Origin of the sequence: Neptunomonas marina (assembly GCF_004005935.1) — a bacterium.
Lineage (GTDB): Bacteria > Pseudomonadota > Gammaproteobacteria > Pseudomonadales > Balneatricaceae > Neptunomonas > Neptunomonas marina.
Genome location: NZ_SACQ01000006.1, coordinates 173015 through 230685, shown reverse-complemented (window position 1 = coordinate 230685; position 57671 = coordinate 173015). Strand labels below are relative to the sequence as shown.

The following is a 57671-nucleotide window of genomic DNA, read 5'->3' as shown; positions in this document are numbered from 1 at the left end:
GGTAATGCTAAACAGTTGCCGGTAACGCTAGAAAAAGGGGCAGAGATGGGCCGATTTAAACTTGGCTCAACCGTTGTCCTCCTGTTTGGCAAAGATGCGACACAGTGGCTCGACGAGCTTACAGCGCAGAGCCCTGTGGAGCTAGGTAAGAAGATTGGTTCGGTGCGCACTTAGCGCTCCCCTACAAAGGAAAGTCATCATGAGTCCATGGCACACATTACTTAATAATTATCAGATGACCTTGGCAGAAGATGGTAGTGAAGTTATCTGTAAAGGTGAGCAAAGCACTCACTCCACACGCATTGTTCCATTGGTTCACCACGAAGTGATCAGCGTGGTTGGCGAAGATGCAGAGAAGTTTCTGCAAGGCCAACTCACGTGTGATCTTCAGGATGTTAGCCAAATGGGTAGCCGCCTAGGCGCGCACTGCGCGATCAAGGGCAGCATGATAGCGCTATACCGCCTGATGAAAACGGATGGTGGCTTTCTGCTTCGTCTGCACCGTAGCACGGCGGCAGGCGCACTTCAGAGCTTACAAAAGTACATCGTATTCTCAAAAGCAGAAGCAAAAAATGTTAGCCAAGAGATGGTTGGCCTTGGCCTGATCGGCCCTGGGGCAACCGCTTTAGTCGAAAAACTCACTGAAACCGCACCGAGCGAAACAGACCGTTTGGTCCGCAGTGGCGATGTTCATATCATCCGCGTTCCTCAAGAGCGCTATGAACTGTGGATGCCGGTGGAGAAAGCGCCTGAAGTTATCGCTCAGTTGGAGCGCATCGCGCCGATGGGATCAACACGCGAATGGTTGCTGAGTGAAATTGAAGCTGGCATTCCTGATCTTCGTCCAGCAACGCAAGAGACGTTTATCCCGCAAATGGCGAACCTACAGGTATTCAAGGGCGTGAGTTTCACAAAGGGTTGCTACACCGGCCAAGAGATTGTGACGCGTTTGCAGCATCGCGGTAAGCTCAATAAATGCATGTACCACCTCGTTGGTGAATGTGAAACGCTGCCACAGGCAGGCGACTATCTCGATAGCACAGACAAAGAGCGGGTTGGCCAAGTTCTGTACGCTGCATCCGCTGATAATGGCCAGGTACACATGCTCGCTATCATGAACAAGTCAGCGGAAGAGAGCAGCCTTAAGCTTGCAGAACAAAATACGCCGTTATCGCACGCCGAGCTGCCATATACGCTCGATCCTGAGCTATTTGAGAAGAAGCGTTAGTCAAACTAAAGGGGCTTTTGATGCTATATCAACTTAAAGGTAGAAAGGTTACCTGTGTAGGCGATGAGCACTTCATCGCCCCAAATGCCACTGTTATCGGCAATGTGACGCTACACAACAATAGTAGCGTCTGGTTTAACGCAGTGATCCGCGGCGACAATGACCCTATCGTTATCGGTGAAGGCAGTAATATCCAAGACGGCGCGGTGCTACACACTGATCCGGGCTTTGCGCTAACACTTGGCAAGCATGTTACGGTTGGGCACCAAGCGATGTTGCACGGTTGCAGCATTGGCGATGGTTCCCTTATCGGTATCGGTGCGGTGGTGCTCAATGGAGCGAAGATAGGTAAAGGCTGTTTAATCGGTGCTAACGCGTTGGTCCCAGAAGGGATGGAGATCCCCGACTATTCACTGGTCGTGGGCTCGCCTGCCAAAGTGAAGCGCGAACTTAACGAGGCGCAGCGCCAAGGCTTGATCGAAAATGCAGCTCACTATGTGGATAACATGCGTCTCTTTAATGAGCATTTAGCAGAGCAGAAGATCTAAAGTAAACTTAAAATACGAATAGAAATACGCTAAATAACACCTAACTGTTAGTTTTTGCCTAACAGTCCATGATGATTTATAAGCCTAATCCTAATTACCAAATAGGGGTACCCTGCCTGTAGTTCAAAACAGAAAGGTACCTCCCATGTTAAAATCACTCCTAGTTGCACTACCAATCACACTGGCAATAGCTCTGCCTACTCTGGCCTCTAACAACATACATATTGCTGATGCGACCGAAATAAATAGCTCCGAGCTCTGGCCCAAACCAGAATTCCCCATTGCGAAAGGCTCAGAAAATAGTAAAGCTTTGAATGTTGTTCAAGACTTCTTCGCAGCATACAGTACCGGTGATATAGAACAGATTAAGGAATATGTCGCGGACGATGTGGAGTGGCATATACCAGGGCGCCACCCACTAGCAGGAACCAAACGTGGAATCGAAGCGTTCACGGATTTTTTTAAGCAACTAGGCGCTGCTGGCTTCAAAGCAGAAGTTATGATACTAGCAGCCAACGATACCTACGTAATCGACGCCCATCGCGGATACAGTAGTACCAACGGCGAGAACATCGATATTAATTGGGTTCTGTTGTACCAAATCGAGAACGGGAAAATAAAACGCGTGCAAAACTTCTCAGACGACTTGTACAGCTCTGACCGCTTCTTTGAGCAGTTTGTAAGTAGCCAAAACTAGCAGCCTCAGCACGTATGACTTTCATCCGTATTCGGTAATGACATTAGATGTGCTTGTAAATAAGCGTTAACGACGCTCACCCGCTCGAGCTAAAAAGAGCCCGTATATTTAGATCTTTGTAGCGTAAATTTATTATCAAGGCGGAGGCAAATTGATCTCGCCGAAGCCTATTTCTCTCGCTCTCAAACGCGTTCTACCTTAAAAACTACTACGTTTATGACAACCATATCACCATTCTCATAACTGGTTTCTTTGAGGTAAGGGAATACATATTAAAAACACCTCAACTCAACTAATAAATATGTCTGTTGGCAATATTGATGATGTTTCATACGCTGTCGTCCTTGACGCCATTTGAGTGGAAGCTGCTTGCGCACCGCTCCTTGTTATAGATCAGGCCGCCAGCCCATACCTGACTCCTCCATGAGACGCTCGTAAACGCCCTCGATGTTATCCGCAAGCCACGCATCATAGTGTGGTAGTCCCGCATACGGCGCGAGCCGCGCTTGCTGCTGAATTTCGGATAGTGTTTTTCCGGCTTGGATACCACTCACTACCAGTTCATATAAAGCTTCGAGGTAGCCCAGATAGTGCACAATCTCCGCCTTCGTGCCGATATCAGCATGCCCGCCAACAAAGGTGTCAAAATCTAGTGCGAGTACATCGCGCGTCGAGTTGATCATACCTTGAATATCGTAACTCCAAAGCTTACGCCAAGGCATCCGATTCAGCACAATCCAATCCACCACAAAGAGCGTTCGTTGGCGCTTAAACTCAACACTAACCGAGCCACGACCATCATTTGGGCCGTGGTAACGCAACAGGATGCGTTGACCACCCACATCTAAAGCGAGCTGGTCAGAAAAGCTAATATCAGGCGCAACAGTTTTGGTTTTGGTGATCTGAATATCTTGCGCCGCTAACCTGTGAGCAATAAAGGTGACACCCGGTGCATCAAACGCTTCGGCGCCATAGATATGATCGCTGTGATTATGGCTGTAGATGACATAGCGAACCGGCACATCAAAGCGTTTATCAAGTTCTGCTTTCAGCCAAGCTGCGGCACGGCTATTCAGCGTATCAACAAGTACGATCCCCTCATCGGTCACCAAAAATACGGCGCGATGGCGGTCATCAACAAACCGATACAAACCATCGCCGAGCGGCTCGATTGAGTAATCGGCAAGCGCCGAATGAGCGACAAAAAAGCTAAGAAACCAAATTGCTACAATACGCATAACCGCCACCTAGGTCCGTTGTTTTTGTTATTACATTAACAAAGACAACAGAGCCTGATGATCAGTTCGCTAACCAGCGTTTGCGGGTAGTTGCCAGTTGATCGGCTCGCGCCCCTGATCCATCAAATATTGATTAGCTTGGCTGAAATGGCGGCAGCCGAAAAAGCCACGGTGTGCAGCCAACGGTGATGGATGCGGCGCTTTAAGCACGCAATGGCGGGTGGTATCGATCACCGCTCCCTTCTTTTGCGCATAAGCTCCCCATAGTAGAAACACCACGTGATCACACTCGCGGTTCACCACCTCAATCACTTTGTCCGTAAACTGCTCCCAGCCCTTACCTTGATGTGATGCCGCGTTTGAATCGCGCACCGTAAGTACGCTGTTAAGTAGCAATACGCCCTGATTTGCCCAACTATCGAGAAAACCATGCGCGACTGGCTCAACATTCAAGTCGGTCTTAAGCTCTTTGTAGATATTCACTAGAGACGGCGGCACTTTCACACCAGGACGAACAGAAAAACATAAGCCATGTGCCTGCCCCGGTTGATGGTAGGGGTCTTGCCCAATGATCACGACCTTAACTTGTTCGAGCGGCGTACACTCGAATGCATGAAACCATTCACTGGAGTGGGGATAGATCGTTTGGCGCTGGCTTTTTTCATCCTGTAAAAACGCTTTTAAAGCCAACATGTAAGGCGCATCAAACTCACCAGCTAGGTGAGGCTGCCACGAGGGGGCATTGTCTAAAGCCATATCGTTAAGGTTCTCCACAGTCTTTTACCGTTCCAAAAGGCGCAAATTGGTCACGTGTGACCACACGCCGATGCCACAACGAATAGTAACGCACCTTACCCGGTGCATGGGCAACGATTCCCGAGATAATAATGACAGTGAGATAGATTCCCGCCTCTGGCGAAGAGGCCAGCCACCATCCCAACGAAAGTAGCGCGAGTTTGATAATGATGGCCTGTCCGCGCAATTGCATTAGCCATACCGGGTTGCAGTATATCTCTTTGACAACCATCAGCGCGCCGCTCAGCACCGCTAGCAACAGGTAGCCTTGGTATGTTTGTACAGGTAAATCAAACAGATACAGACCTGCCAGCCCTGCGATACCGACAAGGTGTGTAGTCCGCAGCAAAATACTAACCCAACGCTTTCCAGGAAAGTCCCGCTTTATTAGCCAAAGGCGATGCATACTCATGTCCATTTTGCCCTTTTTTACACCAATGAATTCTCGCTAAAAAGTGGCGAAAAAACACTCAATAATATTGACTTAAACTTTGCTGAGCCGTAACGTCCGCAAAAATATTATCAACCCCGAATAATTGGAAAAAAATGCAGTGATCGTCACCCTTTTCCCCCTCGTTTCGCTTTTCGCGAGCTGCTTTATTTTAATGCTGGGCTTTGGCCTTATCGGCATCTTATTGCCCGTGCGAATGGGGATAGAAAACATCAGTACCGACACCATCGGTTTAGTCTTGTCCATGTATGCCGTTGGCATGCTACTGGGCGGTTACTATTGCCGTAGACTCATCGACCGCGTCGGTCATATACGTATTTTTGCCGCTAGCGCTGCTATGTCGGCTATGGCCATTTTGTTGTGCAGTTTATATGTAAATGAGTGGCTGTGGGGCATTATGCGTATGGTGATGGGTTTCAGTATCGCCTGTGCATTTGCGGTTATTGACGGCTGGCTAAGCGACGCAGCAAGCGAGCAAACCCGTGGCCGTATTCTTGCGACTAGCCAAATTGTCGTGATGGCAGCGCTCTTTTGCGGCCAGTTTCTGTTGAACATTGCACCGCCAGAGGGCACCAAGCTCTTTGTCATCGCTGGCATTTTGCTCTGTTTTGCGCTGTTGCCATTGATTCTAAGTAAGCGTGTTGGACCGACCATCCACGAAATGACGGGCATGTCATACCGTGATTTGATCAAAGCATCGCCGCTGGGCGTGACGGCCTGCTTTTTCAGCGGCCTACTCTATGGTGCGATCATTAACATGCTGCCGGTGTTCGCGAAACACTACGATATTGTTGGCTTTAACCTCTCTTTGTACGTTGCAGCCGCAGTGTTCGGCGCCTTTATTTTGCAGTTCCCTGTGGGTGTGCTGTCAGACCGCTTCGATCGACGTAGCGTTCTTTTTTACCTACTGGTGATTAGTATCGCTACCACATTGGCAACCCCATTCGGCGCACATAACAGCCTCTTTTACCTAATGCTTGTCACCACGGGCATCTCAACCGGTATCTTTACGTGCCTTTACCCAATGAGCATTGCTGAGACATTTGACCGCATTCAGCGCTCCGAGATGGCATCGGCGATGGGCGGCCTACTCATGATCTACGCGCTGGGTAGTATCTTCGGTCCTCTCGCCTCCTCTTACACAATGCAAAAGCTAGGTGACGATGCACTGTTTAGCTTCCTCGCGGTTGCCCAAGGATTACTGCTGATCTTTGTTGTTTACCGCATGAAAGCTCGCGCGGCGCTACCGGTGGAGGAGCAAGAGAGCTTCGTTATCCAGCAACCATCCGTTGCCACGGCGCTTTATGAGCTTGACCCACGGACCCAGTATGAGATCTTAGATCTACCTATCTCGCTAGAGGCGCAGGTAGCCATTACGATCGCCGAAAGCAGTCCAGCCGCCGCGGTAAATATGGCTAAAGAGATCGCTCAAACATCGCCTGAAAAGGCCGCAAGCTTAACAGCAGCGCTTGCTCAGGTTGATGACATCGATGTTGCTCGGCTGTTTAGCTCAATTATCAAAGCTGCGCCTGAACTGAGCTTAGAGATTGCGGAGGCACTTGCGAGCAATGCCCCTGAGCAGTCAACAGAACTGGTCGCTTGGTTAGCCGAAAACCAACCGGATAAGCTAGCCGAGATGGTGGCCGAAATCGCCGAGGAGTTCCCAGCGCCGGTGATCGAAGAGCCTGAAGAGATCCGCCCTGCGGAGGTAGAAGCGTACCATGAGTCCGCCACAGAGCTGGTGACTCACTTTGCTGAGAACCAGCCCGAACAAGCGGTTAACATTGCAGCGGCGGTTGTTGAAAACTTACCTGATATGGCTTCTGAGATGGTCGAGATCCTAAACGACGCTGAACAGGTACCCGATAAGCTGGTTTCAGATATCAACGACAGACCTGACGAAGCTCAACTAGAAGAGCCCACAAAGCAGCCGAAAGACCTGTAAATAGTTAGTGGGTGGGACAATTTTGGACTACTGTATATATTAAGTAGCAGCGCGGCCTCTCCGCGCTGTGCTTTTTCAAGAGCCACAGTGCCAACTTTTGCCACATAACTAGGTAGTGCCACTTAATTTGCCAATGATGATTCGACTTCTACTTGCTGTATTGGTCTTTTGGAGCAGCCAAGCTGCCATCGCAGCCAAAAACGAGCCGTTTTTCTGGGAAGTATTCCAGCAACAGAGCGCCGTGATGATGCTGATTGACCCAGACTCGGGCCGCATCATCAATGCCAACAGCGCGGCACAGCGCTTTTATGGCTACTCGCTCACCGAAATGCTGCAGATGCGCATCCAAGATATTAACGCGCTTTCGAGCCAGCAGGTCACGGACGAGATGAATCTTGCAGCTCAACAGAACCGCGATTACTTCATCTTTCGTCACCGAACCAAAGAGAATGGCATCCGTACGGTTGAGGTCAACTCATCGCCCTACACCTTTAGCGACCGCACACTATTGCTCTCGATCGTGACGGATATCTCCGTGACTCGGGATATGCAAGACAGTCTTTGGCACTATCAAGATCGTTTGGAAGGGGTTGTGGATGAACAAGCAGGACAGATCAAAAGCTACTCGCAGCAGATCGTGATTCTCCTCTCGATTGCCGTTGCAATGCTGATGGTCGCAGTGGCTATTCTTAGCTGGAGCCGCGCCACCCATAAAAAGAACGCGCAACTGCTTAGCAACGAACAGCAGCGCCTTGCCGAAATTATACAGGGCACCAATGTCGGCACATGGCAGTGGGACCTGATGCAAGACAACCTCAGTTGTGACCAACGTTGGGCCGATATCTGTGGCCTATCTAGAGAGCAGTGCCAACACACGACACGCAGCCAATGGTTTGAGCTGATCCACCCGGATGATGCAAGCGATGTTCAGCGCCAACTCGAAGCAGTCCTCAAAAAGCAAAAGGACTACTTAGTAGTCGAGTATCGTATTCTACGTAGCGATGGCAGCCCTTCATGGGTGATCAGCCGCGGTAAGGTAGTGGAGTGGAGCGATGAAGATAAGCCAATGCGTATGGCCGGTCATCTTGAGGATATCAATGCACGCAAAGAGTCCGAGCGCCAAATGCACCACCTGGCACAGTTCGATATCCTCACAGACCTACCCAACCGCAACCTTTTCTTAGACCGCTGTAAACTGGCTTTAAGCTTCGCCAAACGTAAAGAGTCGACCATCGCCATCGTCTGCATAGGGCTGAGTAACTTCCGCTTGGTCAACGATATCTACGGCCACGATGCCGGGGATGAGATTCTTAAAGATGTCGCACCGCGCTTAACGAGCTGTGTACGCGATGTCGATACAGTGGCCCGCATTGGCGGCGACAAGTTCGTATTGCTGCTCACGGGTATCTCCCAGCAGGAGCCGCTAACACGCATCATTGACGATGTTAGACACCGCATCAGCAAGCCCTACCTGCTTTCAACAGGCCAGTATGCATCGATCACCTGTAATATTGGTATTGCCCAGTACCCATCTGATGGCAGCACCCCAGAAGCGCTTTTATCGCGTTCAGAAGAAGCTCTCTTAAAAGCGAAACAGGACCCTCTCGGTTCCGCTGTTTTCTATGCCTGTGGGCTATCGTAAGCAACTGTCGTAACTGGTAGCTGGCTTTAACAAACAGCCAAAAAAAACCCGCATTAGCGGGTTTTTTGTACGAAAGCGAATCCTATGACTGGCGCGGACGCATCGCTGGGAACAAGATAACATCGCGGATCGAATCACAATCGGCGAAGAACATCACTAGACGGTCAATACCGATACCCTCGCCCGCTGTTGGCGGCAAGCCATATTCCAACGCATTGATGTAATCATCGTCGTAGTGCATGGCTTCGTCATCGCCAGCATCTTTCTCAGCAACTTGAGCACGGAAGCGCTCTGCCTGATCTTCCGAGTCATTGAGCTCCGAGAAGCCGTTTGCCACTTCACGACCACCGATAAAGAACTCAAAGCGGTCTGTGATAAATGGGTTGTTATCGTTGCGGCGCGCCAATGGCGACACTTCGGCTGGGTATTCAGTGATAAACGTCGGCTGATCCAGTCGGTCTTCCACAGTTTTCTCGAAGATCTCGATCTGTACTTTACCCAAGCCGTAGCTATCTTTTAGCGGGATACCCAGTTTATCAGCAACCGCTCGTGCTGATTCGATGTTATCGATATCAGCAGCGCTCAGCTCTGGGTTGTAATGCAAGATAGAGTCAAACACGCTGATGCGCGTGAACGGTGCCCCTAGGTCATACTCTTCACCCTGATATGTCAGGGTCGTGGTACCTAGCACGTCATTGGCCAACTTGCGTAGCATCTCTTCCGTTAGATCCATCAGATCATTGAAGTCAGCGTAGGCCTGGTAGAACTCAAGCATCGTAAATTCAGGGTTGTGGCGCGTCGACAAACCTTCGTTACGGAAGTTACGGTTGATCTCAAAGACACGCTCAACACCACCCACAACCAAACGCTTCAAGTACAGCTCTGGCGCGATACGCAGGTACATATCACGATCTAGTGCATTGTGATGCGTAATAAACGGGCGCGCCGATGCACCACCTGGGATCACCTGCAGCATGGGGGTTTCTGCTTCAATAAAGCGGCGCTCCTCTAGGAACTTACGAATCCCAGACACCACTTTTGAGCGGATCTCAAACACGCGACGCGATTCGTCATTGGTGATCAGGTCAACGTAACGCTGACGATAGCGCATCTCGGTGTCTTGCAGACCTTTATGCTTGTCAGGCAGGGGACGTAGGTTCTTCGTGAGAAGCTGATACTCGCCAAGATCAACGTAGAGGTCACCTTTGCCAGATTTGTGTAGCTCCCCAGTGATACCGATGATATCGCCCAGATCCAAGCTCTTAGCAAACGTACGCGCTTCTTTGTTAACGTAAAACTGGATACGTCCGGTCATATCTTGGATAACACCAAACGCACCACGGTTCAGCATAACGCGGCCAGCAATGCTTACCTTAATGCCTGCCTCAGCGAGCTCTTCCTTCGATTTATCGCCATAATTAGCCTGCAGGTCTTGTGCATAGCTATCGCGACGGAAGTTGTTGGGGAACGCATTTCCCTGCTCGCGCAACGCATTGAGCTTTTCGCGGCGTTCAGCGATCAGGCGATTCTCATCTTGCTGCTGAGTGTTATCAGACATGTTATTAAAAACCTTTTGCTTGGGTTTATTTCTTGCTGAGCACTCGCAAGCGCCCAGCATAGTGATTAGTTACGTAACTACAGGCCGGCTTTTAGGCTAGCCTCGATGAAGAGATCAAGATCGCCATCAAGGACTTTGTCACAGTTGGAGGTCTGCACATTGGTACGCAGATCTTTAATGCGCTGATCATCCAGCACGTAAGAGCGAATTTGGCTGCCCCAGCCGATATCAGCTTTTGAATCTTCAAGCTCTTGCGCCGCTTCACTGCGCTTAAGCATCTCGATCTCGTAAAGTTTTGCCCGTAGCTGCTTCATACAGGTATCTTTGTTTTGGTGCTGCGAGCGCTGGCTTTGTGACTGCACCACGATACCTGATGGTTCGTGGGTGATACGTACCGCAGATTCAGTCCGGTTAACGTGCTGACCACCGGCACCTGAGGCACGGTAAACATCAATACGCAGATCCGCAGGGTTGATGTCGATCTCGACGTTGTCATCAATCTCTGGCGATACAAATACCGAGCAGAACGAGGTGTGGCGGCGGCCACCAGAGTCGAATGGCGATTTACGCACTAAACGGTGTACGCCGGTTTCTGTGCGCAGCCAACCAAAGGCGTACTCACCCTCAAAACGGATCGTCGCGGACTTAATACCTGCAACATCACCATCAGACACTTCAATGAGTTCTGTTTTGAAGCCTTTCTCTTCGCCCCAACGCAGGTACATACGCAGTACCATATTGGCCCAATCTTGGGCTTCAGTACCGCCCGAACCAGACTGAATATCCAAGAACGCGTTGTTCTCGTCCGCCTCTCCGGCAAACATACGGCGGAACTCCAAGCCTTGTAGCTTAGTCATCAGAGCACTGACTTCAGATATAACATCCTCTACCGTCTCTTCGTCGTCCTCTTCTACTGCCATATCTAACAGATCACGAACATCCACAGCGCCGGCCTTAAGCTCTTCCAGTGTTTTAACCACGGTCTCTAGTGCAGAGCGCTCTTTGCCGAGCTTTTGCGCGTAATCAGGATCATTCCAAACATTCGGGTCTTCCAGCTCACGCTCAACCTCTTCGAGGCGCTCTTTCTTAGCTGGGTAATCCAGATAGCCGTACAAAGCTTCGGTTCGTTCACCGATATCTTTAAGATCGTTAATGATTGGATTGACTTCCATCGCTGACGCTCAACTGTTCGCAAATTAAAAAGGGCACACATTTTAACCGAAAAGCGCTCTTTAAGGCACCCTTATTTGAAGGCGATAAAAGCGTTTGAACACTCACTATCAACGCCCTTAAGTGTTTTGATGCGATGCAAAAATCAGCGTATGCTAATTAACAACTTCGGGCGCTCAGTGTATTGTTGATCTTTTCACATTGAGCAGCCGCCTCCATTGTCGTTAACTCATCCCAAAGGCATCACTAGCGCATGTATTTGGCTTCCCAACAAACCTTATTCTGGTTAAAAAACGGCCTGTTTTGTCTTGTTTTGCTCGGTACTGCAAGCTGGGCATTCGGTTTTACCAGCGGCTCGCCAGCAAGCCCTGTTGACTTAACCACCAGCCTATATGGCTATCTGGCGGTTGGTGTGTTTTGCATCGGGTATGTATTGGTACTGGGCGAAGAGGTCACCCAACTACGCAAGTCCAAGCCAATTATTGTGGCAGCGGGCCTCATCTGGTTACTCGTCGGGCTTGCTTACATAGCACAGGGTGACCACCACACCGCCGGAGAGGCGTTACGTCATAATATTTTAGAGTACGCCGAGCTGTTCTTTTTCTTGCTCGCCGCGATGACATTTATCAACACGATGGAGGAGCGACAGGTATTCGCCGCACTGCGTAACTGGTTAATACAAAAGCAGTTTTCATTACGTCAAATCTATTGGATCACCGGTGGATTGGCTTTCGCGCTTTCACCCATCGCAGATAATTTGTCTACCGCCCTACTGATGGGCGCGGTGGTAATGGCCGTCGGCAACGGCTACACCCAGTTTGTCACGGTGGGGTGTATCAATGTTGTCATCGCTGCCAATGCGGGTGGTGCGTTTAGTCCTTTTGGGGATATCACTACCTTGATGGTGTGGCAGAAAGGGATGGTACAGTTCGGTGATTTCTTTGCCCTGTTCCTGCCTTCTCTGATCAATTGGTTGGTGCCCGCTGCCATCATGTCTTGGGGCATAACCGCAGCGCCCGGTTCATGTGATAACAGCGAGCACTCGGTATTGAAACCCGGTGGGCTTGTTACGATTGGGCTTTTCGCGGCGACTATCGCATTGGCGGTAAGCTCACATAGCTATCTTCACCTGCCGCCTGTGTTGGGCATGATGACAGGGCTTGGGGTGTTAAAGATCTACATCTTTTACCTATGCCGTCATGAGAGCCATCCGGCCACGAAGCACCCTGGCAGCGAATTGCCAACGGAGGGTAGTTATCGGGGTGACCATACCGATGTGATACGCCGTTTTGATATCTTCCGTGTGGTAGAGCGCTCTTCATGGGATACGTTGATGTTTTTCTATGGCGTCGTCATGTGCGTTGGTGGCCTCTCAACACTGGGTTATCTCACGCTATTGTCTGAGCAACTCTATGGCAACCTCGGTGTGATTTGGGCCAATATCTTGGTAGGGATCCTCTCCTCTTTGGTTGATAATATCCCCGTGATGTTTGCGGTGCTCACGATGGAGCCTTCCATGAGCACTAACGCTTGGCTGCTCGTCACGCTGACAGCCGGAGTGGGTGGGTCATTGTTATCGATCGGCTCCGCAGCTGGCATCGCCCTGATGGGACAAGCACAGGGCACCTATACGTTTTATAGCCACCTGAGGTGGAGCTGGGCCATCGCGCTCGGCTACGCTGCAGGTATTCTGACCCACCTTGGGATCAATGGAGTGTAAACATGACGCAACAAGTCGAACCCACTACCCGCATTCAGGTCTGGGACCTTTCTATCCGGTTATTCCACTGGGCACTGGTCGCTGCTATCGGTTATCTGTGGTACTCCGGTGAAGAGGGCGGCGATATGACCTGGCATATGTATATCGGCTATACCGTACTCGGATTAGTCACCTATCGCATACTTTGGGGTCTGGTGGGCTCCCATTATGCACGCTTTAAAGAGTTTATTCGTTCACCCAAAGCAACACTGCGCTACGCGCTCGCCTTTAGCAAAGGGAAAGAGCCCCACTTTGTGGGCCATAATCCATTAGGCGGCTGGATGGTGATTGCATTACTGCTGTTAGTGGCCACCCAAGGAGTGACCGGCTTATTCACCAGTGACGATATTTTTACGGACGGGCCACTGGTCCATCTGGTCAGTAGCGATATGGTCTCCACACTCTCTAGCATCCATAAACAGACCTTCGACTTTATCTTGGCAGCTGTCGCACTGCACGTCTTAGCCGTGGTTTATCATGCGGTCGTGAAAAAAGACCCGATCGTCCCTGCTATGGTAACCGGTAAGAAGATAGCCCCGTTAGGCACAACAGCAAGCACACTCCCTCTACTACGAGCCATCGTCATTGCTGCCGTAGCCGCTGCTACTATATGGGCCGTCGTCAATTTGCTTTAAAAGCAGTAGATACAAAAAAGCTCGGCAATGCCGAGCTTTTTTTAAGCAGTGTGATTACTCTTCACGGAAGTTATCGTGGCAGCCTTTACATGTTTTACCGAGCGCACCGAAAGCTGGCTTAATTTTCGCCATATCACCGCTTTTTGCAACTTCAGCAAGTGCAGCAGATTTTTCTACCATCATTTTCATGCCTTGGTCGAACTTTTCTTTGTTTTCCCAAATTTCCTCTTTTGCATCGGTATCACCTGCATCAGTCCCTTCTGCGAAACCTTCCTGTGGCATTTGCGCTAGCGCAGCGATCAATTTAGCACGGCGCTCAAAGTCCGCAGCATCGTAATCGATCTTGCCTTTGATCATGCCCACCATAGGACCAAAATGCCATTTCATCGCATTGAAAACGCCTTGGCGGTACTCAATTGCTTTATCTGCGTCTACAGCACCTGCAGTCGCACTCATTGTGATCGCGGCCGCCGCAATCGCAGTCATAAGATGCTTCTTCATGATGGTTCTTTCCTTGTCTTGGGTTTAAATATTAGATTATTCTAATTAATAATAACATGACCATATTACAAACTGAACTCACCCCGCAACTGTGCTACCCATTGCTCGATCCGTTCAGGTGTATCTGCACTTTGGCTATCCTCGTCAAGCGCGAGACCAACAAACTGGCTACCATCTGCTGTTAGCGCTTTTGATGCTTCAAACCGGTACCCTTCCACCGGCCAAAGCCCTCCTAACTGAGCTTCGCCTTTAACAAGCTCAGCATACAGTAAGCCCATGGCATCCAAAAACCACTCTCCGTAGCCAATTTGATCACCCAAACCGAACAGCGCACAGGGTTTGCCTTTTAAATGCAGTGCATTGAGCTCGGGCCACAGATCCGCCCAATCTTCCTGCAGCTCGCCAAAATCCCATGTGGGTATACCGAACAGGCAAACATCATATGCCGAAATACCCTCAAAGCCCTGCTCCATTATGTCGTGCAAGCACGCTTGCTCGCCAAAAGCAGCTGCCAACTGCTCAGCGACAGCCTGTGTGTTGCCAGTCGTCGAGCCATAAATAATACCAATAAGTTTCGTCATGATGCCGTTCAAATTGCTGGGAATAGGAGAAAATTAGCGATAAAAAAAGCAGCCAACGCTGCTTTTGTAAAAGCTCATCTGCGTTTAACGATTGTTATCTGCAAACGGATTAAAGACATCCTTCGTGATCTGCTCGATCTCCGCGCGCGCCTCTTCTAGCGCCTGCATGTTACGCGAGCTGGCACTTTTCAGCGTTTCTTCCAGCTCTTTCGCGTACGCCTGCTGCAGTGTCATAAGATCATTCGGCGATTCACACTTCTGTAACTCTTTTGTTTGCTGGATGGTCGCTTCGATGCAAGATTTCGTACACTCCATCTGTTGACGGGTGAGTTCTTCTAGCATTTTCGTCTGAATATTGATCAGGTCTTTGAAGGGCTCTAGGGAGTCATTCATTTTTTTTGTCATATCTTGAAACATAAGCACTTCCTTCGAATAAAGCAGCCCGAGTAAAAAGCCATATACGTTATACTTAAGCATTCTATCTGCTATTCAGCAAGCTTACTGTAAGCACCGAACTTTTCTATCACCTTATAGTCACAGCCGGCTGAACGACCTTGAAACCGTGCACAGCAAACCATTGGAGTATTTATGCGCCTGCTACACACTATGCTTCGTGTTGTTGATCTGGAGAAATCGATCAACTTTTACACTGAAATTTTGGGTATGAAGTTACTACGCCGCAAAGATTACCCAGAAGGAAAGTTCACCTTAGCGTTTCTCGGTTACGGCGATGAAGCAAACCATACAGCGCTGGAGCTTACGCATAACTGGGACACAGACAGCTACGAACTCGGCAACGCGTATGGCCATATCGCGATTGAAGTAGATGATGTTTACCAAGCGTGTGAGGCTATAAAGGCTAAAGGTGGCGATGTTGTACGCGATGCAGGCCCGATGAAAAACAGCACCTCGGGGACGATATTGGCATTCGTAAAGGATCCAGATGGCTACATGATCGAGCTATTAAGCCCAAAGCGCGGTGATTAAACAGCCTACAGGCTGGCGATTTTTTAACCGACATCAAGTTTGCTGCAATTTAGGGGCTGAAGTTCGCCGGCAGTTTGGTTAAACTTCGCAACATTAGACAAAGCTAATCAAATAACTCATCTGATTGGCTCCGGTTTCGTATATTCTTTGAGCGCCTGTATAATAGGCGCTCTTTTGTCCCGCCAACCGTTGGGGTATATCCTGAAATGAGCAAAAAATTGATTCTGGCTACTGCTAGCCTGGTATTAAGTTTACAGGCCATGCCTGTGTCAGCTGCGAGTGTTGTTGCAGCTCAAGCAGCATTCGAAAGCCAAGACTATGCGGCTGTTCTAAAAGAAGTGACACCGCTTGCTAAAGAAGGCAACCCAGATGCCACCAATCTACTGGGTCAACTTTACGAGGGTGGCTTGGGTGTTAACCAAGATATCGAGAAAGCGAAATCACTCTACAATCAGGGCGCACGCCAAGGCCATATTGGCAGCGTAAACAGCCTGCGCAAGCTGAAAAACAAAGCCTATAAAGTTGAGCTTGAAGCTCTGATGCCTAAAGTTGAGGCGGGCGATGCATCAGCACAGAACCGCGCGGGTGAGATGTACGAATTTGGCTACGGCACACCGCGTGATGGCGCTGCAGCGTTTAATCTCTACAAAGCCGCAGCAGATCAAGGCCTTGTTTCTGCACAGCATAACTTAGGCCGTAGCTATAACTTTGGCACAGGCACTGAGCAAAGCTTTGAAGAAGCTGAGCACTGGTATCGTGTTGCTGCACGCCAAGGTCATACCGATGCGATGTTCTACCTCGGTACGCTTTACTCCAATGGCTACGGCCAAGATAGCAGTCACGATTCCGATATCATCGCCTATGCGTGGATGCACAACGCAGCAGCATTAGGTAACGGCACTGCTGCGTCCATCGAGAGCCGTTTGCTAATGAAGCTTGAAGCCAACCAGATGGCTGAAGCAAAGTCGCTAGCAGAAGAGTACAAAGACGTTTACGTAAAACCGTTTAAGTAAGCGCACACTCGCCGCTCCGCTCGGGGCGGCTACTTATTGAGCACCTTTCTTATAATCGCCTCCAACTGGTGATATATTAGCCTGCTTTTTGACACACTAGGCTAATGAGTACGCGATGAACTCCTCTTCAACCTCTCCGGCAATGGATGCGCAAATCACAGGACGTAAGACTCTATTTTTTGTTGTATTGCTCTGCAGCGGTGCATTTTTGTGGTTAGCCAATCAGGAGTCTTGGTTTGAGGCCACTCTCCTTGCATTAGGCGCAGCTCTTGGCTTAACGCTTTACCACGCAGCTTTTGGTTTCACGACTGCGTGGCGCAGCTTCATCCTGCACGGTAAAGGCAAAGGCTTGCGCGCGCAGATGTTGATGCTTGCAGTGGCGGTTTGTCTGTTCTTTCCTGCACTGGGTGCTGGGGAGCTGTTTGGCACAGCGGTCAACGGCTTCAATCGCCCGTTAGGCTGGTCGATTATCTGCGGAGCCTTTATCTTCGGCATTGGTATGCAGTTAGGTAACGGCTGTGCATCTGGCAACCTCTATCACGCTGGTGGTGGCCAACTTAGAGCGATTCCAAGCATGCTGGGGTTTGCAGCGGGAGGCCTTTGGGCCACAAAAGACTACGAGTGGTGGACCTCGTTGCCGCAGCTCGCCCCTGTATCCACAATTCAAAGCCTTGGTGTACCGATGGCCATCATCGCTAACTTGGCGGTGTTCGCCGCCATTGCCGCACTCACGGTTTGGTTCGAAAAACGCCGCCACGGTTACGTTGAACGCGATCAAGCCGACGGTACGCTCACCCTACCCAAGCGCCTGCTCAGCGGCCCATGGCCTTTTATTTGGGGCGCAGTCGCACTGGCGTTGCTGAACTTTGCCACGCTCGCCATGATTGGCCGCCCGTGGGCCGTCGCCATTGCTTACCCATTATGGGGCGCAAAGCTTGCAGAAACTTTCGGCATGGATCTAGAACTCGATTTTTGGACATATTGGCTCCAACCCGGCCGTGAAGATGCCCTACTAGAACCACTGACAACCGATGCCGCCACGCTCATGAATGTTGGTGTCATTTTGGGAGCACTGCTAGCTGCTGCGCTGGCGGGCAAGCTTTTACTGCAGTGGCGGATGCCTTGGCAAAACTGGATCGCTGCTGTGCTGGGTGGTTTACTGTTGGGATATGGTGCAACGATCTCGTTTGGCTGCAATATTGGCGCTTACTTCGGCGGTATTGTTTCCGGTAGTTTGCATGGCTGGCTGTGGCTAGTAGCAGCGTTTATCGGCAATATCATTGGAACGTGGTTCCGCCCCCTCTTTAAGCTTTCGAATCAAACAGAGAGCCGCAGCGCTTGCTAATTGAAGGTTAACGTAAGGATAAATAATGCCTCGTAGAGTTGTTTTTGATCAAACCGGTGTCACAGAAGCAAACCTTTTTAAGCGCCTAGCCGCACTCGTGTACGACTTACTCGTTGTGATTGCCGTACTCTTTTTCGTTGGTGGTATCGGTGTAGCGCTCAACGGTGGGGAAGCGGCCGAAGGTCCGCTGATGCAGAGCGCTTACTTCGTTGTCATCTTTCTATTTAATGGCTTCTTCTGGACCAAGTCAGGCCAAACCATCGGCATGATGGCATGGCGCCTTCGTGTTCAGTCATTAGAGGGCTACAGCCTAACGTGGAGCCAAGCGCTCAAGCGTTGGTTGGCCGCTATCGTATCGATCGCCGCCGCAGGTTTCGGTTACTGGTGGATGCTTTTCTCTGATGAACGCCTGACATGGCACGACCGCTTTTCAAGCTCACGCGTTGTGGTGATACCAAAACGAAAAAAAGAGCAGTCTTAACTGCTCTTTTTTTCGCCTATTCTCCCGTTAACCGGCGCGTTTTAACAAGATAAAACCAACGCCAGCACAAACGGCTATCGGTATCATCGTTGCTACCAGCGGCGTAAAGCCCACAACCAAACTCGCAGGGCCTAGCAAATCTTGTGAAAACTTAAACACCAAACCAACAATCACGCCTGCCACGATCCGCTGTCCCACCGTCACGCTACGCAGCGGTCCAAAGACAAACGAAACACCCACCAGTACCAGCGCAAGAATCCCCACCGGTTGCAGTACCTTCGTCCAAAAAGCCAATAGATATTGGTTGGCATCTAACCCCTGCTCAGCCAGATAGCCAGTGTATGACCACAAACCACTGATCGAAAGATCCACAGGTTTCACAACAATAACCGACAGTAATGTAGGCGTCAGCCCCGACTGCCACAGCTCTTGCGAAGCGCTACTGACCTGAGTGCGATCGCCTAAGAACGCCGTCTGTTGTACCTCTTTGAGTATCCACCCTTGCTCGGAATAGGTTCCTGTGGCGGCAAAGCTTGCGCTCACCATCTGCAAGCGCTCATCGAAGGTATACCGCGTGATACCGTGGATTTTGCCACCCGGCTCAACTGCGTTGATATGGATAAATTGATTATCTTCACGGTGCCAAACGCCGTGCTCAGAGCGCAGCGCCTGTCCATTAGACTTCGCCAGCGCCCGCGAGCTTTCCGCCACCTGTTCACTGTGGGGCACGACGTACTCACCCATCAAAACAGCGATCAACGCCAGCAAAATCGCAGGTTTCATCACCGCCATCACGATACGGCCGATAGAGATACCTGCCGCTCGCATCACCGTGAGTTCGCTATTACTTGCCAGCATACCTAGCCCCACTAAACAGCCCACAAGGCTCGCTAGCGGCAGAAATTCGTACAGCCGCCCCGGCGCTCGATAGGCCAAGTAGTAGAGCACATCACTCATGGTGTAGCGCTCGTTGATATCAGCCGCTTGGGCGACAAACTCAAAAATCAGATCCAGCCCCAGCACGATCAGCAAAATGACGAATACTGCGCTCAAGACCTGCGCCGCAATGTAGCGTTCCAAACGAAGCATCATGATGATTTACTCCGCTGCGGCAAACGCGGCATCAGGTTCGCGACCCGCTCCCAGAAGCGGTCCCCAAACAGCAAACTCAGCGCGAAAAGGAAGAAACCAAGGTGGATCAGCCACAAACTGATAACGCCCATTTTGCCATCATCAATCGCACCCTTCGCACCTGTAAGTAAGGTGAGGTAGGTCATGTAAAGCAGAATCGAGGGGATCAGCTTCGCATAGCGGCCTTGGCGCGGATTGGTCTTACTCATGGGCACCGCAATCAGCGTAATAATTAAGGCAAGTAGCGGCATCGATAAACGCCAGTGCAGCTCAGCACGGTGTTCAGAATCATCAATCGCCATAAGTTCAGAGAGCGTCAACGCATCGATCTTAGCTGGGCGCTGATACCCCTGTGATGGCGGCATCAAAAAGCCATACTCCTGAAACGCGATCTCGGTGTAGTCGGCTCGCCCCGGTTCGCCGTCGTAGCGAAACCCCTTTTCTAGCACCACAAAACGCTCTTGGGTTTCAGGGTTGGTGATGACTTGGCGGCCAGCCTCGGCAACGACAACGCGCAATTGGCCTGTTTTTTCATCACGTTCAGAGACAAACACAAAGCTCAGCTCTTTCTCATCGCCATCATAGGCACTGGTGTAGGAGGTGCGCGAACCACCGCGCAAACTATGAAAACGCCCCGGCGTTAAGTTATCTAGCTCGCTTTTCTTACTCTCTTGCTCGTAGATCTGTTCCACCTGCTGCCAACTCAAAGGCGAAAGGTAGAGTGATAGCAACGCAACCACCGCACTCACGAGAAGCGCAGGCCCCAGCGCAAATCGCGCCAGCTTACCGGAGCTCATACCGCTGGCCCGTAGCACGACCATTTCACTTTCTAAGTACATGCGGCCAAGCGCCAGCAGCACGCCCAAGAACAACCCCAGCGGCAGAATCAGCACCAACATGCCGGGGATACGGTAAGCCACCAGTTGAAACACAAACTCCGGCGACAGCTCACCAGCTACCACGTAAGAGAGAAACTTGATAAAGCGCCCACTGACAATAATCAGTGTTAGCACAAGGCTCACCGCCACTGTGCTCATCAAAATTTGCCGCGCTAGGTAACGAAAAATAATCAACCGAATACCGCCCGAAAAAAGAAACTAATCAACGAAAACAAAGCTCTGAGTTTTATCTGGACTGCCGCGCCACTTGGCGTTCTGTGCAGCGTCCTTTATAGTGCCAGCTAACATAAACGCAGCTGGATTTCTGCGTCAGCATTATCTATTAATCCAGCCGCAAAGTCTTGTTTGGAGCCCTCATGGATTTTGAAATTGTAAACGGCAACGTTGCCACCTTAGATACCGAATGCCTCGTGATTGGTGTCGCAGCTGATGCTGCACTAACCCCTTCGGCAACCGCTATTAACAGTGCTGCTCAAGGCTACCTTTCTGACCTCGTTGCCGCTGGCGATATCAAAGGTAAAACCGGTGAAACACTCTTGCTACAGCGTCTTAATGGCGTGAGCGCTAAGCGCATTTTGGTAGTGGGCCTTGGTAAAGCAGATGAGCGCCACGACCGCAGCTATAAAAAAGTGATCAAAGCAATTTTGGGCCAAGTTAAGGCGCTGAATTTGAAAGAGATCACCATTGCGCTGGATGGCGAAGCGTCCGACCAAGCGGATACCTACCGCCAAACACGCCTGCTGGTAGAAACGGCCACCGCAGAGCTCTATCAGTACGACGCCACCAAGAGTAAAAAAGCTGACCCGTATGCCATCGAAAAGTTCGCTATTCACCTGAGCGAAGACAACACTGAAGAGGGTGAAGGCGCGTTGGTTGACGGTGCGGCTATCGCTAACGGGATGAACACCGCCCGTGAACTTGGCAACCTGCCGGGCAATATCTGCACGCCAACCTACCTTGCTGACCAAGCCAAAGAACTTGCTAACGAGTATGACTCGGTCACATGCGAAGTGCTGGATGAAGATGCAATGCGCCAGCTCGGCATGAACTGCCTACTGTCTGTGGGCAACGGCAGCGAGCAACCATCGCAACTGATCATTATCAAACACAATGGTGGAGAAGAGGGCGACAAACCACACGTGCTTGTGGGTAAGGGCATCACCTTTGATACCGGCGGCATCTCGTTGAAGCCCGGCGCTAAAATGGACGAAATGAAGTTTGATATGTGCGGCGCAGCTTCCGTAATGGGCGCGATGACGGCCGTTGCTGAGATGGACTTGCCGATCAATATCTACGGTGTCATTGCAGCGGCTGAAAATATGCCAAGCGGCCACGCCACCAAACCCGGCGATATCGTCACTACGCTGTCTGGTCAAACGGTTGAGATCCTCAACACCGACGCCGAAGGCCGCTTAGTTCTGTGCGATACGCTGACCTATGTTGAGCGCTTCGAACCTGCCAGCGTTGTGGATATCGCGACACTAACCGGTGCGTGTATTGTTGCACTGGGCCATGTGCCTTCTGGCGTGATGACCAACGATGAAGACCTTGCTCAAGAGCTAAGCGTTGCGGGCGATTACGCGTCTGATCGCGTTTGGCGCTTACCGCTGTGGGATGATTACCAAGAGCTACTGGACAGCAACTTTGCTGATATCGCTAACATTGGCGGTCCAGCAGCCGGTACGATCACGGCAGGGTGCTTCCTAAGCCGCTTCACCAAAGCGTATCGTTGGGCCCACATTGATATCGCGGGTACCGCGTGGAACTCTGCCGGTAAAGCAAAAGGTGCCACTGGGCGCTGTGTACCGCTACTGGCGCAGTACATGCTGAACCAAGCCGCTGACGTGATCGACGACGAGTAAACCGATGCCGCAAGCTGACTTCTACATTCTGCCAAGCACCGACACCGATAGCCGCTATCAGTTTCTGACGCGGCTCTGCGGCCGTGCGCTCGCTGCTGGACATAAGCTGTATATCCATACCGCATCTCAGCAGATGGCCGAAGAGGTCAGCAATTGGCTCTGGCGGGCAGAGAGCGAAGCGTTCCTGCCCAACTCACTGGCCAGCGATACCCTGCTAGCCCCGATCCGTTTAGGTTGGGATCTCCCCCATCTGCCAACACAACCCGATATGCTGGTTAACTTAGCCTCTGGCTATCTTGATCATACCGAACAGTTTGCTCGCATCGCCGAAGTTGTGGTGCAAGAACCCACCATCTTGGCTGATACTCGCCAACGCTTTAAGCGCTATCAAGCGGTCGGCATTCAGCCGAGTATGCATGATATGCGCAAGCGCACTTAGTGCCGCCATACAGCAACACGTCTAGCGCTGAAAAGCGGCGCAATTTCTCGCGCGTTACCTTCTGCCATCCGCACACAACGGGTATAATGGCCGGCTAAACCGAATCACATGCAGCTTGCACTGGCGCGCAGCGAATTTCGTGCTGACCGCCACGTCTAACCGAACGCAAACTGATAGCGCAAGAGACAGAAGAGACGATGGATACAACTTACCAGCCGAACGAGATCGAAAAATCCTGGTACCAAACTTGGGAAGAGAATAACTACTTCGCACCCTCTGGCGAAGGTGACTCTTACTGCATCATGATTCCACCGCCGAATGTCACAGGCAGTTTGCACATGGGTCACGCGTTCCAACACACCATTATGGACGCACTCACCCGCTACAAGCGCATGCAAGGCAAAAACACGCTATGGCAAGTGGGCACCGACCACGCGGGTATCGCGACACAAATGGTCGTTGAGCGTAAGCTCGCTGCCGAAGAGCAAAAGTCGCGCCACGATCTGGGCCGCGACAAGTTCATCGAAAAAATCTGGGAGTGGAAAGAGCACTCAGGTGGCACTATCACCGGCCAGATGCGCCGCTTAGGTAACTCCGTCGATTGGCCAACTGAACGCTTCACGATGGATGACGGCTTCTACAACGCGGTACAAGAGGTGTTTATCCGCCTGTACGACGAAGGCCTGATCTACCGTGGCAAACGCCTCGTCAACTGGGATCCAAAGCTACACACCGCTATCTCTGACCTCGAAGTAGAGAACAAAGAGGTCAAGGGTAAGATGTGGTATCTGCGTTATCCACTGGCAGATGGCGCGACAACAGCCGAAGGCGATAACTTTATCGTGGTGGGCACAACGCGCCCAGAAACCATGCTAGGTGACACCGGCGTTGCTGTTAACCCAGAAGATGACCGCTACAAAGATCTCATCGGTAAATTTGTTGAGCTGCCACTGGTTGGCCGCCGTATTCCCATTGTTGCTGACGAACACGCCGATATGGAGAAGGGCTCTGGTTGTGTGAAGATCACACCAGCGCACGACTTTAACGATAACGAAGTGGGCAAGCGCTGCGGCCTGCCGATGATCAACGTCTTCACCCTAGACGCACACATCCGCGATGAGGCAGAAGGCTTCAACACCGATGGCACACCTAACTCAGAGATCGATACTACCCTGCCAGAGCAATACCACGGCATGGAGCGCTTTGCTGCCCGTAAAGCGATCGTTGCTGATTTTGAAGCGGCAGGCTTGCTGGTAAAAGTTGAAGAGAACGACATGACGGTGCCTTACGGTGACCGTGGCGGTGTTGTTATCGAGCCGATGCTAACCGACCAATGGTTTGCCGATGCAAAAACACTGGCTAAACCAGCCGTTGAAGCTGTTGAAAATGGCGATATCAAGTTTGTACCTAAACAGTACGAGAACATGTTCTTCGCGTGGATGCGCGATATCCAAGACTGGTGTATTTCACGCCAGCTATGGTGGGGCCACCGCATTCCAGCATTCTACGACAACGACGGTAACGTCTATGTTGCTAACAGTGCAGCCGCTGCACGCGAGAAGTACAACCTACCAGCAGAGACCGAACTCAAACAGGACGACGATGTACTGGACACATGGTTCAGCTCTGGCCTGTGGACATTCGGCACACTAGGCTGGCCAGAAAACACCGAGCGCCTGCAAACATTCCACCCAACCGACGTACTGGTAACAGGTTTCGATATCATCTTCTTCTGGGTTGCCCGCATGATGATGATGACCATGCACTTCATGAAAAATGAAGATGGCACGCCACAAGTTCCGTTCAAAACGGTATACGTCACCGGCCTGATTCGTGATGAGAATGGCGACAAGATGTCTAAGTCCAAGGGCAACGTGCTTGATCCGCTGGATATGATCGATGGCATCGACCTCCCTACGCTGCTGGAAAAACGCACCGGCAACATGATGCAGCCACAACTAGCCGAGAAGATCGGCAAACGCACCGAAAAGCAGTTCCCAGAAGGGATTGCCGCACACGGTACCGATGCCCTGCGCTTCACACTAGCAGCGCTGGCAACCACTGGCCGCGACATCAACTGGGACATGAAGCGCCTAGAGGGCTACCGTAACTTCTGTAACAAAATCTGGAACGCAGCACGCTATGTACAGATGAACACAGAGGGCGAAGATTGCGGCCAAAACGGCGGCGATGTGGAGCTATCACTGGCTGACCGCTGGATCGCCAGCCAGCTACAACGCGTAGAAGCAGAAACAGCAAAACACCTTGATGAGTACCGTTTTGATCTTGCCTCTCAAACGCTGTACGACTTCATCTGGAACGAGTACTGCGGCTGGTACCTAGAGCTATCAAAACCAGTACTCTGGGACGACAACGCCTCTGCTGAAGCTAAGCGCGGCACCCGCCGCACATTGGTTCGTGCGCTAGAAGTGATCTTGCGTTTACTCCACCCAATCATGCCGTATATCACTGAAGAGATCTGGCAATCGATCAAAGGCGTTGCAGGTGCTGAAGGCGACACCATCATGCTGCAAAGCTTCCCAATTGCCGACGAAAGCAAGATCGACACGGCAGCTGAAGCGGACATCGAGTGGCTGAAAGGCGTTATCACCGGCGTACGTAACATTCGCGGTGAGATGGGTATCTCCCCTGCTAAAGAGCTGGATGTGTTATTCCAAAACGGAAACGCACAAGACCAAGCGCGCTTGGAAGCTAACCGCACCTTCCTCTCTAAGCTAGCATCACTGGCTAGCATCACATGGCTGGAAGCGGGCGATGAAGCGCCGATGTCTGCCACACAACTTGTGGGCGATATGCAGGTATTGGTTCCGATGGCGGGCCTAATCGATAAAGACGCAGAGCTGGCCCGCCTGAAGAAAGAGATGGATAAACTGCAAAAAGAGATCGGCCGCGTAGAAGGTAAGCTGGGCAATGAGAAATTCGTAGCCAACGCACCGGAAGCGGTTATCACCAAAGAGAAAGAAAAGCTTGAGACCGCTCAAGCGGCCTTCGCGCAGTTTAAAGAGCAGTATGGGAAGATTGAAGCGCTGTAAGCTTCTATTATTTCGAGTGACGAGGAAGCTCTACTTTTAGGATTGCTGTAAGAAAGGCACTTGAAATGAAAAGCCCAGGCTTAGGTCTGGGCTTTCAAATAACTTAAACCTCTAGACTGATCCCACTAATTACCTTTTATTGATGGCCTTAAGTGTATAGGTTTAAGGTTTACTTTAACTAAATGCCCCAATGCCTGTTTCTCGCTTTCAGGAGTATGGAACATATGTATGTGATACAAAACCAAACTCTGGAGAACTTTAAATGCAAGAGGGTTGTCTTGTAAGCTTTTGGCTAGTTTTTTCAGCGTTTCTATTGGTGGTTTTGAAGGGGATATCAGCGAAACAGCTGCTTGTATTAATTTGTAAGCGTTGTTATCGCTTCTACCTACTAAGAAGTCAATATCCTCTTTAAGTTTATCCGAACCTATGACTTCCGCTGTTTTTGAGATTAACCCAGTGCAAGTTATATTAATAATCTCGGAAATAAATTGAGCAGAAATCTCTTTAACTTCAGCTTTAGATAGACTGCTATTCATTTCTGTCAATCTGGATTCAATTTGATGAGCTAGATTATCAGGATCTTTCATTATTTCAGAAATAAAGAAGCCTAGAAGTCTTAACGGTGCATTCACCGTTTCGGTCAAATATTCATTTTTCTTTTCACGAGTTATAGAGCCGAAATAATTCTTTAATATCTGTCCTAATACTTCGGATGATCTGAGTAGCTTAAACAGGTCATCTATAGATCTATTATATTCCTCACTACCTTTATCAAGCTGCTCTTCTTTAGGTTCATAATCAATTTCCTCTGATCTTTTCCTTTGTTGTTTTTTATTCTCTTCAACATTCAAATCAGATATAACTACTTCAGATACTGAGCCAATAATATCATTAAGACATATAGTATCACTATTGAACTCAATCGGACTATAATCATAGTAACAGTTACTAAGATTATCAGAAATACTATCTACGACCCAATCACTATTCTTATGATGCGTCAAAAATAATATAATATTCGAGTTATCGCGGGTGCTCAAATTTTCACAGGATTGATTAATTATGGAAATTATTTCTTCATCTTCAATGTGGTCTGCAAAATATTTACCTAAAAAGAAAAATTTTATATAAGGATATGCAAAACTATAGAATCCTCCATTATAAATTAGTATCTTTGCCTTTATTAGAGTCCCCAACTGCTGCTCAAATTTTATAGTCGTAAATTTATCAGAGAACTGTTTATTGAACTTATTGAGTTCGCTCTCGTCTAGCGAATCACATTCTTGGTCACGGTAAAACCAAGCTAAATGAGATAAGTAGTTAAACATGACATCAAAGCTACCTTGCCCCACACCAGCCTCATCCAAACTTTTAGTAATTAAAAACTGATAGTAGTATGACATCCCTGAACTACTGAGCTCTTCTTTAGTTTGCGAAGATGAGCTTTGGAGTAATGTCAACAAGTATAAGGGCCTAGAAGGAACTAAATTTTTGCCTAAAACGGTAGTTATAGTTTTTTCTGAATTATGAATTTTATTTTCAAATTCTTGCTCCGTTTGAGCATGTCCATCCTCGTACTCATGAAGATGCCATTTTTTTATAAGCTGATATCTCAGATTGCAGCCAAAATCTTTTATTTTATAACTTTTGAAGTCAATGAGATAAGATCGCTGTTTACTTGATGCTATTGAGGCTGTGATAAACATACTGTTGCAAGCAATGATCACAGTGCCATAATTGTCATTAATATACTGAAATATTGAGTCGAGGCCTTTTACTAATGCTCCAATTTCTTCATAGTTATCTAAAAGAATAGCCTTATTAGATTTTCTTAATAAATTTAACTTCTCTGGCCTTTTGTACTGATGCTCTATAGCTTTAAGGATTGCTTTACGCATACTATTTGAGGTAGACCTTTTAATGTTTCTACAGTCTATATAGATAGGATAAACTTCCCGCTCATGCAAAGTGAAGTAAAGATTATGTAATGTTTTCGTTTTTCCTGTTTGATCATCACCTGTAATTAATATTTTCTTACCTACAGGATCGATATCGTCTAAACTTACAGACTTTCCAGTATCCAAGCAGTCTAATTCAGGAGAAATAAAAATATCTGAAATCGATACTTGGCTTTTAGAAGGTAGCGACAGACTCGCTCCTGGGTCTTTCAACTCATGAATAAATCCGTCAGTAATGGAGTGCGGTGAAGATTTTTCATAAAGACTGGCAGAATGATCATAGGCAGAGTCTTTTTCATAGCCTTCACTCGTTCTTGTATAGGAACAATACCTTACGTCCCCTGAATCTACATCAACCAATAGTGCAGAGAAACCGGCCTCACTCCCCATAGAGTGTGGTGCAAGGGCTTTTCCTTCAAAAAATAGAGTACTAGTGTTATTCGATGTAGTTATGTTGCTAGTTAGGGCAGAATGCTCATGACCGGAAAAAACTATACTAGAATGTTGCTGTATAAGTCTCCTGAAGTTGTGATAGGTATCCTGACAGTACCAGTTCATTGGATGATGAATAAGAGTAAACCGATGATCGTATTTTCCTTGAAACAAGTGCTCATAGTTTTCTATAGGATACACTAGAGTTCCAGGTCTCTCTTTAAGAACAGACATCCAAGAGGCATTTATTATTGACACCCTAATTACTTTCGATCCCTCCTGAATTTCATATTCCTCCCAGAGAGGGTCTTTAAAAAATTTAATATTGGGATTTAACTTATCAGAGAATTTTATAAAAAACTTCTGGGCAGAAACACACTTTTCAACTATATCAGGGTCTTTCGCTTTGGAGTTTTCACTATGTATAGCAGCAATAACTGTACTTCTGATTACATCCTCAGGAACTAGCTTACAATCGTGGTTACCTGGGGCTAAAAAAAAATCAATAGGAATTTCTTTTTCCTTTAATAGGCTTTCTTTTATCTTATCAAAAAACACTTTCGCGAGGTCATATTCCTCTTCAATCCCTCCATATGCCACATCCCCTGTAACGATAATCATACATCTATCACTAGACCTATAGACCTCAAAGAAAGAGGCAGCGATCTCGTCAGCTTCAAGTAGAAGATGAGTATCATCTGTCTTGATATGAATATCACTCAAGTGTAAAACACTAACCGTCATAAACCATTCCCCGGTATTTTTTCCGATTAAGGAAGCTACTTTGACAGAAAGAAGGCACAGCTACCTTCTATTATCTAACCACGCGAACTCCGCCCGCTTCAGCACTTCAACTTTCAGTTTTCACAATCAAATTCAGCGCTATTCTTAGGTTTTTTCTGAATGACTGAGGGTAGAGTAACTTTTACTACCTAATAGCCCTACCAAAAGTATTGAAGTACAGACCGAGTCTTTATTTTTGAAGAACACCTGTCTACAGAGTTCTTTTTATACCCATAGCATGCGCTATCAAAACCCTTCATCACTAGCGCTTTAACCTCCTCTAGCTTGTAACTGCGTTTCGCTGGCACGCGAATCAACGGAAGGTCCGCATCGTTACAAACACTTTCTAAAAGCTGATCACGCTGTTGGCGTTTCTTCTGGCTGTGGCTTTTATCATCCAACTCGATGGCGCAAACGGGTTTGAGGGTATCGGCAGCGCAGATCACATAATCAAAGTGTTTGGCTTTGATTTTCCCGAAGGCACGGCTCCATTCACTGCGGTTTTTGGTTGGGTTTGGCTCAACGATATCGGCAACACGTACTTTGCCAAAAACACGATGTTTAGCAGGATCAATACATTGATCCAGTACACCCAGAAACGAGCGCTCAGCTTGGGTGAAGAAGGTTTTCTTTTTGCGGTAGCCTAGAGCACTGTCTGGCTTGCGAGCAGAGTTTGAAGCAATGCTTTTTAAGAAGAACAGTACGATAAAAATCAGCACTGCGAAGATGATTGTCCATTCCATCGTCATTTCCTGTGACGTCTTAATCCCTTAGCCTTCATGGCTTAACTACAGTTAGTTTGCCTAGCGCTGTATAACTTATCAACAACTTAACTCAAACAAGCGTTGGGTATTCGGGGCTTTAAAGCCATGATGAGCGCGCAAGTCACTGCTCGGTCAGCGGATGGGGTAGCTATGCTTACAGGCCTTCGTGAACACCGCCTCATCGCTAGCTGTGGATAGATGGCTTGCGCTATAGTTTGGGGTCTGATCAAGCGATGGAAACGGGTTATGAGCGCAGTTACGATTTTAGATGGCGGTATGGGGCGTGAGTTGGAGCGCCGCGGGGCTCCTTTCCAGCAGCCGGAGTGGTCGGCTTTGGCAATGATGGAAGCGCCTGAGGTTGTCACCGCTGTGCATACCGCGTTTATCGAGGCGGGCGCTCGCCTCATTACCACCAATAGTTATGCACTCGTGCCCTTTCATATCGGCGAACAGCGCTTTACAACAGAGTGCGCACATCTGGCTCGTGCTGCGGTTAACGCCGCGCGCCAAGCGGCGGATAGTAGTGAGCACGAGGTAGCGGTTGCTGGGTCAATCCCGCCGCTATTTGGCTCCTATCGGCCAGATCTGTTTGATGCAAACCTTGCTGGCACAATCGCTCGCCCGCTGATCAGTGCGCTGTCTGATAGTGTTGATCTGTGGATAAACGAGACGGTCAGCTCAATCGAAGAGGGGCTGTTTGTAAAAGCGTTGGTGGATGAGCTCGATAAACCGCCGCGTCCTTACTGGGTCTCTTTTACCTTGGAAGATAGCCATCCAGTAGATCAACCTATGCTGCGCTCTGGCGAGCCGGTCGCTGATGCGGTGATTGCGCTAGCCAATGCGGGGGTCGATGCCATTTTATTTAATTGCTGCCAGCCAGAGGTGATCGCCGATGCAATTCGCACCGCGGCCACCGCGCTCAAAGCCATCGATAAGCCCATTCAGCTAGGAGCCTACGCAAACGCCTTTGCACCTGCTCCGCAGGCATTGGATGCAAATAACGATCTTAATGCGATGCGCGCCGACATCACCCCTGAAGCACATTTAGCTTGGGTACGTGAGTGGCAGCAGCTAGGCGCCACCTTGATTGGTGGGTGTTGTGGTATTGGCCCGGAGCATATCGCTGCCATAGCCAAGGATCAAGCAGCCAGCTAACAGCCAATATAGCTGGCTGTTGGAGGCTACTGAGTCGCTGCTTGGGCAAACTTAGCCAACGCGCCCGAAACCTTTTTCAGTACAGCATCACAGCCAGCAATACGGTGGCGGCTTTTTAGGTAGCTCGGTTCGTTGTAACTAAACCACACATCGCCCTGCTCATCTTCCCAAATTAAGGCTTTTTGCGGCAAATCCAACGCAACTTGCTGTTCGCACTGCATCAAGGGTGTTCCCACTTTTGGGTTACCAAAGATCACAACCTGTGTATCACGTAGTGAAAGGCCCGCTTTTTGTGCCCCGGCTTGATGGTCGATGACAGTGAATAACGTCATGCCTTTCGCGGCCAGTATCTGCTCAAAACGCTGGGTCGTTTCAGCAACACTGTGCATACTTTTTACGGATGTCACGCCAGCACTATTGTCCGCCTGTACAGCAGTCGTGGTACACACTGCCAAGCAGAGCGCCATGAATTTTGTTCGCATACCTGATCTCCTTGTGTTGTCGTTATCAATTGAACGATCAGTGACCAGTATGCGAGCCATTTATCACGTTTAAATCACGAACCAACGCACCGTTGCGACCTTAGAGCGAAACTTAGTCTGCCCAGCACTCCGCCATAAACAGCGCCACTAGGCGGCGCAGAACACGCGAAGGGCTCATTCCCAAGATACGCGCAACATCATTCAATAACGCGGCGTTTTCTGCGCTGAGCTCTACATGGGTTTGGGTAAACCCTGCTTTGTTGGTCGCCATGGCGGTTTTACTAAGCTGCATGGCGATAGCGGCCGCTTGCTCTTTGCGTTGCGCACCGTCGCCAAAGCGGCCGATCACTGCATTGAGTGTCCCTGATAGCGTATCGCCCCGTGCCTCACCTAACTCTGTTAGGAAATTCAGCTGATCAAGGTGGATATTCAGTTCGAGGGTCTCATCCGAGTGAGGCACTGGCGCAGGAACTACGGGCTGCGTTGTATCTTGAACGACGCGTTTTGCGACCCGTCCTCGGCTATGGGTGTACAAATAAAGCCTGCCGATACCAATAAAGCCGATCTGCGCTGCCGCCATCAAAGCACACCAGCGCATAAACAATATACTCTGAGCAAGCTGGGAATCTTTCTCCGGAGCCAATAAGAAATTGATCGGAGAGAACACCAGATCGCCTTTCATCACCACATCAGCCAGCGCAGCATTGAGCAAGAACCAGCTAATAGGTAACGATACCAGCAAGACGGTAACGGCTTTAATTGCCCCTCTGGAGGTGCCAAGCCAGTGCGCAGCAAAGGCTGCCGTCCAAGCGATAAGCAGGTACAGCGCTAAGACCGCCCAACCGCCGCCGATTAGACCATCGGTAGAGAGGAGCTCGATCAGATTATCCGTCACCGCCAGATCAAAGATGACAAAGCGCGCCGCAAGCAACAATGGCAGTGCAGCCAATGCACCCACCAACAGTATTTTGACCAGATGATCCAACTCGATCTTACTCGCGGTGCGATAAGCAAATACCAACCGGTATGCCAACGCTAAAAAGAGAGCAAAAGGCGCCACAAGCGCACCGAAGCGCAGTGTGTTTTCAATGCCATGGAAGCTGCTCCAGGTGTTGGAACCCGCAAGATCAGCCACGGTTTCGCCAGTAATCGCATTCGACAGCATTAAGTAAAAGATAACCGGCACACCCAAGCCTGCAATCCACATCCATAACCACGGCATCCGCGAGCGTGCTGCACGGCGGCCAGCCCATGCCGGTGCACCGCCCAGCCATACCCAAGCGGCGCCAAAGAAGATGAGATCTAGGCTATTGCCACCTAACCAAAACATTTCACGCACGTTGTAGGGCACGCCGGGTAGACGCACAACAAAATAACTCACACATGCAATCGCTAAAATAGCGCCGACCACACCGCCCCAGAAGATACCGCTTAGCGGTGCATTATCGGATGGTATAGCCGGCTGGCGAGTTTTTTCAGGCAACGGCGCAGAGGGAACAGGTGTTTTTGCTGCACGCTGCTCGGCAACAGGGCTACTTTTCCCAGCCGTTTTGTTTAACCAATAAGCAAACCAAACGTAGATAAGGTCGGTGATATCTGCTGTGTGATAGAGGTTAAAAATCTGGATAAACTCAGTAATCAGAACCAACGCAAATACAAGCATGGCGCTGTTACGCAGTTGAATGCCTCCGCGTGTTAAGCACCACATGGCTCCCGCGTAAACGAATACCTTAAACGCAAGCGCGATAACACCCTTGATGATCGAACCACCCAGAAAGCCCGAGAAAGGCACCCAGTTCAGCACGGCCTCGCTAACCACCAGCGAGAACGGCGCCATGGCCGCAAAGAACCACCCCACTAAAAGAAGTAACCCCAGCACCTTATAAAACAGCTTGGTTTGTGGGATTAACGCAAGGCAAGCGGCAGCTAATCCAAGTGCCACCACATCTGTTAAGGCGATTGAGTTATCCACAATCACCATTTCTAATGCGAGTACCAAGACACCTGAGCTAACCGCTAACAGCCGCTTTTTGCCCTGTAAAAACGCCATCGACAAGACGATCCCATAGAGCATCCAACCCGCTGTTTGTAGCACAAGTAGAGAGAAATTCAGTTCGGGTGTGAGCAGCAGTGGCTTCACTGCGTTTTTGTAGGCTTGCAGATCAATCGTTGGCACAAACGGCGCAAGGCGATAACTCAACCACAGCACCAGCAACAGCATGGGGATACTGAAAACTAAGCGGCTATCATGCTGCAAAATACGGCTGCGCAATGGCTCATAACGCGCAGCCCCCACCCCAATGGCCATACCCAGAGCGTTCCAATATACGTCGTAGAGCGCGGGGTCGCGGGATGGGATGATCAACTGAACAAACTGGCTGACAAGCGCGAGTAAGAGGCCACCGATCGCTACAGAGACCAGCGTTTCACGGCGTTTCTTTCCGCGCTGCCGATAGTAAAGGTACCCCAGAAAACCAAAGGGAATAAACAGCGCCACGTTGCCGAGAATATCGCCAATCGAAGGGTGCCCCCAGACACTGCTCAACAACGCGCTCAGCGCAGTCGCGGTATTATCTAATGAAAAGATAAACGGATATGCTGATCCATAGAAGATCAAAAAGCTGGCAATGTAAAAGGCCGTTCGCATAGCTTCGCACCTTGGCTAACTGGTTTTCCCTAGTCCTGCCTTTGACTGAGCAAAGGCAGCGTTCACTGTGCTCTTGAAGGCGCAACGATAGCCCAGAAGCGCCCTTGACGAAAGCGTCTCAAACCAGCGTCACAGCGCTGTTAAAGGCGATCACAACACGATCCTGCTCACCAAAATACGGCAGTGCCGAATGTTTCAAATAGGAAGGGAAGATCACAATCTGCCCTTCAATGGGTGCAAAATCCCAAAAGCCCTGCTGGTTGAGGTAGGCTGAACCCGCATCCGAGTAATGGTCTGCATTACCACGCGGGTCATAAAAACGATTCACACCATTACGCGCAGTTAGGTTGGCATCGCCTGGCGCCAAATAGTAGATGCCACACCAAGAGCAGTTTGGATGCGAGTGCACATCGTGATAACCACCGTTTTGGGTTACATGAAACCAAGATTCGATAATCTCTGCCTCACCCTCGGCCTCTGGCGGCCAATAAGGTGCATTTACTTGTGAGGCAACCGCGCCAATCAACTCCTCTAGCATACGGCGCAGCTCCATAATCGCTGGGTTATCTGCGGCCAGAAAATCTAACTTACTCTCGAATAGCTGGTGTTTAGCTGTGGTCGCAACCTCGCTTTCCACCGCCTGTGTTTGTTGGCGTTGGCTTGCATAGATATAACTGAGCAAATCCTCTTTCAAGAAATCATGTTCTGGGTACTCCGTTACAAAAAGCGGTGAACCCCAAGCCTCAATCGCTTCAATCATGGGAGAGTCTGTTTGCATTGCCTAGCCCCTAAATTCTGTGTGGGCATATTGTATGCGCATTCGTCAGCGCTGACTAACGCCTAGTTTCAACTTCCAACAAAAAAACGTGAGCAAAGCCACTCTATAAAAACCACCAAAACAACAAATAATTAAAACAAATATAAAAATTAAAAATATATAAAAACAATAGCTTAGGATAATTTTAAAACAAATATAGAAAAAATATTAGAAAAATTAAGGATACTCTTCTAAACTTCACGCCAAACGCAAACAGTTAACGGACTAGAGAGTTAAATTCATGAAGAAAATGTTTCTTAAAGCAGGTCTCGGTGGTTGTCTTTTAATGGCAAGTCTTTCTGCGCAAGCTGCACTCATCACATTAGAGACACGCTCTTTTGAAACCAACTTGTTCAACAATGATTGGGCACAAAGTTGGGCTGCACAATCAAATGCCGTCAACTCGCAATCGCTAACAGGGTTCAGTGGCCAGTTCACCGGCAATAACACGTTCAACCATGTCAACATCAGCTTTGACACGGCATTGAATGGCGTTTGGGATTTCGAAGCAGGGCTTGATGGCCACTACGGTGCAGCTATTTACCTAAACGGTAACTTAGTCACTCAACGTGCGGATGATCTTTGGTGGGCTAACAACTGGAATAGCTCCGATATTATCGCACTGGGTAGCACCAACCTATCGTCAGGCTCACATAGCCTAGATATCTATTGGGCCGAGAAATGCTGTAACGGCGGCAACACGATCCGTTTCAGCCACAACGACGACAACTGGCAAACTCTCACCGTTGCAGCGCTTGAAGATGCCGGTGCACCACTAGCGAAAGATAGCAGCACTGTACCGCTACCCTCTTCGCTTGCGTTATTTGCGATCGGTGCGGCTGGCCTCGGTCTGCGCCGTCGACGCGGTTAAATTCTCCAGCGCGCAGCGCTTGCTGTGCGCTCCCTCTTTTTTACTCCCCCTCCTCTGTTCAATTTCTAGTAAGCAGGTAAACTAATCGTCTTTACAGATGGTGTGTGCACTAGCGCCCCATTACCGGTTAGAGTCTAAGGATCTGCTCCATGAATGAGCCCAACTTCCAACTGAAAGGAAGTGCGGTTACAGCTATCGTTTTAGAGCTGTACCAATACGACACCCAAGCATTTCGTGATGCGCTACAGGAGAAGGTGTCTCAAGCCCCAGCCCTATTTACTGCATCACCTATTGTTGTTCAGCTCGACAAACTGGAGAGCACGCTTGACCCATCGCTGCTGGCAACACTGCTGCAAGACTGCCAAAACTGTGGCCTTCAGCCCATGGCGCTGCGTCTAAACGATGAACAAGCCGAGCAGCTTACAGAGCTACCCCTACCGCGCTTACCTGCGCTTAACTCACGCTCGCGGGCTGTAGAGCCAGAGCCGAGCAAAGCGGCGTCGGAAGTGGTCGTGAAAACGGTCGTTGAAGAAAAGATTATCGAGCGCGCGAGTAAAATCGTGACGCGCCCTGTTCGTTCAGGACAACAAGTATATGCTGAAGGCACCGACTTAATTATCTTGGCTCCGGTTAGCGAGGGCGCCGAGATTCTCGCGGACGGAAGCATACATGTTTATGGCCCGTTACGCGGCCGCGCCTTAGCAGGCGTAAAGGGCAATACCCAAGCACGGGTGTTTTGCCAAAGCTTAGAGGCTGAGCTTATATCGATTGCCGGAAACTTTAAGCTCAGCGATGCGCTGCGCGCCGAGCGATGGAAGCAGGCCGCACAAATCAGTTATCAAGATGATCAATTAATCGTCATGCCGTTGTAGTGTTTCAGTAGTAGTCAGTAAACGGCAGCACAACAGAATTTTAGGAGGACAACTTGGCTAAGATTATCGTCGTCACCTCAGGAAAAGGTGGTGTGGGCAAAACCACAACCAGCGCAGCAATCAGCACCGGCTTAGCACAGCGCGGCCATAAAACCGTCGTAATCGATTTTGACGTAGGCCTGCGTAATCTCGATTTGATCATGGGCTGCGAACGCCGTGTCGTTTATGATTTTGTTAACGTCATCAACGGCGAAGCGACGCTAAACCAAGCACTGATCAAAGATAAGCGCAACGAAACGCTGTATATCCTGCCAGCCTCGCAAACACGTGATAAAGACGCACTCACCACTGAAGGTGTGGAGAAAGTCCTAAACGAACTCAGCGAAGAGTTTGATTACATTATCTGTGATTCGCCAGCGGGTATCGAGAAAGGCGCGCAGATGGCACTCTATTTTGCTGATGCCGCAATTGTGACGACCAACCCAGAGGTTTCATCAGTACGTGACTCAGACCGCATTTTGGGCATTTTGCAGAGCAAATCACGCCGCGCGGAACAAGGTCTTGCCCCTGTAGAAGAGTACCTTCTGCTAACCCGTTACAACCCAGAGCGTGTCGAAGCCGGTGAAATGCTCGGCGTGAAAGACGTTGAAGATATCCTCGCGATTCCGCTGCTTGGCGTTATTCCAGAATCCGAAGCCGTGCTCAAAGCCTCCAACCAAGGTGTGCCAGTGATTCTAGATAATGAGTCCGATGCTGGCCAAGCATACGATGACGCAGTATCGCGCTTACTCGGTGATCAAGTTGAGCATCGTTTTCTAGAGGTACAGAAGAAGAAGGGTTTCTTGAGCCGTTTTTTGGGAGGTAAATAGTGGGTATTTTTGATTACTTCCGCAGCAAAAAAGAGCCTTCTTCGGCCTCGGTTGCTAAAGAGCGTTTACAAATTATCGTGGCACACGAACGCGGTAAGCGTTCAGGCCCTAGCTACTTGCCTCAGATGCAGCAAGAGATCGTTGCCGTCATCCGCAAATATGTCGAGATCGATGAAGATCAAGTACAGATTCAGCTGGATAACAACGATGAATGCTCAGTGCTTGAACTTAACGTAACACTCCCGGACTAAGACTGAGCGCGCCACTGTGGCGCACTTATATCAAGAGGTCCGTCATGCCAGAGCTATTGCAGCCGCTCCGTGATAAGCGCTTTCGCTGGCTTTTTTTCAGCCAGCTTATCTCTCTTACCGGCACTGGGTTGGCAACGGTTGCTTTAGCTTTGCTTGCTTACGAGCTTAGCCCCACCAGTGCTGGTGCGGTACTGGGCACCGCGCTTGCGGTCAAGATGGTGGCCTACCTAACCATTGCACCTGTTGTCGGCAGCTATGCTTCCCTGCTGCCGCGTAAGTATTGGTTGGCGGGGTTGAACTTAGCGCGTGCGGGCGTGGTTGCCTGCCTACCCTTTATCGCTGAGGCGTGGCAACTCTATCTACTGATCTTTCTGCTCAATGCCCTAGCCGCAGGCTACACACCTGTTTACCAAGCGTTACTACCCGATATCCTCCCCGAGGAGCAAAGCTACAATCAGGCATTATCGCTATCGCGCCTCGCCACGGAGATGGAAGCTCTGCTCAGCCCAGCATTAGCGGCGGCACTTCTGCTGCTCCTCCCCTACGACTTGCTATTTACGTTTAACAGTATCGCTTTTGTGATCGCGGCAGCGTTTATCGGCTTAGTTACACTGCCCATTGCGCAAACCACTGAGAGAGGCGGCGGAGTTTGGCACCGTATCAGCTTCGGCGTACATAGCTATCTCAAAACGCCGCGCTTACGGGGTGTCCTTGCGTTGAACTTAGCGCTTTCATTAGCCGGGGCGATGGTGATCGTGAATACGGTTGTGTACGTTCGAGAGGTGCTTGGCCTTAGCGAAGAGGCGGTTCCCCTTTTGATGATGGCGACCGGTGTGGGCTCAATTGCAGCAGCGCTGCTTTTACCTGCGCTGATGCAACGCTTCAATGACCGAAACCTCATGCTGAGCGGCGCGCTACTCTTTCCACTATCGCTGCTTTTAGGGGCCGCACCGCATAGCTATGTGAGCCTGTTTCCACTGTGGGTAGTCATCGGCTTTGCGACCTCTTTAGTCTTAATCCCTACTGGTAAAGTGATCCGAGACTCCTGCCAAGCTGGGGATAGAAACGACTTTTTTGCCGCTAACTTTGCGCTGACGCACGGCATGTGGCTGATTGGCTACCTGCTCGCGGGTCAGCTGGGAGCCCAACTTGGCTTAACTGAAACTTTTGTGATGTTGGCGGCCATGGCAGCAGTGGCGATCTTAATTGCCAGCCAACAGTGGGCAAAGGCTGAGCCTGAAGCGATCTGGCATGAGCATCAAGCACTGGACCATACGCACCCACATATACACGATGCGCACCACCAGCATGCACATGAAGGTTGGGAGGGCCCTGAGCCACATACCCATATGCACCATCATGCGACGGTTAAGCATAAGCACCCTTTCACCATCGACGAGCATCATGTGCATTGGCCAAAAGAGCAATAGCTCCTTTATAAGACTAAAGTTACACACACCTTTTGTGGATAAGCCTGTCGACTACTGCTCTAACAGCGCTACAAAGCCCATAAATAGGCGCTTCGCAAATTTTGATGAATTCCTAAGCAGCGTTAGCAAACCGCTGGTGATACACAACCCCAATCAACAGCACAACATGCGCACCACATCAGTGCTTTATATAAAACAACTGCACCAAAACATCTCTTCATGCCCCAAAATGAAGCACAGATATGGCGCTTACAATAACGGCTCGTTTTAAAAAGCCCACTGTTTAGCGCGACTTACCGCTAGCTGACACGGATTGGTATACCTATTGCTGACTAAAGAGAGATCAAGGCTGCTATCCAGAGATCTCAACGATGCAATCACAAGCAAGGACATCAAGTAGTGAAACGGCCATTCTCATTGGTGGTAACCAAGCAGATAAAAATCATCTTGCGCTGGCACTCGCACCTGCGGGTGTCGAGCTGGTAAACCAACAGGCGCTTGCGAGCAACTTTATGCAAGCGATTCTCGAACAAGACCCTGATCTTCTGTTAATGCTACTACCTGCCTCAGATTGCATGCAGCACCTAGCGTTAGACCAGTTAGCGAGACTGGGGCGAATTAAGGGCTTTCCAACCCTATGCTTTCTGTCGGCCACGCCAACACCAGAATTTGTGCGCCGTATCTGGATTGCCGGAGTCGATGTATGTATCGACTATAACTACCCAGCACATGCACTTAAGGCCGCGGAATTGATGGGGTACATCAATTGTGCCCAGCGCCACTTCTATCAGAGCGAGCTACAACAGCGAAGCTTATAAAGCGCTAAGCCGCCAAATCTAGAGTAAGCTCTACGGCCACCAAGCGATGATATAAGCCACCTAAGCTGGCAAAATCTTGGCGACTTAGCGGCTGCTGTAAGCGCTTGAGATAATACTTACCTTGATGTTGATAAATTTTGTCACCAACAATGGGGTGCCCTAGGGCTGCAAGCTGCGCTCGAATTTGATGCTTGCGGCCGGTCAGCAACTCACACTCGAGGACGCTAGTCTCTGGCCCTCGGCTCGTAACACGAAACTTGCTGCTCGCTAATTTGGGCTTTATATAACCAACCGCTGTTTGGCTCGGCGCAACATAGACTTGACTGCGAATAGGGCTGTGCTCACGTGTAGCCAAATAGTTATCGGCCTGAATGGCATTCCAACTAGGCACACCTGATACTTCCGCGCGATATAGTTTACGGATCATCAGTTGCCCTAAACGCGGCTTCCAATAGCGGTCAGCCTCCGCATCCTTTGCCACCAGCAAAATGCCAGCCGTTTCAGTATCTAACCGATGGAGCAACCGAGCATCATAGTAAGGCGTCTGACGGCGGATCATAGAAATAAGGGTATTGAAAAGGTTGCGCGTAGTGCGGCTCACCGGCAAGAGGGGCGGCTTGAACACAGCCATGAGCTGGTCATTTTCCCAAAGTAGCTCCCAGCGGGTATCCACAGGTTCCTCTTGATGGCTGGGTAGCTCGATACAGAGTTGCGCCCCCTCTAGAAGTACTGTCGGCATCGTGCAAGGCTCGCCGTTAACGGTAATGCAACCTGCAGCACACAATTGAGGAGCTTGAGCTAATAAATTAGAGAAACGCTGCGCAATAAGAGTTTCAACCGTCGTTTTAGTCTGAAGTGGCCATGCTGTGAGGATAAAAGGCTGCTCACAACTTAGCAGAGCCGGCCGACTATACAAGCGCTCGGGGATACGTATCGTTACTGCGCAGCTGCGCTCAGCTCGGGTCATAGGTTGCACCTTGTGAGTGATCTTTTTGTCATGTCAGCGCACTAAACTTATACCGGGCTATAACATGTCTTCTGTGCTTAATTATCTAGCATTCAGCTATCCCTTGTTAAGATTGGCGCCTCTTTGTCGCAGATTGCTATCAGGAAAGACTCATGGAACCTATATTGCAGACCATTTTCACCGCATTTTCCGGGCTACCGAACGCGATGGAGCAATATAGCCGTTATCTCGATCTTGCCCTGCTTGCTCTGTGTGCAGTGCTATTTTTGCGCGGTGTTACGCTAGCGCGCTGGATCACCTATCGGGCATCTCAACTCACACTGACGCTGCTGTTGCTGGCAGCGATGAGCGTTACACTTTGGCTGGTTGTTAACTTATTTGGCAAAGATACCGTTTCACTGGCACTGAACGGCGCCTCCTCATTCTTAATCGTGCTGCTCTCCTTCCTCTGTTTTCGCCAGCTACCCGGCTTTCTCCTCACAATGAAAGCGCTGACAGTGCTAACCATCAGTATATTCTTGGCGCTGCCTGTTGCTCTTCAAGTTGGTCTCAAATTCTCTGACGCTAACGCGTTAGACTATCGAGTAGCAGGAGCAGGGCTGGCTGCCGTCACGTTATTGCTGGTGGGGTTGTTTTATAAGTTGGGTCGGCTCGCAGCCGGACTCGTGGTTGGCTTAATCGCCAGCACAGGCGGGCTATTCTTTGCCGAGCGCTTAGGGCTGATGCCTATTGATCTGAGCCATGGCGATAGCTTTTTAAGCTACTATCGTTTGGGGGATCTATGGCCTAGCAATGTATTTAGCGCACTATTGTCTGGCGACGTTTCGGCAGCCGCCGCCCAAACGCCTATGTCCGGTATCGGGCTGGTGCACCTCGTGGCCATACTCGGCGCGGTGGTGTCTGCGGTAATCCAGTTTCCCCAAGAGCGCAATAGCATGAACACGTTTGTCAGCAAGCACTATTATCGTGACTATCCGCAAGGGGCATTTGGCCGATTCCTCTTCGAACTGGGGCAGGTTTTCACCTTTGAGCCATCCGCAGCGAAGCAACAAACCAAGAAAAAGCCTTCAGAGGCTGGCGATGCCGACACCGAAAATCACTCCGCGAAAAACCAAGCGGATCAAGCAACTGAAGCGACCCCAGCTACCTAAGTACGCTAGCTACCCATATAGCGCATTAGAGCGACTTTTTGCCCGTCGCGATTATATCGCTGCAGCAACGGCATCAGATGAGGCGTTGCTGCCACCTCAGCAAACCCAGCGCGTTGATAGAAGCTAACTAAGTGCTGATACGGAAAGGTGTAGCATTGAGCTAAATGTCCGCCGTCTGATAACTGCCGTAGCAAAGCACTGCCAATTCCCTGATGTTGAACATCAGCTGTCACCCAAACGCCACGCAAAATACGTTCATTAGCTTGGAGAACGATACGCGCCGCTGCACAGATCACTTCGTTATCATCAACTAAAACCCAGTTTTCATCGCGTGTCGAAGCCTTGCCTTTATAACCGGCTTGCTTGTAAAAGCGCTGTAATGCAGGAAAGTCAGGTGGGAGAACTCTTTTAAGGTGCATAGTCATGCGGCGATATTAGAGTCGACAAACTCACAGTTCAAGAGACTCGACGGCCTCTTAAACCGCCTGCCCTCTTGCTCAACTACCTTATCGAGGAGGCAATAAAAAAGCCCGCTATTTAAGCGAGCTTTTCATATGCTTATGGCTAGGGCTTACTTTTCTACTTTATCTTCGTTCATCAAAGAACGTACTTTAAAGAATGCCCATACCATTACACCCGCCATACCAGCTACACCTAACAGGCTTGGCCACAGAGTTTCAAAAACATAGGGATCCATACCAAACATAACCGCCACCTTCGTGAATTTCTTATCAACTTGGGTTCAGATTACACCGCTCCCGGAGCGTTAGAATTGATATGGCTCAATACTAATATGCCTGCCACCCGATCAAAATTTGAACTATTGATCTAGCGCAATTTTACGCTTAAGACCGCCAAACAAACTCAGCTTCAGCGCAGCGGCCATCGTCGTAATAATGAAGAGATTCACACAACTCCCGAATGAGAGTGATACCGCGTCCGGAGAGCTTCGGCTGAGCATCTTCGTTACTATTTGGCTCTTTCGACAGCCACTCATCGAAGGGGAAACCTTCGCCACTGTCCTGAATGAAGATAGACAAACGTCCACCATCAAACTCTTTAATATGCGTTAACTGCAACTCAATGTAGGAGTCGGGACTTATTGCATTGAGCCGCTGCTCCCGCTCAGAGAAGTACTCTGCAAAACCCTCTGGGCTGGCCTTCATCTCCGATGATAGCTGCAAAACACCATGATCCAACGAGTTAACATAAAGTTCCGTTAAGATCGTAAATACATCATGCCAGTGGTCGCTCGGCCCCTCTATCTCTTGTAGGTGACTCATACCGATGGCAACGGGATTGAGCCGTTTGAGGTTGCTGCCATGCAAGCGAATGCGCCACTCCCAACGCGCGCCCTCTTCGATCGTTTCACCCGGTGCTTGCACAGCACCGGCAACCGGAGCCTCTTCTAAATCCAGATGCGCTGGCACCTCAATCAACGAAATATCATCTTCCTGCACGTGACCACGCGAAAACAGCTCCACAGCGCGGGTCACACGCTTAATAAGCTGCTCTTCTTTACATCCCTGCTTAGCTGCCCAGAGCAGCCGCTTTTCGCCGAAATAATCACCCTCAAGATTCCGCGCTTCAAGGACACCATCACTCACCATTAGAATTCTCGATTGCGCATCTAATGTCACACGCTTCACGATCAACTGATCCAAACGAAGCGTGATACCCAAAGGAGGATCCGAAGACTCGATGCGTAACACCACATCGCCCTCAGGTGACAGCACCAAAATATCAGGCATCCCGCCATTCCAAAACGAACAGTAACCATCTTGAGAAATGGTGACGAAAGCTGCCGCGAGAAACATCCCAGTTGGCAGCAACGTACTAAGCTTGCTGTTAATTTGCTTAAGGATATCCTCCGCCTCATACCCCTTAGCGGTCATGGCTCGGAAGGTCTCCGCTAAGGGAATTGCGCCAACAGCAGAGGTGAGGCCGTGGCCAGTAAAATCACCTAACAGGACATTTAAGTCCCCATTAGGGCGGCGCGCTGTTAGCTGCACATCACCACTAAAAGTAGAAGCCGGCTGTTTGTGCAGCTTAACTTGGTCAAGGCACACATTGCCCTGTTCAACAGCACCACTAAACAACTGCTCTGCCACTTCCTCTTCGCGATTGCGGATACTATTGAGTTCGCGTATTTCACCGTACAGCTTGCTGATACGCTGAATTGCATAGATCTTTTGCTTTAAGATCTCCGTCGAAAACGGGCGACAAATAAAATCATCCCCACCTGCACTAATGCTTTTACGAATCACCGCCTCGTGTTCGGAGCTGCTTACCATAATGATAGGCACGAAGCGGTCACCGGCTTCCTCTTTGATGCGACGGGTGGCCTCAATACCATCGACTCCCGGCATCACAATATCCATCAAAATAACATCGGGGCGGTGCTGGCGGTAAAGCTCAATGGCTTGCTCACCGCTATCTGCTAGCAGTATTTGAGCATCAGGCCCCTCGAGCATGGCAGCCATTGAGTTCCGGTTTGCCGCTAAATCATCAACGATGAGAATGGTGCTTATTTTGGTGGACAGCTCACTCACAGGACACTCCTACGCTTCAATCGTTACGAAGCGGTCGAAGTTGGCGATCTTAAGAATTTTCGCAACAGAGGGATGAGGTTTAGCAATCACAACTTTACTTCCTTGCCCATCTGCATGCTCCTTCAGCAGCAGCACCATACCTAGGGCGGAACTATCCATATATGAGGCTTGGCTTAAGTCGAGTTTATACGTCACGCCACTCTGCTTGACGTCTTTGTAGCTGTCACGAAACGGCTGATGCAAGCTGTAGTCAAACCGGTCGGAAATACTGATATTCACATGGCGTTTATCATCGGAAACTGAAGCACTAATAGGCATAGTTATCTCCTGCAGTAGGTAGTAATAACGGGTTAAAACAGCTCAACTTCACCCTCTTCCATATCCACTTGAGACACGGTTCGCGCTCGGTTCCGCTCGGCACCCTGCTCACGTAAACGGCGGCAGGTGATTAAGATCTCCTCAAGTTGCGCACTGGTTTCTTTTGGATCGATAAACTGAATCGCCCGCAAACCATTAGAGATCTCTTGCAAAGAGTTAATATTATGATGAAGCGACTGCAAAGCTTGGGAGGAGATATCTTCAAACTGCAACGAGCGTGTCGCATCGCCCACCGCTACTTCCATCTGCTGACCGACTTGGCTGATACTCTCGACGCGTTCAGCGATAAAGGTATTCATGCTGCCAACATTGACCAGCATCTTTCCGACCCGCTCTTTTGTCTCGATCGTTTCAGAAATATCAGAGGATGCCATTTTACCAACCGACTCACGCAACAAGCTGATGGAGCCATTCGCGCTGGTAATTTTATCGCGGATTTGGCTATTCAACTCTGCTGAACTGATCGACAACGAACGAACTTCGTCGGCAACAACGGCAAAGCCTCGACCTGCTTCACCAGCACGGGCCGCTTCAATACTCGCATTCAGTGCTAAGAGGTTGGTCTGAGATGCCAACCCTTCAACGCTTTCGATCAGACTGAAGATCTCAGTGAGTTGGTTAACCATGTCGTCAATTTGATGAACTGTTTCCAAGCTATTTCGGCTGACGATGACCATCATATCGACGAACTGGTCGAGCACCTCTCCGGCATCGTTCAAGAAGTCCTGCATGTTTAAACCATCATCGCCGTTATCGCTAGTTTTATTGATGATTTCAAACACACAGTTGCCCTGCTCAGAGGAGAGCTGATTCATCTGATGGAAACACGACCCCATGGTCTGCACAGCATCCTTGATCAAATGATCTACACGATCCACCTCTTGGTTAATGATGCGTGCTTCAAACTCAAGTGTTTCGCGCACTTCATCGAGAGCAGGTTTAATCGAACCACCATCAACATGGCCAATTCTCGTTTGCTCAACCGACTCGGGCGCGCCCTCAGTGGCAGCGCTTCCAGACTGACTTTGCAGCAGCGCACCCACTAAACCGATGATAAGTCCGGCCTCAGCAACCCAGCGCAAAACTAGCGAGCCAAGTATCTCCCCGAGCACTAAAACAGCAGCTGCAGCAACGGCTAAAAAGACACCCCATTTATTACTCATTATCTCTTCCTTTCTGATTTTGCCGCGTGTTAAAAGGTGGCGCTTATATCAGCGTAGCCGCTGTAACAAAGAACGTGGAATTTTATTTAGCGAAGCGACCTCATCCGCAGCACCCAGTTTGACCGCAGACCCAGGCATTCCCCATACCAGGCTACTCTCTTCATCTTGCGCAATGGTATAAGCTCCTGACTGCTTCAAACGCAACATAGCCGCTGCACCGTCACTCCCCATCCCGGTGAGCATGACAGCTAGTACTTTGGGCACTTTCGCTGCAACTACCGAATCAAACAACGCTTCAACCGAGGGCTTGTGGCGGTTAACAGGCTCATCGTCTGTCACTTGGCACTTAAGTGCTGCACCGTGGCGGCTGATACGCAACTGAAAGCCACCCGGCGCAATATAAACCGTGCCACGCTGCAACGTTTGTCCATGTTGAGCTTCCACCACACTCAGTGGAATTTTCTCATTCAGGCGCTTAGCAAATCGTTCGCTAAATGTAGCCGGAATATGCTGAGCAACGACAATCGGTGGCATCTGATCTGGCAGATGCATCAAAAGATCACTTAGCGCTTCGGTTCCACCTGTAGATGAACCGATAACAATGAGCTCTTTTCCTTCACCAGCGCTGGGAGGGGCCGTGTTCGCTTGCGGTGCAACAGGCACAGACAATTGCGGAGCACGTTTTACAAGGCGCGACTTCAGAGCACCCGCGGCTGCTACTTTATCGTTAAGGGTTTGGGCAAACTCTCCCACCATACCAGCCGCACCTAGCTGCGGTTTCTGAATAAAGTCGATAGCGCCTAGTTCAAGCGCTTTGAGTGTTTCGTCTGCACCTTTCGCCGTCAGAGTGGACAACATAACCACCGGCAGTGGATGCAAACGCATTAAGTTTTTCAAAAAAGTGATGCCGTCCATCTTTGGCATCTCAATATCAAGCGTGACAACATCGGGGGCGAGAGCCTTAATTTTATCTCTCGCTTCATAGGGTTCCGCTGCTGTGCCAACGACCGTGAGCCGAGGGTCAGATGAAATAACTTCTGACAAGACTTTACGAATCAACGCCGAGTCATCGACAACGAGAACCTTTAAAACTTGCCCCATACACGAACCCCTTTAACCATCAAAACAACTCAACTTCACCACCCACAGCACCGGTATCGATACGCTGCTGGTACTGCCCTTCCGCTGCCAGTAGTTTACTGTTGTGCAACGTCGCAAGTTTCTTCACTAACATTCGGCCTTCCATCGGAAGGTAAGCAACATTTCTAGGGTTATCACCGCCTAAATCGGATGAAACAATACGAAACCCTTCCATGCGCAAATAATCGGTAACAAACTTTGCATTGAGCGCGCCGATATCGGACATCCCCTGCATCATATTGCCACCGCCAGTCACTTTTATTTCTAGGCGCTCACGCACGCCACCAAACTTCATCACTTCGTTGATCAACTGCTCCATCGCATATGCGCCATAGCGAGAAGACTCCGACAAAGCTCCGCCCGTATCCGAGTCCGGTAAGATGAAGTGATTCATCCCGCCAACACCGGCAACCGGATCCCGTACGCAAGCCGCCACACATGAGCCCAATACAGTCGTGATCGCTTCAGCGCTACGAGTGACATAAAACTCGCCCGGCTTAATTTTCACAGCAAAGCAGTTACACTTGCGAAACCAGTAGCGATGGTAATGCTCAAAGCCTATCAGTGAGGGCGCCGGCTCCATGCCAGCAGGTCTTGCAATCGAGCTCATCTCAATACACCTTACGGTAAACCGTTTGGCCAATTAGCTTAAAACGGTCTGTCAAACGAAATGGCGACTCCGAATGCCCAACAAAAAGAATTCCACCAGGTTTTAGGACTTCAGCAAACTTATCCAACAGCATCTGCTGAGTTTCTTTGTCGAAATAGATCATCACATTGCGGCAGAAAATCACATCCAAAGGCCCCTTAAAGGGTAGCGCCTCCATTAGGTTCAACTGCTTAAACGTGATGAGCTGCTGCAGTTCAGGAGCAACTTTGACATTACCCTCTTGCGCGCCTTTGCCACGGCGAAAAAAACGCCGCTTAAGCTGCGCTGGTATACTCTCGATGCGCTCAATGCCATAAATACCATTGGCGCCCGTCTGCAGCACTTTGGTGTCGATATCTGTGGCAAGGATCTGAATATCCCAATGCTGTGTCTCGACAGGCGCCGACATACAACTGATAGCAATGCTATAGGGCTCCTCGCCCATCGAGCAGCCAGCAGACCAGATGCGCAAGCGCCGACTTGCGGCGACCTCAGCAGACGCAATGATCTCCCGCTGGAGATACTCAAAGTGATGATTCTCGCGAAAAAAGGAGGTCAAATTCGTGGTGAGCGCATTAATAAACATACCAAACTCATCATCATGCTGAGTCAGATATGCGAAGTACTCATCAAAGCTGTTTAACCCGAGCTCCCGTAAGCGACGAACTAAGCGGTTATAGGTCATGTCTTTTTTATGATCAGACAACGTGATACCCGCATGTGCGTACAGCTCTTTGCGCACTCGTTCAAAGTCTTTCTGTGTAAATATAAACTCTCGTTCAGTCGCTTGAGGACTCGTTACCGCCATTGTAGGTACAGCTCCCTTGTATTTTAGATCTAGAACTCTTCCCACTCATCATCACTAGAGGCCGCTGCCATAATCGGCGCGCTCGCAGCCGGTGCAGCTGCGCGTTGTACTGGCGCCGGTGCACTTGTCATCGCAGGCGCAGCGGGCTGAACCGGGGCGGTTTGCGCCGCCATTGAGCCCGCTAAATCAACTTTGAAAACATTGACCAAACGCTGCAACTGCTGTGCTTGCTCTTCCATTGACTCTGATGCCGCTGCCACTTGCTCAACCAACGCAGCGTTCTGCTGGGTACCCTCGTCCATCGCTGTAACCGCGATATTCACCTGCTCGATACCACTGGCTTGTTCGCGGCTCGCCACTGCAATTTCATTGATGATCGATGAAACCTGCTCAACGCCACCCATGATCTCGTTCAAAGCACGGCCAGACTCATCAACGTAGCGGCTACCCTCTTCAACTTTCTCAACGCTATCACTGATCAGCTCTTTGATCTCTTTCGCAGCGCTGGCACTGCGCTGAGCCAAGTTGCGAACCTCTGCAGCCACCACAGCGAAACCACGGCCTTGCTCACCCGCACGCGCCGCCTCTACGGCTGCGTTCAGTGCCAACAAGTTCGTTTGGAAAGCGATCTCGTCAATCACGCCAATGATCTCGGCAATTTTCTTCGAAGATTGGCTGATGTCACCCATTGAGCTCACCACCTTACCGGCAATCTCGCTACCATCATCAGCTAAGACTTTAGCGCGCTCAGCAAGGCGACTAGCCTCCTGCGCATTCTCAGCATTTTGCTTAACCGTACTGGTCATCTCTTCCATGCTGGCCGCGGTTTCTTGCAAGCTTGCAGCTTGGCTTTCGGTGCGTTGGCTCAGCGTTGAGTTACCGTGTGCGATTTCAGAAGCACCTGTAGTAATCGATGAGCCTGCACCACGAATATCACCCACCAAGGTCTGCAACTTCGCCATTGAGTTATTAAGGGCATCATTTAGCTCCGCAAACTCACCAGAAAAATTGCCCTGCATCTGCTGCGTTAGGTCACCATCGGCAAGCCCAGAAAGCACGCGTTTTGTCTCGCGCACCGGCTCAACAACCGCATCCAGCATCTCATTAACACCCGTCGCGATTGTACGCATAAAGCCGCTGTAAACATCAGCATCTAGGCGCTGGCTCAAATCACCTGAAGAGGCACCATGGATCAACTTCGCCACAGCATCTTCTGCTTGAAGCTGGTCAGTTACATCCGCCCATTCGACCACGGTACCCAAACGCTGGCCATCGTCAGTGAAGACAGGGTTTGCTACCAGATCAAAGCTGCGCACCCCCACCTTAATTCGGCCACGGTAGGTATCGCGCAGCGCATCCAACATGCGCTCTTGATGGGATGGGTCTTTATGGAAAATATCGATACTTTTGCCAACTAAATTACGTGCATCGAAGTCAGGCAAGTCTTTGCGGATATCCTCTTGTGCCGTGCTTAGCATCTCGACCACTGCATCATTCACATAGATGATGTTCCGATTACTATCTGCCATCATCACGTTGGATGTTACGCAATCTAGGGCCTGCTTGATGCGTGTCGCTTCTTGGGCAACCTGCTTAGAGTTGTTAACGTCAAAGCCTAGTTTGATCGCCATTGACTTCGTCGCGCGGCTCAAGTCACCGAGTTCACCCTCTTCATCTACATCGATCTCGGCAAAATAGTCGCCCTCTGAGACCTGCTTCAGTTTATTGAGTGAGCGCTTGAGCGGCGTTTTCACTTGTTCTTTAACCGTAGAAATCGCACCAAAGTACATCAAGACAAACGCAAGCAGCGGGCCGATGGCCGCAAGGCTTGGCATACCGGCAGCAAACAAACCACCACTGACAACGAGCATTAAAACAAGTCCAATCGCTGCCCACTGCATAAGCTTGCTGTCTAGCGTTTGTGTTTTCAGCTGTTTCGGCGAGGGCAACACAACATCTTTGTTGCGCAGCTTGGCATAAAGCGTTTCAGCTGCCTGAATTTCAAGGTCTGTTGGCGCCGTGCGCACCGACATATATTCAACCACCTGACCGTTACTAAAGATCGGGGTCGCATTCGCTTTCACCCAGTAAAAATCGCCGTTTTTACAGCGGTTTTTTACTAGCTTGCACCAAGGGCGGCCTAGTTGCAGCGTATCCCAAAGATCAGCAAACGCCTCCGGGGGCATATCAGGGTGGCGGACAACGTTATGGTTTTTGCCAAGTAGCTCCTCTTCGGAGAAGCCACTAATCTCAACGAAAGCCGGATTCACATAAGTAATCGTTCCCTTAAGGTCAGTTTTGGTGACTAACTCCTGTCCGGGTGTCAGTTTTCGCTCGCGATCCGTGACTGGCATATTGATCTTCATAAATCAGCTCCTTAACAGCCTTTCATTGGACGTTGCCATCCCACATCTAATCTTTGTTGTTACTCAGACCCGCTCTCATCAAGAGCTAAGTCACCAGAATTAAGCAGATAATCCAAATTCAACAGAATGATCATCTTCTCATCGAGGGTTGCTAACCCTTCGATAAAGTCAGGTTCCACACCCGCACCCATCAATGGCGCAGGACTCATTTCATCGTTTGAAATCGCATAGGTTTCCGCCACAGCATCCACCACGAGACCAATACTGCGCTGTCGATCGCCCGAATTGACCCAAACAACGACGATAACCGTGGTTTGATCGTAGGCGCGCGCGCCAAAACCAAACCGCAAGCGCAGATCGATAACGGGGATAATCGCGCCACGCAAATTGAGCACACCTTTCATGTAATCAGGTGCATTTGGAATACGAGTCACTGCGGACCAGCCACGAATCTCTTGGACACGCAGAATATCAACGGCGTACTCTTCCTCAGCCAAGATGAAAGTCAGCACTTGGCGGCTATCCACTAACATATCAGCAACATCCGTCATGCCAGCGCCTCCTCTTCAACCTGGAGCTGCTCATTTTTTCTGTGCAGCTCGTGTTTAGTCGTTGGCTCCAAGCCGATTTTTATTAGGCCAGCCACATCAAGAATCAGTGCAACATCACCATCGCCAAGAATCGTCGCACCAGAGATACCATCAACTCGCTTGTAATTCGTTTCCAAGCTTTTAATCACGACCTGTTGTTGGCCTTGCAGGTCATCAACAATCAGGCCCACTTTCATGCCACCGCCTTCAACAACAACCATCAAACTCGTGGAAGCCGTCGCTGCACTGGAGGCCACATCAAACACGCGGCGCAGATGAATAATCGGGATATACTCGTCACGGAAACGGAACAGACGTCCCTCTCCCGCAATACCTTGTAATTCGGAGTCAGCCACTTGAATCGATTCGACGACAGATACCAGCGGTACGATATAAACCTCATCGTTTATCTGCACGAGCTGACCATCGAGGATGGCTAATGTAAGCGGCAAACTAACCGTGAATGTAGAGCCTTTACCTGTCTCCGATTGAACCGAGACATGCCCACCCAAAGATTCGATATTTTTACGTACCACGTCCATGCCAACACCACGGCCAGAGAGATCACTGACCTCAGCTGCCGTCGAAAAGCCGGCTCGGAAGATAAGTTCATGGATTTCTGATTCAGCTAATGGCTGGTCTGGCGAAATCAGTCCATTCTCTAGCGCTTTTTCACGAATGCGCTCGGTATTCAAGCCACGGCCATCGTCTTTAATTTCGATAACAATATAGCCACCTTGGTGGTAGGCATTGAGGTGTACGATACCGGTTTCATCTTTGCCCGCAGCAAGACGTTCTTCAGGGGGTTCCAAACCATGATCAAGCGAGTTACGAACCAGATGCACAAGCGGGTCGCCGATCTTCTCCATCACAGTTTTGTCTAGCTCGGTTTGCTCACCCGATAGCTTCAACTCAACCTGTTTGTTTAGCTTGGCGCTCACATCATGCACCATGCGTGGAAAGCGATTGAACACAAAACTGATGGGCAGCATACGAATCCGCATGACCTCTTCCTGCAGGTCACGGGTATTGCGCTCGAGTTGCACTAAACCTTCATGTAAACGCTCTACTGCTGGCAGATCTTGCTCAGCAAGCTCACTACCTGCCTGACTTAGCATGGATTGAGTAATAACGAGCTCACCCACACGGTTGATCAACCCATCAATTTTGTCGATACCTACACGAATCGAGCCTGCCTCTTGGGAGGCCTTACGCGCTGCGGGCTTAGCCGCAGTTTTCGGCGTTTCTTGAGTCGTAGGTGCTGGAGTTTCTGCAGCCGTGGGTTGTTCTACTGGGGTGTCAACTTGAGGAGCGGGTTCCTCCGCTGGGGCACTTTCTACGGCAGTGTCCATGAGTGGCGTGATAGTGAGTTCACAATCATCTTCAACCCACTCAAATACTTCGCGTACATCCGCCTCACTGCAATCGCTAAATAATTGAACCTGCCAAGCAAGGTGAAGCTCTTCTGGATTCAGTTCAGAGAACTCAGGTAACTTATCTTCTAAAACACTAAGCTCGGTATCCCCTAACTCAGCGAGCGCCGACATCATCAGGATTGGCTCATTACCTGTCATCAGAAGATGGGGCTCTGGGACAAAGTGTATCAGCCAACCTTTTTGCTGCTGTGCGCCGGTATCAGCAGGGTGTGCCTGAGGTGTATCTGTAGCAGGCGCTGGGGCGCCCCCTTCTAATTCAGCGACCAACTCTTGATGGACCGTACCAATTTGGTCGCTCTCGCACTCGACGCCATCACGCGCAGCCTCCAGCAACATACGAATACAATCGACCGACTGCAGCAACAATGACTGCAACGACGGAGTGAAGGCTCGATCACCGCCGCGCACCTCGTCCAGCAATGTTTCAACAACATGCGTGAACTCAGTAATGTGCCCAAAACCAAAGGTACCAGCTCCCCCTTTAATGGAGTGGGCAGCACGAAAAATCGCGTTGATCTGCTCACTATCATTCGCATCTAGATTCAGGAGCCCAGACTCCATCACTTCCAACCCTTCGAAGCTCTCCTCTAGAAAGGTAGGAATGAATTGTGAGAGATCAATACTCATAGGCTTATCGCACCACGCGCTTCATTGTCGCCAACAAGGTATCAGGGTTGAACGGTTTAACTAACCATCCCGTTGCACCGGCCGCCTTACCTTTCTGTTTCATCTCCGGAGAGCTTTCCGTCGTTAACATCAAGATCGGTGTGAATTTGAAAGCAGGCAATTTACGCAGCTCACTACACAGCGTGATGCCATCCATAATGGGCATATTGACATCACTCAGCACCAAGTCACATTTCGTCCCCTTGGCTTTGGTCAACGCCTCTTGTCCATTACCAGCTTCAACAACATCGTATCCCTGTTGCTTGAGGGTAAATGTCACCATGTTGCGCAGGGATGCAGAATCGTCGACAACCAATACTGTCGCCATGTGAAATCTCCAATTTAAATATCTACTCAGGAAGTCCTAATACTTCCACCATTCCAATCCAACGAGCACTTTGAAAAAGAGCATCCGATGAACCCTGCCATTGAATATCACCACCCTGTTGCTGAGCGGCTTTTTTAACGGCAGCTAAAAGCTGGATTCCTGCGGTATCAACACGTTGTAGGCGGGAAAGATCCATCTCAAGCTGCGGCCCATTGTTAAGGGCTTCAGCAAACTGCTCCTTCATCTCTGCGGCTTCGATGATGGTTAAGTGTTCTGGCAAGTTCATTTGGCTACTTCTCCCTTATGTGCATCGTAGCTTCTAAAAGATAGTTCACTTTCCAATGCTCTACCTGTAAATCGGCAAATTTACCCCTTTCTTTTGTACTTCTTTTGTACCAATTCAGCATCAGCTAAGCAGTTACCCAAGAGGAACTTTCAAAAACCAACTAATAACAATCAAAAATCAATAAAGAAAACTAAAAACCACGAAAAGCTATAAGCAACAGTTTTAAAATAATAAAAAACTCTAAGAGAGCCTGCATAAATACTGCTTAAAAAACAAACACTTACACACCTGAAAGCCGCCACTCAAAATTATCCCAAAACCCCAAAAAAACACTTAATAATCAAAAACTTAAAGACGTTAGAAATGGAGGATATTTTTGCCAAAGATCATTTTTTTATTTAGAATAATCTTAAATCGAAAATAAATAATCATTAGGGATTTAAGACAATGCAAGAAAGGGAAATAAAATTACTTTTCAACGCAGGCGTATTTGAATCATGTGAAGCCACGCCGATTGCGATGTCACGCGGCTGGACGTTGAAATTTATCGCGAAGGACGGAAACATCATCACGCTAGACTTGCAGCGCAGTAAGAAGGAGCGGGAGTTTAAAAGTCTGGATGGTGCTGCGGCCGTGGCCAAGCGCATCGGTTTCGAGTGGCTAAATGTGCATTTAGGGGAGCTAGAGTGGCGCGAGAAGGTGTAGCCGGCACCAGCCCAAAGGCTGATGCCGCTATCATCGATGCGGAGCTAGATTAAGCTGCCGGCTTTAATTTCGTCTGCAGTTGCCGTACGGACCTCGAGAAGGTCCACCTCAAAGGTGAGGGTTTCACCGGCATAAGGGTGATTAGCATCGACCGTAACGACGTCGTCCGCAATCTCTACTACAGAGACCAGCTCCTCGACGCCTTGTTCGTTAGTCATATGGCACATAAAGCCAACAGCAAGCTCTGGAACATTGGCAAATAACTGGCGCTCCACATCGAAGACATTCTCTTCGTCACGCTCGCCATAAGCTTGTTCAGGGGCCAATGTGACACGGACCTGCTCACCAGCTTCGTGGCCCTCAAGAGCGGCTTCAAGGCCTGGCACGATATTATTATGCCCATGCAGATAAGGGATCGGATCACCGCCCTTAGTACCATCAATGACCTCACCTTCACCGCTGACTAGCGCATAGTGGAAGGTAACAACCCGATCTTTCTCAATTTTCATTTCAAACCTCTTTACTTCATCATCTGCAACTGCAGCCACTGACCCAACGTTTCCAGAGACACTAACGACACTTCGTGAGCCATAGGGTAAACGTGCCACTGCGGCGCGTAGCCATGAGTGTTTAGTTGCTGCTTAGCCGCTTCACCCATCGCAATTGAAACCACATCATCATATTCCCCGTGCAGCGTTAAAATGGGTAACGCTGTTGGCGCAACCGGCGCAACCTCATCAAGTGAACGCGGTAAATAGGTCGACATCGCAACGATACCACCCAGCGCTTGTGGATAAGTTAACCCTGCCTCGTAAGCAACCGCGCCCCCTTGGGAGAATCCAACTAGAAAGATGCGCTGAGCAGCGATGCCCTGCTCAATGTAATCATCAATCAACCGCTGGACCTGCGCCACCGACTGCTGCAACTGTTGAGCGTTAATCTCGCGGCCACCAGCCTCCATGCTCAGAATGTCGTACCAAGAGCGCATCTCAAAGCCACCGTTGATCGTCACAGGACGCACCGGAGCATTCGGAAACATAAAGCGAATTTTAAGCGACTCAGGCAATGATAAGTAAGGAATTGCAGGCGGGAAATCAGATCCATCTGCTCCTAAGCCGTGCATCCAGATCACGACACTGTCAAAGTCGGCCGCTGTATCAACGATGATTGGCATATCGCTCATGGCTGCAATCTCGTCAACGTCCAACCATCAGCGGTTAACGTGTAGCAGAATCGGTCGTGTAGACGGTTCTCACGTCCCTGCCAAAACTCAAAGCGTTGCGGCACGAGACGATATCCCCCCCAGCGCTCTGGGCGCTCTACCTGATCGCCGCAGCGTTGTGATAAAGCTTCCACTCGTGCTTCCAGCTCTTCGCGGCTATCTACCGGCGCACTCTGATGGGAGATCGCCGCACTGAGCTGGCTACCCAATGGACGCGCATGGAAATAGGCTTCACCCTTGGCAGGATCGAGTTTCTCCACACGCCCTTGGATACGAATCTGGCGCTCCAACCCATACCAGTAGAACATCAGCTCCGCTTGCGGGTTTTCAGCTAGCTCCTTCCCCTTGTTACTTTCGTAGTCGGTATACCAGGCAAAACCGTCTGCATCGAAGTGCTTTAACAAAACGATACGCGCCGACGGCATCCCGGTTTTACTGGCCGTTGCTAACGTCATGGAGGAGGCATCATCCGGACGCGCTTGGCATGCTATGTCGAACCATGTCGAGAACTGCTCAACAGGATCTGCTGCCATATCGCTTCGCATTAATCCCTCGGCCACATATTCGCGCCGTAGCTGTGTTAAATCACCTGATTTTTCGGACATATTTCTACTCCTCTGAAGTTAGCTGTACTATAGCGAAAAGCCTCTTCTGAAACACGGTTAATACACGGCTTTCTGCTAGGCTTAGTGCTTCACGGCACGCTTCTCATACGGATTGCTGAAAGGAACTGATCTCAACCGATGCCACCTCGCTCCGAAACTCGACATGCCCACCGTTTCTGGGCTTGCCCTGAATGCGACTACCTCATGCATCAGCGAGCAGTCCCCGATAAGCAGGAAGCCAACTGCCCACGCTGCGGCTACACGCTGGTGGCACGTCATCATCGCTCAGTCGAGCGCACGTTAGCGTTGGCAATTACCGGGCTTATCTTATTCTTTCCTGCCAACTTATTTCCGATTCTCTCGCTGCAAGCGCTAGGTCTGGCACAACAAGAGACGATCTTTAGTTCGGTGGTGGCACTCTACGATAGCCGCTTGTATGCCGTATCTGCGCTCGTTTTGATGACAGCGATTATTGTGCCGTTTATCAAAATGCTTTTGATGGTTTATCTCAGCGCCAGTCTGATGTTTCATCGGCGTAGCCGCGGGCTCTCT

General features: G+C 49.8%; 57 protein-coding genes (2 of these 57 running past the window's edge). 25 read left to right on the top strand and 32 right to left on the bottom strand.

Annotated elements, in window-relative coordinates; translation table 11 throughout:
* The 4 genes from asd to EOE65_RS13765 all read left to right on the top strand — a co-directional run.
* On the top strand, positions 1 to 174 hold the 3' end of the coding sequence (gene asd, locus EOE65_RS13780; protein ID WP_127694898.1) for an archaetidylserine decarboxylase. Its footprint begins 687 nt before the window's first position; the window shows 174 of its 861 coding nt (coding positions 688-861); its start codon lies beyond the left edge, outside the window; it ends in the stop codon at positions 172 to 174.
* A gap of 25 nt (positions 175 to 199) precedes the next feature.
* Positions 200 to 1228: a CAF17-like 4Fe-4S cluster assembly/insertion protein YgfZ gene (ygfZ, locus tag EOE65_RS13775; protein WP_127694897.1), complete on the top strand. Its 1029-nt coding sequence runs from the start codon at positions 200 to 202 to the stop codon at positions 1226 to 1228.
* A gap of 20 nt (positions 1229 to 1248) precedes the next feature.
* Entirely contained in the window at positions 1249 to 1776 is a 528-nt protein-coding gene (locus EOE65_RS13770; RefSeq protein ID WP_127694896.1) for a gamma carbonic anhydrase family protein, read from the top strand.
* 145 nt (positions 1777 to 1921) lie between these two features.
* Complete coding sequence (locus tag EOE65_RS13765) at positions 1922 to 2473, top strand: nuclear transport factor 2 family protein (RefSeq protein WP_127694895.1); 552 nt, start codon at positions 1922 to 1924, stop codon at positions 2471 to 2473.
* Between the two features lie 386 nt (positions 2474 to 2859).
* Here EOE65_RS13765 and EOE65_RS13760 read toward each other — a convergent pair whose 3' ends face one another.
* The 3 genes from EOE65_RS13760 to EOE65_RS13750 form a co-directional block, all read right to left on the bottom strand.
* Positions 2860 to 3711 (bottom strand): MBL fold metallo-hydrolase, encoded by an 852-nt coding sequence (locus tag EOE65_RS13760; protein WP_127694894.1) that lies wholly within the window; start codon positions 3709 to 3711, stop codon positions 2860 to 2862.
* A 69-nt stretch (positions 3712 to 3780) separates the two neighbouring features.
* The gene (gene ung / locus EOE65_RS13755; RefSeq protein ID WP_127694893.1) at positions 3781 to 4467 is read right to left on the bottom strand and encodes a uracil-DNA glycosylase; all 687 of its coding nucleotides are present in this window, start codon (positions 4465 to 4467) and stop codon (positions 3781 to 3783) included.
* A 4-nt stretch (positions 4468 to 4471) separates the two neighbouring features.
* Positions 4472 to 4918, bottom strand: coding sequence for a hypothetical protein (locus tag EOE65_RS13750; RefSeq protein WP_240656997.1), 447 nt, complete (start codon positions 4916 to 4918; stop codon positions 4472 to 4474).
* Positions 4919 to 5057: 139 nt separating this feature from the next.
* On the opposite strand from EOE65_RS13750, the gene EOE65_RS13745 reads away from it, so the two are divergent.
* Positions 5058 to 6902 (top strand): MFS transporter, encoded by a 1845-nt coding sequence (locus EOE65_RS13745; RefSeq protein ID WP_127694892.1) that lies wholly within the window; start codon positions 5058 to 5060, stop codon positions 6900 to 6902.
* Between the two features lie 133 nt (positions 6903 to 7035).
* Positions 7036 to 8544, top strand: a complete 1509-nt coding sequence (locus EOE65_RS13740; protein ID WP_127694891.1) for a sensor domain-containing diguanylate cyclase — start codon at positions 7036 to 7038, stop codon at positions 8542 to 8544.
* Between the two features lie 82 nt (positions 8545 to 8626).
* Here the strand turns inward: EOE65_RS13740 and lysS are convergent, their stop codons facing one another.
* Together lysS and prfB are read right to left on the bottom strand one after the other, a co-directional pair.
* A complete protein-coding gene (gene lysS, locus EOE65_RS13735; RefSeq protein WP_127694890.1) occupies positions 8627 to 10102 on the bottom strand; it encodes a lysine--tRNA ligase in 1476 nt (491 codons plus the stop codon).
* Positions 10103 to 10179: 77 nt separating this feature from the next.
* A complete protein-coding gene (gene prfB, locus EOE65_RS13730; protein WP_127694889.1) occupies positions 10180 to 11274 on the bottom strand; it encodes a peptide chain release factor 2 in 1095 nt (364 codons plus the stop codon).
* A 251-nt stretch (positions 11275 to 11525) separates the two neighbouring features.
* On the opposite strand from prfB, the gene nhaD reads away from it, so the two are divergent.
* Both nhaD and EOE65_RS13720 read left to right on the top strand, forming a co-directional pair.
* A complete protein-coding gene (nhaD, locus tag EOE65_RS13725; protein ID WP_127694888.1) occupies positions 11526 to 12992 on the top strand; it encodes a sodium:proton antiporter NhaD in 1467 nt (488 codons plus the stop codon).
* Positions 12993 to 12994: 2 nt separating this feature from the next.
* Positions 12995 to 13666: a cytochrome b/b6 domain-containing protein gene (locus tag EOE65_RS13720; protein WP_127694887.1), complete on the top strand. Its 672-nt coding sequence runs from the start codon at positions 12995 to 12997 to the stop codon at positions 13664 to 13666.
* Between the two features lie 54 nt (positions 13667 to 13720).
* Here EOE65_RS13720 and EOE65_RS13715 read toward each other — a convergent pair whose 3' ends face one another.
* The 3 genes from EOE65_RS13715 to EOE65_RS13705 form a co-directional block, all read right to left on the bottom strand.
* Entirely contained in the window at positions 13721 to 14167 is a 447-nt protein-coding gene (locus EOE65_RS13715) for a c-type cytochrome (protein WP_127694886.1), read from the bottom strand.
* Positions 14168 to 14232: 65 nt separating this feature from the next.
* Positions 14233 to 14748: a flavodoxin gene (locus EOE65_RS13710; RefSeq protein WP_127694885.1), complete on the bottom strand. Its 516-nt coding sequence runs from the start codon at positions 14746 to 14748 to the stop codon at positions 14233 to 14235.
* Between the two features lie 84 nt (positions 14749 to 14832).
* On the bottom strand, positions 14833 to 15165 hold the full coding sequence (locus EOE65_RS13705) for a phasin family protein (RefSeq protein WP_127694884.1): 333 nt from the start codon (positions 15163 to 15165) through the stop codon (positions 14833 to 14835).
* Positions 15166 to 15336: 171 nt separating this feature from the next.
* Between EOE65_RS13705 and gloA the strand changes: the two genes are divergently transcribed.
* From gloA to EOE65_RS13685, 4 genes are all read left to right on the top strand, one after another.
* A complete protein-coding gene (gene gloA / locus EOE65_RS13700; protein WP_127694883.1) occupies positions 15337 to 15735 on the top strand; it encodes a lactoylglutathione lyase in 399 nt (132 codons plus the stop codon).
* Between the two features lie 206 nt (positions 15736 to 15941).
* The gene (locus EOE65_RS13695) at positions 15942 to 16748 is read left to right on the top strand and encodes a tetratricopeptide repeat protein (protein ID WP_127694882.1); all 807 of its coding nucleotides are present in this window, start codon (positions 15942 to 15944) and stop codon (positions 16746 to 16748) included.
* Between the two features lie 115 nt (positions 16749 to 16863).
* Positions 16864 to 18093: a YeeE/YedE family protein gene (locus tag EOE65_RS13690; RefSeq protein ID WP_127694881.1), complete on the top strand. Its 1230-nt coding sequence runs from the start codon at positions 16864 to 16866 to the stop codon at positions 18091 to 18093.
* A gap of 25 nt (positions 18094 to 18118) precedes the next feature.
* Positions 18119 to 18574: an RDD family protein gene (locus EOE65_RS13685; protein ID WP_127694880.1), complete on the top strand. Its 456-nt coding sequence runs from the start codon at positions 18119 to 18121 to the stop codon at positions 18572 to 18574.
* 27 nt (positions 18575 to 18601) lie between these two features.
* On the opposite strand, the gene lptG is transcribed toward EOE65_RS13685, so the two are convergent.
* Positions 18602 to 19666, bottom strand: coding sequence for an LPS export ABC transporter permease LptG (gene lptG / locus EOE65_RS13680; protein ID WP_338067680.1), 1065 nt, complete (start codon positions 19664 to 19666; stop codon positions 18602 to 18604).
* Positions 19663 to 20778 carry an LPS export ABC transporter permease LptF gene (lptF, locus tag EOE65_RS13675; RefSeq protein WP_127694879.1) on the bottom strand — a complete coding sequence of 372 codons (1116 nt, stop codon included), beginning with the start codon at positions 20776 to 20778 and terminating at the stop codon, positions 19663 to 19665. The genes lptG and lptF overlap by 4 nt, the downstream gene beginning before the upstream one ends.
* Before the next feature lie 182 nt (positions 20779 to 20960).
* On the opposite strand from lptF, the gene EOE65_RS13670 reads away from it, so the two are divergent.
* The 3 genes from EOE65_RS13670 (at position 20961) to EOE65_RS13660 (ending at position 25958) form a co-directional block, all read left to right on the top strand.
* Positions 20961 to 22466 carry a leucyl aminopeptidase gene (locus tag EOE65_RS13670; RefSeq protein ID WP_127694878.1) on the top strand — a complete coding sequence of 502 codons (1506 nt, stop codon included), beginning with the start codon at positions 20961 to 20963 and terminating at the stop codon, positions 22464 to 22466.
* A 4-nt stretch (positions 22467 to 22470) separates the two neighbouring features.
* Positions 22471 to 22905 carry a DNA polymerase III subunit chi gene (locus tag EOE65_RS13665; RefSeq protein WP_127694877.1) on the top strand — a complete coding sequence of 145 codons (435 nt, stop codon included), beginning with the start codon at positions 22471 to 22473 and terminating at the stop codon, positions 22903 to 22905.
* Positions 22906 to 23102: 197 nt separating this feature from the next.
* Positions 23103 to 25958, top strand: a complete 2856-nt coding sequence (locus EOE65_RS13660; RefSeq protein ID WP_127694876.1) for a valine--tRNA ligase — start codon at positions 23103 to 23105, stop codon at positions 25956 to 25958.
* A gap of 125 nt (positions 25959 to 26083) precedes the next feature.
* Here EOE65_RS13660 and EOE65_RS13655 read toward each other — a convergent pair whose 3' ends face one another.
* Positions 26084 to 29092, bottom strand: a complete 3009-nt coding sequence (locus EOE65_RS13655) for an STAND family AAA ATPase (protein ID WP_127694875.1) — start codon at positions 29090 to 29092, stop codon at positions 26084 to 26086.
* A 197-nt stretch (positions 29093 to 29289) separates the two neighbouring features.
* A complete protein-coding gene (locus EOE65_RS13650; protein ID WP_164847115.1) occupies positions 29290 to 29874 on the bottom strand; it encodes a DUF2726 domain-containing protein in 585 nt (194 codons plus the stop codon).
* Positions 29875 to 30141: 267 nt separating this feature from the next.
* Here EOE65_RS13650 and EOE65_RS13645 point away from each other — a divergent pair, with 267 nt between their 5' ends.
* Positions 30142 to 31050 carry a homocysteine S-methyltransferase family protein gene (locus EOE65_RS13645; RefSeq protein ID WP_127694873.1) on the top strand — a complete coding sequence of 303 codons (909 nt, stop codon included), beginning with the start codon at positions 30142 to 30144 and terminating at the stop codon, positions 31048 to 31050.
* 26 nt (positions 31051 to 31076) lie between these two features.
* On the opposite strand, the gene EOE65_RS13640 is transcribed toward EOE65_RS13645, so the two are convergent.
* From EOE65_RS13640 to EOE65_RS13630, 3 genes are all read right to left on the bottom strand, one after another.
* A complete protein-coding gene (locus EOE65_RS13640) occupies positions 31077 to 31532 on the bottom strand; it encodes a DUF302 domain-containing protein (protein WP_206052690.1) in 456 nt (151 codons plus the stop codon).
* A gap of 112 nt (positions 31533 to 31644) precedes the next feature.
* Complete coding sequence (locus EOE65_RS13635) at positions 31645 to 34179, bottom strand: VanZ family protein (RefSeq protein ID WP_127694872.1); 2535 nt, start codon at positions 34177 to 34179, stop codon at positions 31645 to 31647.
* Between the two features lie 118 nt (positions 34180 to 34297).
* Complete coding sequence (locus EOE65_RS13630) at positions 34298 to 34957, bottom strand: putative 2OG-Fe(II) oxygenase (RefSeq protein ID WP_127694871.1); 660 nt, start codon at positions 34955 to 34957, stop codon at positions 34298 to 34300.
* Positions 34958 to 35237: 280 nt separating this feature from the next.
* On the opposite strand from EOE65_RS13630, the gene EOE65_RS13625 reads away from it, so the two are divergent.
* From EOE65_RS13625 to EOE65_RS13600, 6 genes are all read left to right on the top strand, one after another.
* A complete protein-coding gene (locus EOE65_RS13625) occupies positions 35238 to 35867 on the top strand; it encodes a CCXG family PEP-CTERM protein (RefSeq protein ID WP_127694870.1) in 630 nt (209 codons plus the stop codon).
* A gap of 149 nt (positions 35868 to 36016) precedes the next feature.
* Entirely contained in the window at positions 36017 to 36739 is a 723-nt protein-coding gene (gene minC / locus EOE65_RS13620) for a septum site-determining protein MinC (RefSeq protein WP_127694869.1), read from the top strand.
* A 53-nt stretch (positions 36740 to 36792) separates the two neighbouring features.
* Positions 36793 to 37608 (top strand): septum site-determining protein MinD, encoded by an 816-nt coding sequence (minD, locus tag EOE65_RS13615; RefSeq protein WP_127694868.1) that lies wholly within the window; start codon positions 36793 to 36795, stop codon positions 37606 to 37608.
* Positions 37608 to 37859, top strand: a complete 252-nt coding sequence (gene minE / locus EOE65_RS13610) for a cell division topological specificity factor MinE (RefSeq protein WP_127694867.1) — start codon at positions 37608 to 37610, stop codon at positions 37857 to 37859. The genes minD and minE overlap by 1 nt, the downstream gene beginning before the upstream one ends.
* Positions 37860 to 37903: 44 nt before the next feature.
* Positions 37904 to 39289, top strand: a complete 1386-nt coding sequence (locus tag EOE65_RS13605) for an MFS transporter (RefSeq protein WP_127694866.1) — start codon at positions 37904 to 37906, stop codon at positions 39287 to 39289.
* Between the two features lie 371 nt (positions 39290 to 39660).
* Positions 39661 to 40107, top strand: a complete 447-nt coding sequence (locus tag EOE65_RS13600; RefSeq protein ID WP_127694865.1) for a hypothetical protein — start codon at positions 39661 to 39663, stop codon at positions 40105 to 40107.
* A 4-nt stretch (positions 40108 to 40111) separates the two neighbouring features.
* Here the strand turns inward: EOE65_RS13600 and EOE65_RS13595 are convergent, their stop codons facing one another.
* The gene (locus EOE65_RS13595; RefSeq protein ID WP_127694864.1) at positions 40112 to 41074 is read right to left on the bottom strand and encodes an RluA family pseudouridine synthase; all 963 of its coding nucleotides are present in this window, start codon (positions 41072 to 41074) and stop codon (positions 40112 to 40114) included.
* Positions 41075 to 41226: 152 nt separating this feature from the next.
* Between EOE65_RS13595 and EOE65_RS13590 the strand changes: the two genes are divergently transcribed.
* Positions 41227 to 42225 (top strand): hypothetical protein, encoded by a 999-nt coding sequence (locus EOE65_RS13590; RefSeq protein WP_127694863.1) that lies wholly within the window; start codon positions 41227 to 41229, stop codon positions 42223 to 42225.
* A 5-nt stretch (positions 42226 to 42230) separates the two neighbouring features.
* Here the strand turns inward: EOE65_RS13590 and EOE65_RS13585 are convergent, their stop codons facing one another.
* The 13 genes from EOE65_RS13585 to EOE65_RS13530 all read right to left on the bottom strand — a co-directional run bounded on the left by EOE65_RS13585 (position 42231) and on the right by EOE65_RS13530 (position 54587).
* Positions 42231 to 42644, bottom strand: a complete 414-nt coding sequence (locus tag EOE65_RS13585) for a GNAT family N-acetyltransferase (protein ID WP_164847114.1) — start codon at positions 42642 to 42644, stop codon at positions 42231 to 42233.
* Positions 42645 to 42796: 152 nt separating this feature from the next.
* Positions 42797 to 42931 carry a hypothetical protein gene (locus EOE65_RS18355; protein WP_276317524.1) on the bottom strand — a complete coding sequence of 45 codons (135 nt, stop codon included), beginning with the start codon at positions 42929 to 42931 and terminating at the stop codon, positions 42797 to 42799.
* A gap of 139 nt (positions 42932 to 43070) precedes the next feature.
* Positions 43071 to 44777 (bottom strand): ATP-binding SpoIIE family protein phosphatase, encoded by a 1707-nt coding sequence (locus EOE65_RS13580; protein WP_127694861.1) that lies wholly within the window; start codon positions 44775 to 44777, stop codon positions 43071 to 43073.
* A gap of 9 nt (positions 44778 to 44786) precedes the next feature.
* The gene (locus EOE65_RS13575; protein ID WP_127694860.1) at positions 44787 to 45095 is read right to left on the bottom strand and encodes an STAS domain-containing protein; all 309 of its coding nucleotides are present in this window, start codon (positions 45093 to 45095) and stop codon (positions 44787 to 44789) included.
* Between the two features lie 32 nt (positions 45096 to 45127).
* Complete coding sequence (locus tag EOE65_RS13570) at positions 45128 to 46318, bottom strand: methyl-accepting chemotaxis protein (RefSeq protein ID WP_127694859.1); 1191 nt, start codon at positions 46316 to 46318, stop codon at positions 45128 to 45130.
* Between the two features lie 48 nt (positions 46319 to 46366).
* Positions 46367 to 47419, bottom strand: coding sequence for a protein-glutamate methylesterase/protein-glutamine glutaminase (locus EOE65_RS13565; RefSeq protein WP_127694858.1), 1053 nt, complete (start codon positions 47417 to 47419; stop codon positions 46367 to 46369).
* Between the two features lie 19 nt (positions 47420 to 47438).
* A complete protein-coding gene (cheD, locus tag EOE65_RS13560; protein WP_206052689.1) occupies positions 47439 to 48068 on the bottom strand; it encodes a chemoreceptor glutamine deamidase CheD in 630 nt (209 codons plus the stop codon).
* A gap of 1 nt (position 48069) precedes the next feature.
* Positions 48070 to 48915, bottom strand: a complete 846-nt coding sequence (locus EOE65_RS13555) for a CheR family methyltransferase (RefSeq protein ID WP_127694857.1) — start codon at positions 48913 to 48915, stop codon at positions 48070 to 48072.
* Between the two features lie 29 nt (positions 48916 to 48944).
* Positions 48945 to 51281 carry a methyl-accepting chemotaxis protein gene (locus tag EOE65_RS13550; protein ID WP_127694856.1) on the bottom strand — a complete coding sequence of 779 codons (2337 nt, stop codon included), beginning with the start codon at positions 51279 to 51281 and terminating at the stop codon, positions 48945 to 48947.
* 59 nt (positions 51282 to 51340) lie between these two features.
* The gene (locus tag EOE65_RS13545) at positions 51341 to 51832 is read right to left on the bottom strand and encodes a chemotaxis protein CheW (protein WP_206052688.1); all 492 of its coding nucleotides are present in this window, start codon (positions 51830 to 51832) and stop codon (positions 51341 to 51343) included.
* On the bottom strand, positions 51829 to 53934 hold the full coding sequence (locus EOE65_RS13540; RefSeq protein WP_127694855.1) for a chemotaxis protein CheA: 2106 nt from the start codon (positions 53932 to 53934) through the stop codon (positions 51829 to 51831). The genes EOE65_RS13545 and EOE65_RS13540 overlap by 4 nt, the downstream gene beginning before the upstream one ends.
* Positions 53935 to 53938: 4 nt before the next feature.
* Complete coding sequence (locus EOE65_RS13535; RefSeq protein ID WP_127694854.1) at positions 53939 to 54301, bottom strand: response regulator; 363 nt, start codon at positions 54299 to 54301, stop codon at positions 53939 to 53941.
* A 22-nt stretch (positions 54302 to 54323) separates the two neighbouring features.
* Positions 54324 to 54587 (bottom strand): STAS domain-containing protein, encoded by a 264-nt coding sequence (locus EOE65_RS13530; protein ID WP_127694853.1) that lies wholly within the window; start codon positions 54585 to 54587, stop codon positions 54324 to 54326.
* Positions 54588 to 55034: 447 nt separating this feature from the next.
* On the opposite strand from EOE65_RS13530, the gene EOE65_RS13525 reads away from it, so the two are divergent.
* Entirely contained in the window at positions 55035 to 55292 is a 258-nt protein-coding gene (locus EOE65_RS13525) for a hypothetical protein (RefSeq protein WP_127694852.1), read from the top strand.
* A gap of 44 nt (positions 55293 to 55336) precedes the next feature.
* On the opposite strand, the gene EOE65_RS13520 is transcribed toward EOE65_RS13525, so the two are convergent.
* Genes EOE65_RS13520 through pdxH form a run of 3 tightly spaced genes read right to left on the bottom strand, consistent with a single transcriptional unit; the run spans position 55337 to position 57119 of the window.
* Positions 55337 to 55801, bottom strand: coding sequence for an FKBP-type peptidyl-prolyl cis-trans isomerase (locus tag EOE65_RS13520; RefSeq protein WP_127694851.1), 465 nt, complete (start codon positions 55799 to 55801; stop codon positions 55337 to 55339).
* A gap of 11 nt (positions 55802 to 55812) precedes the next feature.
* Positions 55813 to 56475: an alpha/beta hydrolase gene (locus EOE65_RS13515; protein WP_127694850.1), complete on the bottom strand. Its 663-nt coding sequence runs from the start codon at positions 56473 to 56475 to the stop codon at positions 55813 to 55815.
* Positions 56472 to 57119, bottom strand: coding sequence for a pyridoxamine 5'-phosphate oxidase (pdxH, locus tag EOE65_RS13510; protein ID WP_127694849.1), 648 nt, complete (start codon positions 57117 to 57119; stop codon positions 56472 to 56474). The genes EOE65_RS13515 and pdxH overlap by 4 nt, the downstream gene beginning before the upstream one ends.
* A gap of 138 nt (positions 57120 to 57257) precedes the next feature.
* On the opposite strand from pdxH, the gene EOE65_RS13505 reads away from it, so the two are divergent.
* On the top strand, positions 57258 to 57671 hold the 5' portion of the coding sequence (locus EOE65_RS13505) for a paraquat-inducible protein A (protein WP_127694848.1). The gene runs 225 nt beyond the window's last position; 414 of the gene's 639 nt are visible here — the first part of the coding sequence; the start codon lies at positions 57258 to 57260; the stop codon falls past the right edge of the window.

Excerpts from the sequence above, each read along its gene's own strand:
- EOE65_RS13760 (WP_127694894.1), bottom strand. The coding sequence starts at position 3,711 with ATGCGTATTGTAGCAATTTGGTTTCTTAGCTTTTTTGTCGCTCATTCG.
- EOE65_RS13590 (WP_127694863.1), top strand. The coding sequence starts at position 41,227 with ATGGAACCTATATTGCAGACCATTTTCACCGCATTTTCCGGGCTACCG.
- gloA (WP_127694883.1), top strand. The coding sequence starts at position 15,337 with ATGCGCCTGCTACACACTATGCTTCGTGTTGTTGATCTGGAGAAATCG.
- EOE65_RS13665 (WP_127694877.1), top strand. The coding sequence starts at position 22,471 with ATGCCGCAAGCTGACTTCTACATTCTGCCAAGCACCGACACCGATAGC.
- EOE65_RS13640 (WP_206052690.1), bottom strand. The coding sequence starts at position 31,532 with ATGCGAACAAAATTCATGGCGCTCTGCTTGGCAGTGTGTACCACGACT.
- EOE65_RS13635 (WP_127694872.1), bottom strand. The coding sequence starts at position 34,179 with ATGCGAACGGCCTTTTACATTGCCAGCTTTTTGATCTTCTATGGATCA.
- EOE65_RS13625 (WP_127694870.1), top strand. The coding sequence starts at position 35,238 with ATGAAGAAAATGTTTCTTAAAGCAGGTCTCGGTGGTTGTCTTTTAATG.
- EOE65_RS13750 (WP_240656997.1), bottom strand. The coding sequence starts at position 4,918 with ATGAGTATGCATCGCCTTTGGCTAATAAAGCGGGACTTTCCTGGAAAG.
- EOE65_RS13650 (WP_164847115.1), bottom strand. The coding sequence starts at position 29,874 with ATGGAATGGACAATCATCTTCGCAGTGCTGATTTTTATCGTACTGTTC.
- EOE65_RS13575 (WP_127694860.1), bottom strand. The coding sequence starts at position 45,095 with ATGCCTATTAGTGCTTCAGTTTCCGATGATAAACGCCATGTGAATATC.
- EOE65_RS13765 (WP_127694895.1), top strand. The coding sequence starts at position 1,922 with ATGTTAAAATCACTCCTAGTTGCACTACCAATCACACTGGCAATAGCT.
- EOE65_RS13530 (WP_127694853.1), bottom strand. The coding sequence starts at position 54,587 with ATGAACTTGCCAGAACACTTAACCATCATCGAAGCCGCAGAGATGAAG.
- EOE65_RS13565 (WP_127694858.1), bottom strand. The coding sequence starts at position 47,419 with ATGGGGCAAGTTTTAAAGGTTCTCGTTGTCGATGACTCGGCGTTGATT.
- EOE65_RS13555 (WP_127694857.1), bottom strand. The coding sequence starts at position 48,915 with ATGGCGGTAACGAGTCCTCAAGCGACTGAACGAGAGTTTATATTTACA.
- EOE65_RS18355 (WP_276317524.1), bottom strand. The coding sequence starts at position 42,931 with ATGTTTGGTATGGATCCCTATGTTTTTGAAACTCTGTGGCCAAGCCTG.
- EOE65_RS13660 (WP_127694876.1), top strand. The coding sequence starts at position 23,103 with ATGGATACAACTTACCAGCCGAACGAGATCGAAAAATCCTGGTACCAA.
- EOE65_RS13535 (WP_127694854.1), bottom strand. The coding sequence starts at position 54,301 with ATGGCGACAGTATTGGTTGTCGACGATTCTGCATCCCTGCGCAACATG.
- EOE65_RS13770 (WP_127694896.1), top strand. The coding sequence starts at position 1,249 with ATGCTATATCAACTTAAAGGTAGAAAGGTTACCTGTGTAGGCGATGAG.
- EOE65_RS13655 (WP_127694875.1), bottom strand. The coding sequence starts at position 29,092 with ATGACGGTTAGTGTTTTACACTTGAGTGATATTCATATCAAGACAGAT.
- nhaD (WP_127694888.1), top strand. The coding sequence starts at position 11,526 with ATGTATTTGGCTTCCCAACAAACCTTATTCTGGTTAAAAAACGGCCTG.
- EOE65_RS13600 (WP_127694865.1), top strand. The coding sequence starts at position 39,661 with ATGCAATCACAAGCAAGGACATCAAGTAGTGAAACGGCCATTCTCATT.
- EOE65_RS13720 (WP_127694887.1), top strand. The coding sequence starts at position 12,995 with ATGACGCAACAAGTCGAACCCACTACCCGCATTCAGGTCTGGGACCTT.
- pdxH (WP_127694849.1), bottom strand. The coding sequence starts at position 57,119 with ATGTCCGAAAAATCAGGTGATTTAACACAGCTACGGCGCGAATATGTG.
- EOE65_RS13690 (WP_127694881.1), top strand. The coding sequence starts at position 16,864 with ATGAACTCCTCTTCAACCTCTCCGGCAATGGATGCGCAAATCACAGGA.
- EOE65_RS13630 (WP_127694871.1), bottom strand. The coding sequence starts at position 34,957 with ATGCAAACAGACTCTCCCATGATTGAAGCGATTGAGGCTTGGGGTTCA.
- EOE65_RS13695 (WP_127694882.1), top strand. The coding sequence starts at position 15,942 with ATGAGCAAAAAATTGATTCTGGCTACTGCTAGCCTGGTATTAAGTTTA.
- EOE65_RS13540 (WP_127694855.1), bottom strand. The coding sequence starts at position 53,934 with ATGAGTATTGATCTCTCACAATTCATTCCTACCTTTCTAGAGGAGAGC.
- EOE65_RS13570 (WP_127694859.1), bottom strand. The coding sequence starts at position 46,318 with ATGAGTAATAAATGGGGTGTCTTTTTAGCCGTTGCTGCAGCTGCTGTT.
- EOE65_RS13605 (WP_127694866.1), top strand. The coding sequence starts at position 37,904 with ATGCCAGAGCTATTGCAGCCGCTCCGTGATAAGCGCTTTCGCTGGCTT.
- EOE65_RS13545 (WP_206052688.1), bottom strand. The coding sequence starts at position 51,832 with ATGACGGATGTTGCTGATATGTTAGTGGATAGCCGCCAAGTGCTGACT.
- cheD (WP_206052689.1), bottom strand. The coding sequence starts at position 48,068 with ATGAGCTCGATTGCAAGACCTGCTGGCATGGAGCCGGCGCCCTCACTG.
- lptG (WP_338067680.1), bottom strand. The coding sequence starts at position 19,666 with ATGATGCTTCGTTTGGAACGCTACATTGCGGCGCAGGTCTTGAGCGCA.
- lysS (WP_127694890.1), bottom strand. The coding sequence starts at position 10,102 with ATGTCTGATAACACTCAGCAGCAAGATGAGAATCGCCTGATCGCTGAA.
- EOE65_RS13520 (WP_127694851.1), bottom strand. The coding sequence starts at position 55,801 with ATGAAAATTGAGAAAGATCGGGTTGTTACCTTCCACTATGCGCTAGTC.
- EOE65_RS13515 (WP_127694850.1), bottom strand. The coding sequence starts at position 56,475 with ATGAGCGATATGCCAATCATCGTTGATACAGCGGCCGACTTTGACAGT.
- EOE65_RS13525 (WP_127694852.1), top strand. The coding sequence starts at position 55,035 with ATGCAAGAAAGGGAAATAAAATTACTTTTCAACGCAGGCGTATTTGAA.
- EOE65_RS13595 (WP_127694864.1), bottom strand. The coding sequence starts at position 41,074 with ATGACCCGAGCTGAGCGCAGCTGCGCAGTAACGATACGTATCCCCGAG.
- EOE65_RS13585 (WP_164847114.1), bottom strand. The coding sequence starts at position 42,644 with ATGCACCTTAAAAGAGTTCTCCCACCTGACTTTCCTGCATTACAGCGC.
- EOE65_RS13710 (WP_127694885.1), bottom strand. The coding sequence starts at position 14,748 with ATGACGAAACTTATTGGTATTATTTATGGCTCGACGACTGGCAACACA.
- EOE65_RS13670 (WP_127694878.1), top strand. The coding sequence starts at position 20,961 with ATGGATTTTGAAATTGTAAACGGCAACGTTGCCACCTTAGATACCGAA.
- minC (WP_127694869.1), top strand. The coding sequence starts at position 36,017 with ATGAATGAGCCCAACTTCCAACTGAAAGGAAGTGCGGTTACAGCTATC.
- EOE65_RS13685 (WP_127694880.1), top strand. The coding sequence starts at position 18,119 with ATGCCTCGTAGAGTTGTTTTTGATCAAACCGGTGTCACAGAAGCAAAC.
- prfB (WP_127694889.1), bottom strand. The coding sequence starts at position 11,274 with ATGGAAGTCAATCCAATCATTAACGATCTTAAAGATATCGGTGAACGA.
- EOE65_RS13645 (WP_127694873.1), top strand. The coding sequence starts at position 30,142 with ATGAGCGCAGTTACGATTTTAGATGGCGGTATGGGGCGTGAGTTGGAG.
- ygfZ (WP_127694897.1), top strand. The coding sequence starts at position 200 with ATGAGTCCATGGCACACATTACTTAATAATTATCAGATGACCTTGGCA.
- EOE65_RS13740 (WP_127694891.1), top strand. The coding sequence starts at position 7,036 with ATGATGATTCGACTTCTACTTGCTGTATTGGTCTTTTGGAGCAGCCAA.
- EOE65_RS13705 (WP_127694884.1), bottom strand. The coding sequence starts at position 15,165 with ATGTTTCAAGATATGACAAAAAAAATGAATGACTCCCTAGAGCCCTTC.
- EOE65_RS13550 (WP_127694856.1), bottom strand. The coding sequence starts at position 51,281 with ATGAAGATCAATATGCCAGTCACGGATCGCGAGCGAAAACTGACACCC.
- EOE65_RS13715 (WP_127694886.1), bottom strand. The coding sequence starts at position 14,167 with ATGAAGAAGCATCTTATGACTGCGATTGCGGCGGCCGCGATCACAATG.
- ung (WP_127694893.1), bottom strand. The coding sequence starts at position 4,467 with ATGGCTTTAGACAATGCCCCCTCGTGGCAGCCTCACCTAGCTGGTGAG.